Source organism: Paenibacillus sp. J22R232, from assembly GCF_056269165.1.
Map to the genome: position 1 here is coordinate 115,343 of NZ_JBWDNK010000001.1, position 57,671 is coordinate 173,013.

The following is a 57,671-nucleotide window of genomic DNA, read 5'->3' on the forward strand; positions in this document are numbered from 1 at the left end:
CATAGCTTAGGAGCTTTTGTCGAAGTAGTTGTAATACCATTATGAATATAATAAATATATATAAGTGAGGAAGTTAGACAACTTTGCGCGAGAAGGGGCGAGAGGTTAGGCGTATGTCGGAAAGCTATCCTCCCAAAAAACAACTAACCGAGGTGTAGAACATGTTGCGTAAGCTAACCGTAATAGGAGTCGCTATTGTCTGTACGCTTTCCATGTCTTTAGGGGCATTTGCCGCCGAATCCAAGCCGCAGCCGCAAGCAAGCACAATTGCTTGGCCGGAGAAGCAAGCATTGCCCCAATTCTCGAAAATTAAGCATCTGGATGTGGCGGATATTTATGATGCGCCCGGTGATATAAAGATTATGATGGCGACCTTGCAGGGGCTTGTAAACCGAGCGGAGCCGCGCATATATTTGTTGGAAAACAAAGAAGAAGGGAAATTCACCTGGCTGAATGACCTGGATGTCACTTACAAGGTTAGGGACGATTATTGGCAAATTGTCCGTACGTATAAAAAGGAAATCAACGGAATGGTCATCTATGATCCCAAAGTTCCGGACTCCGTTAATGTTGCGACCACGCTCGCGGGGTTGAAGGATTCTGTAGTCGTAAGCCCTGAACTCGCGGAGAAGCTGAAGGCCGCGCCTTACGACTTGAAGGTTGTGGAGGATCTGCAAGGGAAATTCAAGAATAGGTTGGACGCCTATACGTGGCAATATGACAATCTATGGAGCCAAACGACGCATAAAATGCTTGTGGGGCTTAGTCCCGAAACTTCAATCAGGCTTCCTGAGAATCAAGGCGATTTGTTCACCGTCCTTGCAGAAGATAAGACGCAGGAGCGTGATGGTGCAAACAGACAGATATATGAACTTGATCTAAGCGCTAGCCTTGGCAAATCTGACGTCTATCTCCGCTTCGATGATGCGTATACGCAAGATGGTTGGGGGAGCGCGGTACATCAGGTAACGGTTAAAGCGGATGGGCAAACCATCGCGACATTCATACCGGGAACGCCGGAAGAAGAGGCATTCCTGTACGATCGTCAGAGCTCGCAGGTATCGGCTGGAGACGGCGGACATCGTTTCGCAGATAATGGCCGTTATTTTATTTACAAATTCACCCCGCCTGCAGGTACGAAACAATTGACGGCTTCCGTTGATATGTGGAACCAATATAAAGTGTCGGCCGGCAATGTGCAGCCTGTATCCTCCGAGCAGAAGGAACCGTATGGTTACCTGCGAGATTATGCGGTCGCGAACAAAGCGATGGTTTTCTGGCTGGATTCCAATATACCGGCAGAAAAGGAGCTGTTCCAAAAAATTCTCTCCGGCGTAAAGCCGGGAACGCCTTATCTGGGCTGGTTCAGCAATGATACGGACGGAGAGTTCAGTGGAGTTGAGATTACTTCGAATTACGGCGTTTATGTGCTTGCGGCCGATTGGTTCAGCAACCTTACCGTATTCTCGGGAACGAAAGCTCAAGCTTTTAAAGACAATTCGGTAAAGGCGCCAAAGCTCGAAAACAAGATATATGTGACGTACACGTTTAGCGAAGGTGACAACTTCCAGTATAATCAGCATAGAATGCGGATCCTTTGGGATGATCCGAGCCGGGGAGCCGTTCCGCTGAACTGGACTTCTAGCCCATTGCTTTATGATGGTGCGCCTGCGATGCTGAATTACTACAGGCAGACTGCTACGAAAAATGATCTGCTCATTGCCGGGCCTTCAGGAGCAGGATACTTTTATCCGAATGCATGGCCAGCGAAATCATTTGCCGATTTCTTAAAGCAATCTTATTCGTACATGGAGAAGACAGGCATGACGATTCCTTACGTGTTGAACCGCGTGAACAGCGAGAATGTACCGCTGAGCGAGGCTCATGCGGCAGCTTATATCAAGGAATACAAGCCCTCGGGGCTGTTCCTAAGCTGGGAGGACCGTCATGGCGTCGAAATTATAGGGGGCAAGCTTCCTGTTTCCACTATACAAGGCATCAGCACTGTGGAGGATGGCGAGCGGATTCTTGCGGAAGCGAAAGCGAAATGGGATGGAAAGTCCCCGATGTTCGTCTCCTTGGGATTGCTCGCTTGGAGCTTGACGCCATCGGACATCGCGGCGCTTCAAGCGAAGCTAGGGCCGGAGTATGAGGCTGTCCGAGCAGATCAATATTTCTCGTTGATCCGAAGCGCGAATGGCTTGCCTGCTAAACCGTAGTATAACGATAGAAGGGAAACGGAGAGGACACCGGACGTTGCGGTTGTCCTCTCTAATTAGATAAAGATGAGTATTTTCATATAGGAAAGCTGGAAACTATTGAAAAAATCGAGCAAAACATATATTATATATAACATAACAAATATACAGAATTTTTGGTGAAAACATGAAAAATGAGCGCATGCCATTGTATCAGCAAATTCAGGATTATATTAAAGAGCTTATACTATCCTCGGGCCTGAAGCAGGGTGACCGTATCCCTACAGAGAAGGAGCTCATGGAGCTCTTTAACGTGAGTAAAATTACAGTTGTGAATGCATTGGCGGGCTTGTCGAATGAAGGTGCCATTACGCGGGTGCCGGGAAGAGGAAGCTTCGTCAACAAAACAAAGCCAGAGCTGCCGGAAGCTAACCGTTCGGCGGTATCCGTTCAGGGCCAACAGGAAGAAGGGCTGAGAGATCGGTTAATCGGAATCATTATGCCTAGCATCGATGATTACTTCTCCATACGATTAATCGATGGGATGGAAAAAGGTTTGCAGGAAAAGGGATACCGTTCGGTCATTCAATTGACAGGCGGGATCTTGGAAAAAGAAAAGGAAGCCATAAAGCTGTTTATGGATTTCGGCGTTGAAGGGCTGCTGATTTTCCCGGTTGACGAAGGACAGTATAACGAAGAAATATTAAGCATGAAATTCAGCGGCTTCCCATTCGTTCTGATCGACCGTTTCCTGCCTGGCGTAGAGACTGATTACATTGCGTCAGACGGCAGAATCGGTACCCAGCTAGCCGTGGATCACCTTTGGGATTTAGGCCATCGCGAAATCGCCATTTGCTCAGATTCTCCCCTTCAAACCGTTACCGTTCAAGAGCGGATCGATGGTTATATGAACGCCCTTAAAAATAAAGGCGCGCTCATCAACCCTGCTCATATCATTACCGAATTCAGCATAAAGCAAGCCGGTGAGCCAGAAGCTCATCCGTTGTTCAGATATGTCAAAAACCGTATGGCTACGGCTTATATTACGCTTAATGGGAGACTCGGCGCTCATATTCTTCATATGGCAGAATTAGCAGGGCTGCATGTTCCTCAGGATCTGTCGATCATTACGTTTGACGATTCCACAGCGATTATAGAAGGAGTGACTGACTTCACTCACGTAAAGCAGTTCGAGCATGAAATCGGATATAAAGCGGCTGGTTTGCTGCTTGACCGCATTCATTCCGGAGAGGAACACAAGGGGAAATATACTAAAATCATTATAAAGCCGGAGTTGATTACTCGGCATACGACAAGCGCATGCAAATAAATATGCTGTGCTATGGAAAAGGCTGTTCAGTCTGTCATCCACGATGACGATTGGGCAGCCTTTTTGTTTTTGCGGGAGATAACATGCTGGTATTGATAAATGTCACAAGCGGCTGAATGAATCAAGTGTGATTTTATAAGATTATAAAAACATATTAAATATAACAAAATAAAATCAAAGGAATTATTCGACAAAATTCTTCTTGTCTGATTCGAAAAAGCGTTAAAAAATAGGCTGAAAGACAAGTGAAAACGATGTTATCGTGCTTTTTAGTGCTTATGAATCAGTAAAATGCCCATAAATCGTAAATAAAGACGATGATGGAGAAAGATTTTTCTTTGAAAAATGAGAAAACTTTATATTGAATATATACATATAAAAAGTTATACTGAGGAAGAAATAGCCAAACCAAATAAATGGAAATTCAGAACCTATACCATCCGCAAGGAGGTCTTGCATTTGGCCAGAGATCGACGCGAAGAAAAAACGGGTTTTCAAGAGTCAGCGCCGTATGGCGTTTCCTATGATTTACAGACCGACTTTGTTATGGTCTACGGAATCGATGAGACGATGCAGGAACGAATTAAGCAGTGGAGCGAAAAAGGCTACATTATTCATTTGATGACCGGGGTAGCTTGGGGGAATTATCAAGATTACTTGGATGGGCATGTGGATGGGCGAGACCACTGGGATGAGGCACAGACCGACAGGAATGGCGAACGCATCATACACGGCGTTACGCCGGATATCCCTTATATGGTCCCAACCCTGAGCTATACGAAATTTTTGGCGGATTCCATTCGTTTAGCGGTCGACGCCGGCGTAGAGGCCATTCATTTGGAGGAGCCGGAGTTTTGGGTGAATGGCGGTTATTCGGAAGCGTTCAAGCGGGAATGGCGATTGTATTACAGGGAGCCTTGGTTACCGCCTCATTCGTCCGCAGATGCACAGTTCAGAGCTTCGAAGCTAAAGGCGCACCTATACACTCGCAGCTTGGATCGTTTATGCACGGAATTAAAGGAATATGCCTTGACGCGATACGGTCGTGATTTGCGCTTTTATGTGCCGACCCATAGTTTGATCAACTACACGCAGTGGAGAATCGTAAGTCCGGAATCGCAATTAATCGATCTTCCCTCAGTCGATGGCTATATTGCCCAAATTTGGACAGGGACGTCGCGGACACCGAATGTTTATAAAGGGATAAGGAAAGAAAGAACCTTCGAAACCGCCTATCTCGAATATGGCATTATGCAGGAGCTGGTCAGGGAAACAGGGAAACGGATGTGGTTTCTTCACGATCCAATCGAAGATAACCCAACCTATACTTGGGCGGATTACAAGCAGAACTATTGCCGAATCGTAGTAGCTTCATTGCTTCACCCCGAAGTTTCCCGCTATGAGGTATCGCCATGGCCGAGACGGGTTTTTGAAGGACAATATCCATCGGAAGACGGCAGCGGGAAAGAAGGTATACCGCCAGGCTACGCTACCATGCTGCTGAATATCATGCATACGCTTGGGAATATGGAGCATGAATTGGAGCCATCCGAGGAAACAAGGTCGCGAATTGGCGTGTTAATCGCGGATTCGGCGATGTTCCAACGCTTGAAGTTCGATGAGAATAGCTCTGCTCCGTTAAACAAGTATGACGGGACGAGTACGGCTGCTCTGGAGCCGAATGGAGACACGGAACTGCTTGATTTCTCTTCTTTCTACGGACTGGCGCTGCCGCTGCTCAAACAAGGCATTCCCGTTCGCCCCGTGCAGTTGGATAACGTACGCAGATTCGCGGATTATCTGAGTGATTACCGGGTCCTATTGCTAAGCTACGAGTTCATGAAGCCGGAATATCCGGATCTGCATTTCGCGCGTTAGCCGGATGGGTCAGGAACGGAGGAGCGCTCATCTATGTCGGAGACGATTCTGATCCCTACCACGCGATTCGCGCTTGGTGGAATGAAGGAAGCTTAGGCTATGCCTCTCCAAGAGAGCATCTGTTCGCGCAATTGGATATAGACGGCGCACATAGCAGCGTAAGCTCAGCGGGTAAAGGAGCGGTTGGATATCTAGCCGTCAATCCCGCCTCATGCGCGAATTCCGCCGAAGGTGCCGATGAACTATTAAACATGGTAGCGAGTACGGTTAGCTCGGTTGCGAGGGCGCCAGTCGAGCTCCAGTCCAAGCACTACTTCTACCTGCGGAGAGGCCCGTATATCATTGCCGCTGTGCTTGAGGAATCCGTAGCAGAGACGCCGCTCACGATTGCGGGCCCCGTAGTTGATTTATTCGATCCGGAGCTCCCGATTCTGCGAGAGGTTAGCATGGCTCCAGATGAGCAAGCCTTTTTGTTTGATGTGGAAAAGGGAAGGCCCGCACATGGGGGAGTCGAATGTATCGCAGCATCCTCACGAATTGAAGCGCTTGCACAAAGCGAAGCAGGTTTCGAGTTTCGAGTAAAGGGTCCCGAACACATACGGGCGGTGGCAAGATTCTATTGCCCGAAGAAGCCGGTATCAGCCATGCTGGCATGCAGCGGCAAAAAGGAAATCATCCTGTTCGAGTGGGATGCGGGATCTGAGACGGTTTTGCTGAAATACGAGCATCGCAGCGATGCGGACGTGGTTGTGAAAGTGAGATGGGAAAGCTGATCATAATTGAAAAAGGAGACTGTATATGCCATATGAGACGATCAGGCCGGAACAGCTGAAATCGATGCTGGAGGGTTGGAAGCAACAAATCTATACGCCATTGTCGGAGCTGCGCGTTCAAGCGTGGGTAACGCCGGAGCCAGTTTCCTTTGCGGAGCGGAGGTCTGGACGAATGGTAGAGCTCGCTCCAGGTGACCGTTGGGGGAGCTTATGGGATTGCGCATGGTTTCATTTCACCGGCCAGGCAGATGAATCCGTCAAAGGGTCGAAGCTCGTACTGTTGATTGATATTAATGGTGAGCTTTGCCTCGTTGACGATGAAGGTTCTCCCGTACAGGGGTTAACGAATATCAATTCGGAATTCGATTATTCGCTCGGTTTGCCAGGCAAGAGGGTCGTACACGTGAACGAAAGCGCAACGGGTCAGGAAGCTATTGACCTATGGGGGGATGCGGGCTGCAATGATTTGTTCGGACGGTACCGCAGCGGCACGCTGAAGGAAGCGGTGATCGCCGTTTGCCGCGAGGACTTAAGACAGCTGTATTACGATGGAGAAGTGCTTCTCGAGACAGCAGAGCGGCTTCCTGAGGGGTCAGCGCGGAAAACGCAAATTTTCCAGGCATTATATGACGTGTCGCTGCTGCTGACTGAACTGACGGATGAGCGCGTTGCTCGCGCGCGGGATATCCTTGGCAAACAGCTTGCGAAGCGAGGCGGCGATCCGGTGCTGACGGTCAGCGCGATCGGCCATGCGCATATCGATCTCGCATGGCTGTGGCCGATCCGGGAAACCATTCGCAAGGGAGCAAGGACCTTCTCGACGGCGCTGCGCATGATGGAGCGCTATCCCGATTATGTCTTTGGGGCAAGCCAACCTCAGCTTTACGAATGGATGAAGCTTTATTACCCGAAGCTGTTCGAAGAGATCAAGCAGCGCGTGCGCGAGGGACGATGGGAGCTGCAGGGCGCAATGTGGGTGGAAGCCGATACGAATGTGCCGAGCGGCGAGTCGCTTGTCCGGCAAATTTTGTACGGGAAGCGATATTTCCAGAAGGAGTTCGGGCAGGAGATGAAATCGCTATGGATGCCGGATGTGTTCGGATATACGGCAAGCTTGCCGCAAATGCTGAAGAAATCCGGCGTTGACTACATGATGACGCAGAAGCTGTCTTGGAGCGTGTACAATAAGCACCCCCACCACACCTTTATGTGGGAGGGTATTGACGGCTCGCAGGTGCTGATGCATATGCCGCCGGAGGATACTTACAATAGTCCGGCTGCGCCGCGCTCGGTCATAAAGGCGGAAACGGAGTATTTGGACAAAAACGTGTCAGAGCAATGCCTCATGCTGTTTGGTATCGGCGATGGCGGAGGCGGTCCGGGTGAGGAGCATTTGGAGAGGCTCGCCCGCGAGAAGAACCTGCTTGGCCTCAGTCCGGTGGTGCAGCAGCATTCTTCCGAATTTTTCGAAAAACTGAATCAAGGATCGGAACGGTATTCCTCTTGGCGAGGAGAGCTGTACTTAGAGAAGCATCAAGGGACGCTGACGAGCCAAGCAAGAAACAAAAAGTATAACCGGAAGCTAGAGAAGGCGCTGCGAGAGCTGGAATTTGCTTCGGTGCTGGCTGGTTTGACAAACGGATACCGTTATCCAGCCGAAGAGCTGGAGGAGATTTGGAAGGAAGTGCTGCTGTACCAGTTCCATGATATTTTACCAGGCTCCTCCATTAAACGGGTGTATGATGAGTCGCTGGAGAGATACGCGATCTTACAAAGACGAGTTAATCAAATGGTATCAGATACCTATCGTTCCGTAGCTGGCCAATTGCAAGCAGAATCAGAAGGAGAACAGCTTGTCGTCTTTAATTCCTTGCCTTGGGAGCGGAACGAATGGCTGAAAATAGACGGGCAGTGGCAGCATGCCATCGTACCGCCAATGGGCTATGCGGTGGCAGGATCGCGCATGCCTGGAGCCGAAGCAGAGGTAGCAGTCGCGGCGGATTCGATGACGGCATCACCCGTTCGGGAAGCGCGGGCTTCAGAAGCCCTTATGCGCATAGAGAATGATTTGCTTGCGATTACTTTCGCGGAATGCGGTGCCATTGCCTCGATTTATGATAAGGAGCATCAGCGCGAGGTTGTAGCTTCGGATGAGAGGGCCAATGAGCTTCGCGTTTATTATGACTCAGGCGATGCGTGGGATTTCCGTCAGGATTATCGCTTAACAGAAAATCAGTTCATGCTTTTAAGCGATGCGGTTGAATTCTCGGATGGTCCCTCGGCAGGCGTTATCCAAAGGTATGCATTCGGGGCATCTACGCTAACGCAAAAGATCGTGTTGATGGAAGGAAGCAGAAGGATCGACTTCGTCACGGATGTCGATTGGCGGGAAACGGGCAAAATGCTGCGCACTTCGTTTCCGGTAAATGTCCGGTCTGACACTGTGAGCTGCGAGATTCAGTTCGGTTATTTGAAACGGCCAACTCATCGGAATACGATGTGGGATTATGCGAAAGACGAAATTTGCGCGCATCATTGGGTGGATTTGTCGGATCCGGGTTACGGTGTAGCGCTGCTTAATGATTGTAAGTACGGACACAGAGCGGAGGGCAGCGTGCTGGATCTGAACCTGCTGCGCAGCACCACGAGCCCAGATCCAGAAGCAGATCGCGCGGAGCACTCTTTCACTTATTCTCTTTACCCGCATAACGGAAATCATGTACAGGCGGAAGTTTATAAACGAGGCTATGAGCTCAATATCCCACTTCAGGCAGTGGCTGTTTCACGCACGGAGAGCCCGAGCAAGCTCGCACCTTTGCTGACCATTCTAAGCGCGGATCATCCGAACGTGATGGTGGAAACGGTGAAGAAGGCAGAGGACGGAAGCGATCTTATCGTACGTCTATACGAAGCGGCCGGTACGAGCGTTGAAGCTGCATTAAGTCTTGGCTTTCATACCGATGAGGCGTGGCTGGTCGATTTGATGGAAGAGAACATCCAAACGGTGCCGGTTGCAAACGGGAAAATAGCATTATCCTTCGCTCCGTTCGAGATTAAGACTTTGCGATTGACGAATCAAGCGATGACGCTATAGGGAAAGGAGAAAGGGCTTATGAGTTCATCTCTGCTTTGGAAGAAGATCTGGCAGCATAAAGTGTTTTATTTCTTTCTGCTGCCGGGTCTCGCCTGGTTTTTCATCTTTTCTTATGTCCCGTTATTCGGCATCCAGGTCGCATTCCGCGACTATACATTTTCGGGAGGCTTTACCGGTAGTCCATGGGCGGGGCTGAAATATTTCCAACAATTTTTCGATTACTACAAATTCGAGCAAATTCTCCGCAACACGATCATTATCAGCTTCTTGAAGCTGTTCATCGGATTCCCGATGCCGATCCTGCTCGCGATTTTACTGAATGAGATACGAAGCATTAAATTTCAGAAAACCGTGCAAACGCTTTCTTATTTACCGCATTTCGTGTCCTGGATCGTCGTAGTTACCCTCATGCAGCGGCTCCTTTCCCTACATGGGGGACCAGTCAACGAGCTGCTAATCGCTTTAGGGATGGAGCCTGTCCAATTCTTATACAATACCTCCTGGTTCTATCAGGTTATTGTGGGCTCGGACATTTGGAAGAGCATCGGGTGGAACTCGATTATCTATATGGCCGCTATTGCCGGCATCGATCAACAGCTGTATGAGGCTGCGAAGATCGACGGAGCAAATCGGTTTCGGCAAATTTGGCATGTGACTTTACCTGGCGTGCGCAATATCGCGATTATTCTATTCATTCTATCGATTGGCAGCTTGATGAGCGCAGGCTATGAGCAGCTGCTGCTCCTTAGCGGTCCGGCTACGGCGGGAATCGGCAGCGTGCTGGACGTACATGTAATTCAATCCGGCATTAGCGAGGGCAGGCTAAGCTATGCGGCAGCGGTCGGCTTGTTCCAAAGCATTATCGGCTTGGTTCTCATTTTGGCGGTCAACCGCATTGCCCGCAAGGTTAGCGACGTATCCCTCTTCTAAAGGAAGTGACGAGATGAAACGCCATTTGTCCATATTTACGATCCTTAACTATATCTTTCTGGCTTTGGTCGGATTTTCGATGATCTATCCATTCATTTATATTTTGGCGTACTCGCTTAACGACGGGAAGGACTCCATGCTTGGTGCTTTATACTTCCTGCCCCGCAAGCTTACGCTGGACAATTATGCGGAGGTATTCGAAAACGCGAGAATTTGGCAGGCTTACAAAATCACGTTGGCCCGAACGCTGCTTGGCACATTGCTGCATGTAGGGCTAAGCACGCTGATGGCTTATGCGCTGTCCAAAAAATCGCTGCCGGGAAGATCGTTTTTCGCTTTCTATATTTTCCTGCCGACCATATTCAGCGCGGGCTTCATTCCGTTTTTCATCACGCTTCAAAAGTTGCATCTCATCAATACCTTTTGGGTATATGTCATTCCGATGCTATTCAATTTCATGCATATTGTCATCATACGAACCTTTCTGCAAGGCATCCCGGAGGAGCTCGAGGAATCCGCGCGAATTGACGGATACGGAGATTTTCAGATTTTTATGCGCATCATTTTGCCTCTGTCAGGTCCCGTGCTTGCCACCATCTCCTTGTTTATCGGGGTTGCCCATTGGAATGATTGGTTTACGGGAGCCTATTACGTCTCGGATAAATCCTTGATTCCCGTACAAACCTTGCTTCAGGAAATGCTTACGCAAGCGGAAGCACTGTCTTCCTCGATGCAGCGCTCAGCGCAGCAGGGCGGCCAGACGATAAGCGCAAGCGCAGGCGGGTCAACGCCTGAATCGCTGCGGATGGCTCTGCTCGTTATTACCGTTTTCCCGATTCTGTGCATCTACCCGTTTTTGCAGCGGTATTTCGTAAAAGGTGTCATGATCGGGTCTGTCAAAGGATAACGGTCTTCTCGAAGGACTTTATCATATTTTTCTAATTTGAGATGGAGGGGTAATATGAGGAATTTGGGATTAAAAGGGGCAAAGCTGTTTCTTGCAGCCGTTCTATTTTCTGGGGTACTGGCTGGATGTGCGAACAAGGATGATGCTAATAACGAGGCAAGCGAAGGAGCTTCCAGCACGAAGGAAGTGACGCTGAAAGTGCTTCATAACTGGAATGGTTCAAGCGGCGCCGAAGTGGATATGACCCCGGTGGAGAAGGTGATAAAAGAGAAGACCGGCGTCACGGTAGAATGGGAATATACGACAGGCAGCGAAACGGAAAAGGTCAATGCGATCTTCGCAACGCAAGATTTGCCAGATATTTATACGGGACCTGCTTGGGGAGGCGAGCTTGACGGCATCATTAAAGCAGCCAAAGAAGATCAACTGGTCGACTTCTCGGATAAGCTGGACAAATACCCGAATTTAGCAAAATCGATTGCCAAAGAAAATGTGCCTCCTGCTTTGTACGAGAAAGGCATTGACGCCTATGACGGCAAGAAATACCTGCTGCTGCAAAACCAGCCTGCCACCGACAAGGACGGTACGGATTGGTTATACGGTTTTTATGTGCGCAAGGATATTGCGGAGGCCGTAGGCGTCGATCCGCAATCGGTTAAAACCAAAGAAGAGTTTTACCAATTCCTGAAGAAAATCAAGGACGCGAATCTCCAAGCCAACGGCCAGCCGGTCATTCCGCTCGGCGGGTTCAGCAATGGCTGGGCCGTCGGAATAGCCAATACGATGTTTTACGGCGGTGCCGGATATGTTGACAATGGAGACGGAACAATCGAGAACAGCTTCTTCTCGAAAGGTTATGACGATTACACCTTGTATTACCGCAAGCTGCTGTCAGAGGGTCTTCTTGACGCGGAAGCGTTCACCCAAACGGATCCAATCGCGAAGGAAAAAATCGTGCAAGGGCGCGTAGCCATCCTTGCCGCGCATTATCCTGCCATCCTCGACGCAACGAAGGAGTATGTGAAGGCGAATCCGGGCAGCGACTTTATACCGGTTGGACCTCTTGAACGCGCGGGAGCGGAGCCGGATCGCCCAGTCGATCTAGGGATTCAAGGCAATAACGTGACAGCGATTACAAAAGCCTGCAAAGATGTGGATGCCGCGCTGCGCCTGCTCGATTATCTCGCTTCCGATGAGGGCTTCATGCTCGTTCGCTATGGGGTGCAAGGCGTCCACTGGGATATGGAGAACGGTAAGCCGACAGCGAAGAAAGAATGGTTCGATAAATTTGCAGCTGATACGTCAGGCAAGCTGACTGCCCGCAAAAACGAAGGCCTCGAGATCGGCTTCTCCTCCATGTCGGGCATGGATCGCATCAACTCGGTTGCCGGCGGCGATATATGGCTCGATCAAGAGCGCATTGCCGCGATGGATCATGCGCGTGAAATTTTGCGACCGAATGGCATTAAGGTGATTACGGCTTACAATCCTGGCGACGTCATCATCAAATCCGACAAGTGGGAAATGTTGAAGCCTTCGATGGACAAAACAAATGACGCTTGGAAAGAAGCGGTTTATGCCAAGTCGGATGAAGCGGCGCTGAAGATCTTGAATGAGCTGCGCGAGCAATTGAGGAAAACAGGCTATGACGAAGCGATGAAATTCACTAACGAAAACCTAAAGGGCAAAGAAGTCGTTACGATGCAGTTGCCGAATTAATAAGACCGAGGGGGGAGCCTGACTGCTCCCCCTTAGCAACACCAGACGTTTATAAAAATGAAGAAAAAGGAGATGCATATGGTGTCGCACTCGTTTAGACCCCCTTCCGTCCCTCTGATTACGGTAGATCCTTATTTTAGCGTATGGTCGGCATCGGATCATTTGTACGATGATCATACGAGACATTGGACGAATAAACGCAACAGCATGACTGGCATCATTCGGATTGACGGCAATGCCCGCGTGTTCATGGGAAAATTAGAGTTGAATGAGCATGCGAGTGGCGGACAACCAAACGTAATGGTACAGAAGGACTTGAAGGTTGAGGCTGTGACTAGCACGTATACGTTTGAAGTCGAAGGCGTCGAGCTGGAAGTGTTATTCACTAGCCCGCTGCTGCTGGACGATCTGGATTTGTTGTCGAGGCCTGCTTCCTATATGACCTTCCGCGTTCGTTCAATAGATGGCAAGCCGCATGAAGTCAAAGTCTATATGGATATCTCCGCCGAATTATGCGTGAATACGACGGATCAAAGGGTAGGCTGGTCGCGTAAAACAATCGACGGCGGCATAGAGGCTATGCGAATAGGTACGGTAGAACAGCCCGTTTTGGCACGAACGGGCGATGATACGCGCATTGATTGGGGCTATGTGTATTTGGCCATTCCGCAGCCTGACAAGCAAGAAACAACGATACATTCCTATCAAGCCAGAGAAAAATTTATGCAAGACGGCCATCTGCCAAGAGGCGATGATGAAGCACAACCGCGGTCTGCGGAGGAGCAGACGCCGGTGATGGCTGCTGTATTGGATTTTGGCCTGGTACAAGATCGGCAAGTCTCGCAATATGTGGTTGCCGCATATGACGATATCCATTCCATCGAATATTTCGGAGAGAAGATGAATGCTTATTGGCGGAGAAATGGGATGAGCTTTGAGGAAATGCTCGTTTTGGCAGTTGCGCAATATGAAGAAATACAAGCCAAATGCGAAGCATTCAACAGAATGCTTACGGAGGAGAGCCGTACAGTAGGAGGGAGTCATTACAGTGACATATTATCGCTCTCCTACCGGCAGGCCATCGCGGCGCATAAGCTGGTCAACGATGAGAACGGCGAGATTTTATTTTTCTCCAAAGAAAATTTCAGCAATGGCTGCATCGCCACGGTAGATGTGAGCTATCCATCGATTCCGTTGTTTTTGCTTTATAATCCAGAGCTGGTTAAAGGGATGCTCAGGCCTATATTCAGATATGCGGGCAGCGCAGCTTGGCGATTTCAATTCGCACCGCATGATGTAGGCTGTTATCCGATTGCTAACGGTCAGGTCTATGGGGAGAATGAGCTGGAGAACCAAATGCCGATTGAGGAATGCGGCAATATGCTCATTATGGCGGCTGCCGTTTGCTCGTACGAGCAGAATGCTGACTTTGCGAGGGAGCGCTGGGCGCTTCTGACCGAATGGGCGGGTTACTTGAAAGAAAACGGCATGGACCCTGCCAATCAACTGTGTACGGATGATTTTGCCGGTCACTTGGCCCATAACACGAACCTCTCTATTAAAGCGATAAACGGTATCGGGGCATATGCGATTCTGTGCAGGATGTTGGGAAAACCGGAGGGAGCCGCCTACTACGATGCTGCAAAAGAAATGGCGGATAATTGGATGAGCATGGCAAGTGCAGGGGATCATTACAAGCTGACGTTTGACAGCGCCGAGGAGAGCTGGAGTCTTAAATACAATCTCGTGTGGGACCGGCTGCTTGGGCTTAACTTATTTCCTCAGCAGGTCATTGAACGAGAAAACCGGCATTACGCAGCTAAACAAAATAAATTCGGCACTCCGCTCGATAGCAGGAATACCTATACCAAGCTCGATTGGCTCGTATGGAGTGCTTCGACGTTAAGCTCCAAAGCGGAATTCGAGCAAGCGATAGCTCCGATCTGGCATTTTTTGAATGAATCGCCAAGCCGTGTTCCCGTAACCGATTGGTACGATACGAAAACCGGCGCGCAGCTCAATTTCCAGAACCGTTCCGTTGTCGGCGGCCTATTTGTCCGATTACTAAAACCGATTACGCAATCATAAAGCGAAGGGCTTCCAGTTCGTCATGCAACATGACGGCGGAAGCCCTTTTCTTTTATTCTTCCTTATGAACGGTATTCTGCTCGGGTGATGCATCAGCGGATATTTTATCCTTTACGTATTCGTCTTGGTCGCTGCCCCAGACAAAATCGTAATTTGTCATATCCGGTTTGTAGGCTTCTTCTTTCTGTTTTTCTTCCATAGGCTCAGCTCCTTTCATGCTAGTGTGTGCTATGAAATGGGAAATTAGTCAAATGGCGAATAAGCGATTCTCTCATGCTTGAAAAATACATTGACACCGCTCGTAGAGGAATGATAACATTTTTCTTCCAAATCATGTACGGAGGTACAAAAGGTGATTATCGTAAAGGGCTTATCCAAAGCCTATCAGGTGGCAAAGCGTTCATCAGGCGTCAAAGAGGCGATGAAGGCATTATTCAAAAGGGAATACAAGGTTGTGGAAGCGCTTAACGACATTTCCTTCACGATTGAGCCAGGTGAGATTGTCGGCTATATCGGACCGAATGGAGCGGGGAAATCAACAACGATTAAAGTCATGAGCGGCATTCTAGTTCCGGACGGCGGTACGTGTACGGTCATGGGCTATACGCCATGGAAGGACCGCGTGCAATATGTGAAGCATATCGGAGTTGTATTCGGACAGCGTTCGCAGCTGTGGTGGGATGTGCCGGTTATCGATTCGTTCGATTTGCTGCGAGATATTTATAAGGTGCCTGAAGAAGAGTATCAGAGTACGCTGGCGCTGCTAACCGAGACGCTTGAGCTGCAAGAAATTATTCACATGCCGGTGAGGCAGCTTAGCCTAGGCCAGCGAATGCGCTGCGAAATCGCCGCTTCGCTGCTGCATAGCCCAAGCGTCCTGTTTTTGGATGAGCCAACGATCGGCCTGGATGCAGTGTCCAAAATTGCGGTGCGGCGTTTTATCCGTACGATTAATGAAGAGAAGGGCGTTACCGTCATTCTAACCACGCATGATATGAATGACATTGAAGCCCTTGCCAATCGGATTATCCTTATCGGCAAAGGCAAGCTGCTTTATGACGGCAGCTTAAGCGCCATTCGCGATCAGTTCGGAACGTTAAAAACGATGACGGTCGTATACAGCCATCATGCCGAGCTGCTCAAGGTAGAAGGCGCGGTTTTAGAAGCCTGGTCGCCGGAGCGCGCCGTGCTAAGCGTAGACACTTCGCGGACTGTCATCAGCGACGTGCTGATCAGCTTGTCCAAGCAGGTGGAGATTCTTGATGTTGCGATTGACACGCTGCCAATCGAAGATATGATCATTCAGCTCTATAAGGAGCATCAGCTATAATGAGAGCTTACTTATCGGTGTTTAAGCTGCGACTGACGAATGGATTGCAGTACCGCACGGCAGCGCTTGCCGGCGTTGCCACGCAATTTTTCTGGGGCTTTATTATTATTATGGTATTTGAAGCGTTCTATAGCGGTACGGTAACAGAGCCGCCAATTACGCTGAAACAGCTCATCACCTATGTATGGCTGCAGCAGGCATTCCTTGCTTTTATTATGCTGTGGTTTCGCGACAATGAGCTCTTCCAGCTCATTACATCGGGCAACATCGCGTATGAGCTATGCAGACCAAGCGGCATATACGGTTTATGGTACGCGAAGCTGCTGGCGCAGCGACTATCGAGTGCGCTGTTGAGAAGTATGCCTATCCTGGCCGTTGCGCTTCTGCTGCCTGAACCGTACCGGCTGCCGCTGCCGGCTGATCCGGCTGCTTTCATATTATTTGTGTTTGCATTGTTGCTGGGCCTATGCTTGATTGTTTCGCTTTCCATGCTCATGTATATATCCGTATTTATAACCTTATCGCCAGCAGGCTCGCTGCTTATGTTCGGCGTCATTGGCGAGTTTCTCTCCGGTATGGTGATTCCCGTGCCGCTTATGCCGGATTGGCTGCAAAGCATCGTGTACGTGCTGCCGTTCCGCTGGACTGCCGATTTTCCGTTCCGTGTCTATTCCGGTCATATCGAAACTAGCGAAGCGTTAATCGGGATCGCGATCCAGTTGGTTTGGCTTGTCCTACTGATCACAATCGGGAAACTCGCAATGGCCAAAGTATTGCGCAACGTAGTCGTAAATGGAGGGTAAGCAGATGAAGCTGTACGGGAAATATATCGAGGTTTTGTTTAAATCACAAATGCAGTACCGAACATCGTTTTGGCTGCTTGCTTTCGGCCAATTTCTCATTCCGTTCTCGGTACTCGCCGGGCTTTACTTCATGTTTGAACGCTTCGGCCAAATTAGGGGGTGGGAATTCTCTGAGGTCGCGCTGTGCTTCTCCATTATTCATATGTCATATGCGATAAGCGAATGTTTCGCAAGAGGGTTCGATTCTTTCTCGGCTCTCGTTGGCAATGGTGACTTCGATCGCTTCCTTGTCCGTCCCCGCAGCACCGTATTGCAAGTTCTCGGCTCCAAATTCGAATTTTCTCGAGTAGGCAAGCTCGCTCAAAGCATAATTGTACTGGGATGGGCGGTAGGCCAGCAATTAGCGGACTGGACGATGCTGAAGGGACTTGTGCTGCTTTTTATGATTGTGAGCGGAGTGTTCGTTTTTACGGGGATCTTCATACTTGCGGCAACCATGTGTTTTTGGACGGTGCAGGGACTGGAGATCGCTAATATCTTCACCGACGGCGGACGGGAAATGGCACAGTATCCGCTAAATATTTACCAGAAATGGGTAACGCGGTTTTTCACGTTCATTATTCCGTTTGGCTGCGTGAATTATTTGCCTTTGCTTTATTTGCTGGACAAAACGACGGGCAATCCGCTGCCCTATATGCTGGCTCCGCTCGCTGGCATCCTTTTTATCGTTCCGTGCTTGTTGGTGTGGCATGTGGGAGTCCGCCATTACCGTTCAACCGGTTCATAGAAGATGACGATTTGGTTACAGCGGCAGGGAAATGCAAAGTCGTGTGGAATCCTTACCCTTAACAAAAAACGGAGCAGAGAAGGGGGATCAGCAGGATGAAAGCAATAGAGGTTAGCGAGCTTGCGGCGCAATTTTCGCTGGAGGTGCTCGCAGGCGTCAACCAGCTTGACCGAAAGATCATGAAGGCAAGGGCCTATCGTCCGGGGCTTGAATTCGTCGGTTATTTCGAATTTTTCCCGCAAGAGCATATACAGATACTAGGCAAGAAGGAAATTACCTACTTGCACAGCTTAAGCGAGAACGAACGCAATCACCATATCGGAAATATCGTCAAATACCATCCGCCTTGCTTTGTCGTCACCGCAGGACAAGAAGGGCTGAAATATTTGACCAAATATTGCGACCAGGAGGGAATACCTTTGCTGCGCACGAATGTGGCTACGGCACAGTTCCTCGGCATGCTGGACGCTTACCTACTCAAAACGCTCGCGCCTGAGATCTCCATACACGGCATATGTTTAAACGTGTCCGGTATTGGCATATTGCTGCGCGGGAAGTCCGGCATAGGGAAAAGCGAAACCGCGCATACGCTCATAAGACGCGGGTCCAGACTCGTCGCGGACGACATTGTCGTGCTCAAGAAGCTGAGCTCGCGCACGCTGCTTGGAACGCATAACGAGAAAACCAAGGAATTTCTTGCGCTGCGCAGCATTGGGCTCATCAATGTTGTGAGATTATATGGAAGACAGGCCTTCCAGGATGAAACGAGGATCGTCCTCGACATTGAGCTTACCAAATGGCGAGACAACGAGCTCAACAATGATTTGGAGCTTGAGCCGAAATTTACGGAATATATGGGTGTCCAAATCCCGCATATCGAAATCCAGCTGCAGCCGGGACGGGACGTCGCAGGTTTAATTGAAGCAGCTGCGAACAATTGGTATTTGAAGCAGCAGGGATACAGCGCACTGGAAGAATTCATGAAAAGGCTGGAAGTCGAGTAAGCTAATAAAGTCAAGGCAGCTTTGTCCCTTTACGCATGATGATCATGTAAACAACTACCCATTGAGAGTCAAAACATGATACACTATGAGCAGAGAAAGCTCATCCTAGCGCACAAGTCCTGACAGATTCGAAGGAGGAAATCGCGTGGAAAACTGCTCAATCGTATCAAAGCCAGCCCTTCATTTGGCAGGCATTAGCTATTGCGGACCTTATTCATCCTTTCCGGATGAGGCAATTAGGCTGCAAACCGAGTTTTTGACGCGCAAGCATGAGCTGAACGACGCTGTCAAATCAACGGTGCTGTACAGCCCGTATTTCGGCAATGAGGCATTCGCTACCTACTGGGCTTGTTATGAGGTTCAACATCTGGAGGAAGTTCCCCCAGGCATGGTGCAGTTCACGATCCCCGAGCATCGATACGCGATGGTCGCCTGTTCCAACAAAAGAATCGGCGAAGGATACGAGCAGCTTAATGCGTGGATAAGCGAGATGCGGTTAGAGAAACAGGATAACGCGGTTTCGCTGGAATTGTTTTATATTGACGAGCATCATTTGGAGGAAGAGCCGGTCGAGCTGCTCATTCCCCTCAAAGGATAACCCATATAGAGTGCTTGCGCGCAAGTGGAACGGAGAACGGCATACCTGCCGCTTGCTTCGGATCCAATTGCGAAGGCAGGCACTTTTTATTTGCAAGCCGACAGGGAGGGGAGAGGATCGTGCATTCGGTTAAAGACAATGGCGCTGTACGACATAGCAGTCTGGTCGTGCTGCTCCTATTCGGCCTATTGACTGGGGCGCTGAGCGGAGTCATTCTCGGCTTGGTGATGAAGCTGCTTGGGCAATTAACCGGAACAGGCGTTTATGTTCTTCTCCTTAACGTTGATTTTATTGGCTGGCTTCCGGGCATTCGTTCAGAGCTGTTCGAGTTTTTGCTTCATTTGTCGGCAGCGCTGCCTTTGGGCATTCTTTTTTTGGCCATGCTTAGAATTTGGAGCTCGCCGCTAAAACTGGGACTCGGGATGGGCACGGCCATCGCCTGTTGTACGTGGATACCGTTGACACAGCTTTCAGAGAGAACGCCTTCGACGCTGGACGGGGCTGCTTTAATGATGTGGATTTCGGGCCATCTTATATATGGTTCTGTTCTAGCTGCGTTAGGATACATATGGATGAAGAGAGGTTGGGAAAAAGCATGAGCTTTGATCTATACATCGTAGACGCATTTACGAAAGAACGCTTTAAGGGAAATCCGGCTGCTGTATGCTTCGTGAACGAGCCGCAGCCTGAAAGCTGGATGCAGCAGGTTGCGATGGAAATGAATTTATCGGAAACGGCATTCGTGAGTCCGTCAGAGGATGGCTGGGGATTGCGCTGGTTTACGCCGCAGGCGGAGGTTGATCTATGCGGCCATGCCACGCTGGCGACTGCGCATGCGATGTGGCAATCCGGGAGATTGCAACCGGATGAAAAGGCGCGCTTCCATTCAAAAAGCGGCATTCTGACCGCTGCGCGAAACGGGGAATGGATACATATGGATTTCCCTTCAGAGCCGCCGCTTGCAACGGTTGCCCCAGAGGAGCTTATGCAGGGGCTTGGACTTATACCAAGGTTTGTCGGGCGAAATCGAATGGATTATTTCGTTGAGGTGGACAGCGAGGAGACGGTGCGAACGCTGCGGCCGGATTTCGCCTTGCTTGCCAGGCTTGACGCACGGGGCGTTATCGTAACGAGCAAGAGCGAAGACGCGCGTTATGACTTCATATCGAGAGCTTTCTATCCGGGAACCGGAGTTGACGAGGATCCTGTTACGGGTTCGGCCCACTGCGCTCTGGCACCTTATTGGGCCAAACGGCTGCGCAAGCATGAACTGACGGGATATCAAGCATCCGCGCGCGGCGGGGTCGTCAAGGTTAAGCCGGATGGAGACCGCGTCTTTATGTCGGGACAAGCTATAACCGTCTTAAAAGGTCAATTGGAGGGATGAGCATATGTTCATGATGAAGCTCCCCAAGGAGCAGAAAGAACAGTTAACCGGAAAGATACAGCAATACTTCGAGCTGGAGCGTTCAGAAACGATTGGCTCGATCGCAGCGGAACAGCTGCTCGAGTTCGTAATTCAAGAGATTGGCCCCCATCTATATAACCATGCCATTAGCGATGCTCGGAAAGCTGTCCTAGAACGCATGCAAACGCTTGAGGACGAGCTTTATGCCCTTGAGAAGCCGATTGTGACTAAACGATAGAAGTAAAAACCCAACAGCCAATTCACGTTAAAGCTGCACACCGATTTGTATGTAAGTTGAACGTAAAAAATGAAGGTTAAGCGAAGCGAGAAGATCGTTCTGGAGAAACGAAGTGTTCGCCTTTGCAGCCCCCATATTCTTACCTTTACATGTCTAATGAGATCAAAGAATCTGGCTGCAACAGCGATCGTAAGTACGATCTACTCGCGCAGCGCCCAAAACGCAAATTTTCAGTTCAACTTATATGGCAAATTTGCTTTTTCCTTCCCTTATGCGTTATGCTATTATAGATACGAACATAAGTTCTTATTTGTGGTGGGGTAGAAGCATAACGGGAGGAAGATGCAGCCATGGTTACGGATCGGTATGCAGAAATAGACGGAGTGATCGCTTATATTCACGATAATATTTATGAGCCGCTCCCGCTTTCGAAGTTAGCCGGTTATGCCGGATACAGCAATTTTCATTTCACGCGCATCTTCAAAGAGAGGACAGGCCTCTCTCCCTTATATTATGCATCCTCGCTTCGTTTGCAGAAGGCAAAGGATTTGTTGCTGCAAACCCATTTAAGCATTCGCGATGTCGGTTTGGAAATCGGCCAGCAAAGCCTCGGCACATTTACATCCAGATTTACGGAGAGGGTCGGCGTAGCGCCGTCAGAATTCCGCAATTCAAAGCTGCAAGCCAGCCAACAGCTGGATGCGCTGCAGCAGTTGAATAGCTGGCAGTCACTGTATGTGCCTTCGAAGCATATGGACCGAGTCGAGGGGAGCGTACAAGCCGTAGTGCCGTTCGAGGGAATCGTACTTATTGGGTTATTCGCGAGACCGATACCGGAAGGGCTGCCCCTGTACGGTACGCTGCTCTCTTCACTCGGCCATTTCTGTCTGACCGATGTTAAGCCAGGCATTTATTATTTGATGGCAACGTCCATTTCGTGGGGCACGCAGGCCAAAGATATGCTGCTCCCGCATGCGACACTTCGGACAAGATCGAAGGATCCCATTATCGTGACTGCGTACGATAACGTTCCATTTCAACAGGTTATGCTGCATGAACCGCGTGCGGATGACCCTCCGATCCTGATTTCCCTACCCTTGCTGATGAATAACTTTCTCAAGCGGATTATGCCTGCTGCCAGCTGTTAATACCGCAGTCAGGCAAGTGTTTTTTTAGAAGCCGACGTTGCTTTGAATTGCGTAACTTTGTTTTTGCCCGTTGTTTTCGAGAGGTACATAGCTTCGTCCGCCTGCTTGATCATCTCCTGTACGGCCTTGCTCTCCTTGGAGGTGCTGAAGCCGACGCTTATCGTAACCATCGTTTCCTGCTCCACTCTTCGACGGATTGATTCGGCCACGATCTCAGGCTTCACGCGCTCAGAGCTGACGCAACTGAGCAGCTCTTCCCCGCCATAACGCCCGGCAGCCCCAATCCCGCTTGATTCCTCTTTGATGATCTCGGCAACCTGCTTAAGCACGCCGTCAGCCTTGTGATGACCGTGCGTATCGTTTAATTTTTTGAAATTATCAATGTCACAAAAAATAATCGCCATCGATTTGCTGCCCTGGAGCAGCTGCTCTGCCTTGGAATAGAAATGCCGGCGATTATAGAGCCCCGTCAAGCCGTCCATAATGGAGGATTGATAGGTAAACATAAGCCGTTCGATCACCCATTCAAAGAGCAAGAGAAAGAGCAGGGTATAATAAACGATGGGAAGAAGCTGGCTAAGCGAGATTAACCAGAGCAGCGATTCGTGAAATACGTAGACATTAGCCAGTCGTGCCAGCTCGCTCGCGAAAAAGACGATCAAGCTTGCGTAATATTTAGAGCTAAGGTCAGCGCCTCTTGTGTCCAGCATGACCATAAGGATCACGATTAGCCCGTAAAAGTCGAGAGCAGGGAAGGTGACGGTCCCAGAGTGAACGGCCGACTCAGCCGTAATAGGCGAAAGAGCAATTTGTATGCCTGCAACGACCAGTGTCATCATACTCATAATGATAAAAGGGATCACTTTCAGCTCGGCTGAGCGATGAGTATATAATTTCATGAAAACAAAGTTTATAATAATAAATGAAATGATCTGCATGATCGTGAAGCTCAAATACAGATAAGGCGACAATGACCAGCCTGGGTAGGCGAGCGCGACCAGCAGGCATTGCTTGGCAATGATTAAGGGAATGGCCGTAATGAGCAAGCGATAGATCCGTTTGTTGCGGTAGCTTACATAAAGCCTGACCGACATGAAGAGCATTAGGATAAGGATGACGATAACAGCTGACGACGAGAGCAGCTGTCCGTTCGGGCCTGAGAGCCATTGTGTAATTGTCATGAGTTAACCACCGTTATCTAGTATTGGATGCCATAGCTTTACAGAAACATATGTTCTAATATATCATGTTTTACGGTAATCGAATAGCTGAGATATTTGTATGATGTTTGACCTCGAAAGGATGGGACGCATGAATATTTTACAAGCATTGTTTTTTCCACCGGAGCAGCCGGGCGGAGTATCTTCCATGATCCCGTACATTCAAGACCGTTTTATCAAGCTTGGCTGGCAAATGGAGTTGTTCTCATTGCCGAAGCGCGTACGCAGCAAAGGGCAAGAGGAGGTTCTATTCGAAACCTTCGACCACACGGTCTACAGCGGGAATATAATGGTAGACAAATATATACAAACCTACAAAGATTACGTATGGTGGACCAAAATGAGAATTAAAAAGCCATACGATATTATACATGCGCATCACCCGATTGCCGCGCTAGTTATGAAGCAGCTGTTCCCGGAAACACCGCTCGTCGTGACCATCCACTCCAGCTATGAGCGAGAGCTTATCTTGAACGGAAAAATCAAAGAGGGCGGTCCAGAGCATCTTTTTCTTATGAGCCTTTACGGAGAGCTGGAAGCGAAAGCGGATCATTTGCTTACGGTATCTGAATCTTTCCGATCCTATATTGCGCCTCATATCAACCATCCGGAGAAAATCAAGGTCATTCCGAATGGGTTTGATGAAAAAAGGTTTAAGCCGATTTCCCATGAAAATGCCGTCACGCAGCTCATTACCGTCTGCAGGCTCGTCCCAGCAAAGGGGCTCGACGTGCTCCTCCATGCCTGCGCAGAGTTGAAGCGGAGAGGGCATCCGTTCGTACTCCATATTATCGGAGACGGGCCGATTCGCGAAGAGCTTGAAGCATTGGCGGTCGAGCTGGACTTGTACGATGATATTATTTTTTATGGCTACATGCTGCATCCAGAGGAATTCATGCCGTTTTTTGACGTATTCGTGCTGCCGTCGCGAGCTGAAGCATTCGGTTCCGTATTCGCCGAAGCGGCTCTTTGCTGGCTTGCCCTTGTCGGAACCAATGTTGGGGGCATAGCGGAGCAAATCGAAGACGGCATCAACGGATTGCTTGTACCGCCTGAGAATCCGGAAGCACTTGCCGAAGCGCTCGAGAAGGTCGTTACCGACCCAGCTTATCGCTACCATCTGGCAAGAGCCGGCTCGGAGAAAGCCAAAAAGGTATATTCGTTGTCGAGGGTAATCTCGCAGCTGAAGAAGGTCTACGTTCATATGAAGCCGGAATAACGGTTTAATCTATGGGAATAGGTGGTGTCGCCGATGTCGGTACCGTTTCGTTTCATTCATGCGGCAGATTTGCATCTGGATAGCCCCTTTCGCGGGCTTGCCAGCGCACCTGCCCCAGTTAGGGAAGCTTTAATGGAATCAACCTTTGCAGCGCTTCGGGAGTTGACGCATGCTGCCATTCAGTACCAAGTGGATTTCATTGTATTAGCCGGGGATTTGTTCGATGAGGCGGACCGCTCTTTGCGGGCACAGCTTGCGCTTGTGAAGGAATGGTCGAAGCTTGAGGAGCATGGCATTGCCGTATATGTCATTCATGGGAACCATGATCCGCTGAGCGGGGCGCGCGCGGAGCTTAAGCTTCCGCCCAATGTTGTTGTTTTTGGATCGGATCAGATGGAATATCGGCCGGCCTACCGCAGAAGCGGTGAGCTGGCTGCCTTTATTTACGGCAGATCTTATGGCAGCCGGATCGTGACCGAGAATATGGCTGCCTCCTATCAGACTCAGCCAGAGGCACCCTTTCATATTGCGATGCTGCATGGCAACGTCGATGGCGACGGTACTCATGACCCCTATGCTCCGTGCGAGCTGCAGGAGCTAATCGGCAGCAAAGGCTTTGATTATTGGGCGTTAGGCCATATTCATCATCGCCGCGTCTTGCACGAGTATCCCCATGTCGTATATGCGGGAAACGTGCAGGGGAGAAACCCGCGTGAAACGGGTGCCAAAGGCTGCATGATGATCGATGTGACGGCTGCCAAAGCGTTGGAGCTTTCATTTGTCCCGCTTGACAGCGTGCGCTGGCTGGAGCGGAGCATCTCAATAACTGGCATTGGCAGCGAGCAGGAGCTGCTGCAGCTGCTTGAAGAGGCGATGGACCTCGCGCTGGCGGATTCGGATGGCCGGATGGTCATGCTGCGTTTGGTCTTGAATGGCCGAGGAGCGCTCCATCATAAGCTTACGGAGCCGGTCACTCGTGTGCTGCTTGAGCAGCTGCAAGAAGGAAAAGCCTTAGCCGCAGGTGAAGGGTGGATCCATGTCTATGCGCTCGAAGCGAATACGGGAGCCGAGATTCGTGCAGAGGAGCTTGAGGCTGAAGACAGCTTTGCCGGCGAGCTCTACCGGATGAGCACGGAGCTTTCGAAAGATAAGCTGAAATGGCGCGCATTCGCACAGGATGCGATAAAAGGCGCGGCCAATCATGCCAAGCTTGGAAGGCTGCTGCGCAGCGAATGGGAGGAGCTTCCGGAACAGTGGCTGGAGCAGGGCCGTGAGCTGGCTCTTGGCCTGCTGCTCGGCAATGAACGAGAAAGCTAAGAGGCTCTGTATCGTTTTACGTTAATCTACTTGGAGGAGACAATCGCATGAAGCTCTTGAAGGCTGAAATTGACGGATTCGGGCAGCTTTACGGCAAACAAATATCGCTTGATGCGCCTGTTATTGTTGTTTATGGACCGAATGAAGCAGGTAAAAGCACAATGTTTGGTTTTATTCGATCCATATTGTTCGGATTTGCGAAACGAACGCTGCCCAATGAGCGCCAGGAACCGATAAACGGCGGAAAACATGGCGGAAGGCTGATCGTTAGCGGTGCTGGCGAGGAGACTTTTTTCGTTGAACGTTATGCTGCGGATGCCTCTGGCAAGCTGATGCTGAGAAAGATTGCAGGCATGCCGGGTGAGACGCAGCCTGAAGCTGGTGCGCTAACGCAAGCGGAATGGGAGCGCGATTATTTGGGAGGTGTCAGCGAGAAGCTGTACCGTCAGCTTTTTGCGATTACGCTTACGGAGCTGCAGGAGGTAGGTGCACTGTCCGGTGATGAGCTTGGCCGTTATTTGCATCAAGCAGGCTGGGACAACGGCAAGGCGATCGCGGCGGCGGAGAGGCGCATTGCCCAGGAGATGGAGCAGCTGTTCAAGCCGCGCGGTACGAATCAGCAGATGAATCAGCAGTTGAAATCGCTTGACCAGCTCGATGGAGAGCTGCGCAAGCGCGAGGACGCGATCCTTGCCTTCAATACGCTAAACATGCAGACGGCAAGCGTGGATGAGTCACTGAGCCTGCTTGAGCAGGAGAAGCCTGAGAAGGAAGCCAGGCAAGCACTGCTAGGCAGGGCTGTATCTTCAAGGCGGATATGGCTGCGCAAGCAGCAGCTGCAGATCGAGAGGGAAACAATCGCATATGCAAGCGCGTTTGATGCCCTGGACGAAAAGAGCTGGGCGGAGCTGATTAGGCGAAGAATGGAGCTGGAGAGCGAAAGTGAGCAGCTTCGGCAGAAATCGCTGCTTCTCGAGCTTCAGCTTGAGTCAACCGTCTATGATGAGCGAATCATCAGGCTTACGGAAGAGACGGAGGTTTTGCTGCAAGCGTCGGAGCATATGCGACAGCTGAAGGATGATGCGCAGCTGATTGCGTCCGAGCTTAGCGAGCATGATGAAATGATTGCAAGATTGGTTAGCAGCATTGCGCCGGAATGGACGGAGCGACAGCTTCGCGAGCTGCATGTCACCGTTGCCGATCGTGATTACGCGAGGACTGCGAGGCAGGAGGAGCTTGACTACGCGCGAGCGGCGGAGCGGTTCGCGGCGGAGCTTGAGACGCTTAAGCAGCAGGAACGGGAAGCGTCGGCAGCTTTCGAGGAGGCGAGCTCAGCCGCCACGCGGGAGGCACAGCGGCGAGAGCAGCTTGGGGGCAGCACCGGGTTCGAGGTGCTGCCGCTTGCGCGAGATGCGCTGAAGGGGGCGTGGAACGCCCTGGACAGCGCGCTTCGCGAGTGGGAGCTCGAGCGGGTGCGCTCTGCCGGAGCGGGCTCCGCGAGCGATAGCGCTGCGGGCGTCGGGACGGCGGCAGCGGGGCGGGGCGGAGCCGGCCTGCTGTGGGCCGCGGCGGCGGGAGCGGGCGGAGCCGCGCTGGCGCTTGGGGCTGCGGCGCTTGCCGGGGCAGGCGGCGGAGCGGGGATTGCCGCGCTCGCGCTTGCCGGGGCGGCGCTTGTGCTTGCCGCTGCAGCTATGCTGGGGAAGCGGAACGGCAGAAGCAGAAGCTACCGCGGCAAGGGAAGCAGCCAGCAGGCATTAAGCCAGATGGAGCAGCGAGTGCATCATCGGTTGGAAGCGCTCCTGAAGCAGCCAGAGGCAGCGGCAGCTGCTTTGCTCGCTGCCAAGCATGACAGCTCGCCAGAGCAGGTGCTCGCAGCTGAGCAGGCACGGACGCAGCTTCGCGCTGCCGTGGATCAATGCCTCGAGGCGCTGCAGAACAGCGAGCGCCTCGACAATAGCCGCAGCGAGCTCGCCCGCCGCCTGGACCGGCTGCGCGCGCACGCTGCAAGCCGCAGCGAGGCAGCCGCCACCGCCGCGCATAGCCGCCAAGCCGCCGCCGGGCAATGGGCCGGCTGGCTTGCAGCTCGCTCGCTGCCGGCGGGCATGTCACCGGCAGCTGCGCTGGAAGCCTTCGAGCTCGCCGAGCAAGCTTTGCAGCGGCTCCAGCAATATGACCGCTTGGCGGCAAAACAAGCCGCCGCTGCCAAGCAGCTGGCAGCATATGCCGAGCATGCCGCCAAGCTTTGCGGGCATCTCGAGGAAGCGAAGGCGCAGCTTGCGGCTGACCCCACGCTCGCGCTGCGGCTGCTGCATGCGGATATTCGCCGGCATGCAGCAGCCATGCAGGAATCGCGCGGCATACAGTCGCGCCAGAATGAGCTGGCAATCGCGCTGCGGGCAGCAGATCAGCAGCTGCAAGAAATCGCCAACCAGATGGAATTGCGATTAACGGAAGCCGGGCTTGCAAGCCAAGCCGAATACGAGCTGGCGATCGAGCACCGCCAAGCGTTACGGGACCTTGAGCTTGAATTGTCCAAGCTTGCGCTTGAGCTTACCGCGGGGATGTCCAGTGAAAGGGCGCTGGCGCTGGAGGAATTGTATGGCTCTTACGATGAAGACGAGCTGCAAGCCATGCAAACGGAGTCGCAAGCAGAGATTCAGGCGTTGGAGAATGTGAAACGGGAGCTTTTGGAGCAAAGGGGCAGGCTCAGGCAATCGCTTGATCTGCTCCTGCGGGAAGAGGAGCATCAGAAGCTGCTCTCCGACAGGGAAATGACAATTGCGAGCTTGGCGAAGGATGCGGAGCGTTATGCGGTGCTAGCGGTTAGTTCTGCTTTGATAAGCAAAACCAAACGTATTTTTGAAGAGGAACGGCAGCCTGTCGTGCTAAGGAAAGCATCTGAACTTATCGCAAAATTGACGGATGGCAAGTATATTCGGGTGTTATCGGCACCAGGCGAGCCTGGCATCAGGCTGGAATCGTCCGAAAGGCGAATCATTGACAGCGGAATGCTCAGCAGAGGTACGGCGGAGCAGGTATATCTAGCCATGCGGCTGGCTTTGGCTGAGGAAGCCTCGCGTGGCGCCAAGCTTCCTCTTATGTTGGATGATGTATTCGTTAACTTCGATCGGAGCCGGCTGCAAGCCGTTACCGGATTGTTGTCGGAGCTGTCCCGTGAACGGCAAGTGATCATCATGACCTGCCACGAGCATGTCCGCGACGCGATTCTATCAAACGTAGAGGATGCTTTGTTGGTGCAGCTATAACATTACCGGTAAAAGCGTTTGGATAGACTCAGTTTGCCGATACTCGTTTGCGAATGATGAGTATGAGCCAGCCGAAGCTGATCAGCCCAAATAGTGGATACAGCGTGGACAGCAGCATGCCGAAGCCGATTTGACTGGCTACATAACAGATGGCAAGGATAAGCAGAACGATTAAGCTGCGGGCCCATTTGAGTCGCTCATGGAGCTGAAGGGTCAAGCCGTAAATGTCGGCAATCAGCGTAGTGAAGATCTCTGCGAAAATAATAAAAATATAAATGAACTGCACGCTAGGACCGAGCTGGCGCGCGATTCCGCCCATCGGAATGGCGAATTGCTGGATGCCCGGCATATGAACCGATAAGGCAATGTGACCAGCTAGCAGCATAAATCCGATGCCAATGCCGCCGACCCATGATCCGGCAATGATGACTTTTCTGTCATTGATTTCTGCGCCTAGCGGGACGAGCACGGCCTGAGACATGGACAGATTAAATGCCGTGTACAGAAAAGGCGAAGCCCATGCGGCCCATATGGAATGGTCGCTAGCGAGCGTAAGGAATTTGTCTGCTCCAGGAGTGTGGAACGTGTCGATCATAATGAGCACCGTAAAAAGAAGCATGACCGGCACGACGATGGCGTTAACCGTCAGAATAGCGTTCATGCCCTTTCGCAGCAGGAAGTAGCAGGCTGCAATCGTAATGAGCAAACCGGATTGATACGAAATATTCCAATGCTCGTAGAAGATGGTGCCAGCACCGGCGAGCATGACGGCCGTTACGCCAAGCAGCACAACCAGCATGAAATGGCTAATCAGCCTGCCGTACTTATCGCCGAATAAAGCTTTGTTCAAGTCCTCGTATGATTTTGCCTTGATCTGACTGGCGATCAGCATCATTTTGGTGCCAAGCCAAATGAATAACACCGTTGACAATGCAATGGTGATCGAACCCCAATACCCGAATCGGGTGAAAAACTGCAAGATCTCTTGACCTGTGGCAAAACCTGCGCCTACAATCGTTCCCATGTAGGTGGAGGCGATTTGCAGCACCTTACCAGTTCGTTTCCACATCGTCTACCGTCCTCCGTTCAATGGCCTCTTCTATATAGAAGGTATGTCCAAACGGGGACAGGCATGACTTTTTTTCGAATTTTACGTAGCCGAAATATGCAGCCGGGAGCACAATCATGTCCTTATTTATTACGTTGACCGTATTTATTGCGGCCTTAACCTTCATATTAATTAAACCTAAAGGGATTAACGAAGCCTTTATCGCCCTGGCGGGTGCCGCTTTATTGTTTGCGGCGCAGCTATTGAAGCCGGAGGATGCGGCTTACATCTGGGGTTTCGTCTGGAATGCTACCTTCTCGCTTATTGGCATTATGCTTTTTACGTCGCTGCTCGATTATAACGGCTTCTTTCGATGGGCAGCCCTACATATCGTTCATCGTTTTCATCATAGGCGGCTGGCTTTATTTATAGGCTTGTCCATTATGGCCGCAATGATTACGGTGTTTTTCAACAATGACGGTACCATACTTATAATGGTTCCCATTGTGCTGGAAGTAACGGCATTGCTGAAGCTGTCGCGAAGCGAAAGATTAACGTTTTTAGTCGGAGTCGGGTTTATGGCCGATACCGCAAGCGCTCCGCTCATGATGAGTAACCTGACGAATATATTGACGGCAGATTTCTTCGATATTTCCTTTGGCGAGTATGCTTCGCGGATGCTTCTTCCTGGTATGATCGCGATCGTGGCTACGATTGTCGTATCGGTCGTTTATTTCTGGGAGCCGATAGGAAAGGCGTCAACAACAAAAACGGCTCTGAGCCTATTCCCTGAACCTGCTTCGGCAATCGCACATAAGCCTCTGTTTTATTTGTCTTGGGTCAATATCGTGTTAATGATGATTGGCTATTTAGGCTCAGAGAGGATTGGCATTCCGGTTGCGGCAGTCGCGCTCGGCTGTGCGGCTTTTCAGTGGATAGCTTCGGCTTCAGCGAGGCGCGCGCCATTCAAGGATACGATTCTGCGGGCGCCATGGCTTATTATTTTGTTTGCCTTGTCAATGAATTTAATCGTGTATAGCCTTCACGTACATGGAGCTACAGCGTGGTTTCCAGAGGTTATCGAGCGTGCTGCGGAAAAAAACGAGCTGGTTGGCATTTTTGGATCGGGCTTGCTGTTTGCGATGCTTGCAGCGGCGATTAATAATTTACCTGCCGTATTGATCTCGTCGCTAGCCATTGAACAAGTTGGCGGTCCGGTGTATTTGCCTTTTGCGAGCCTGCTCGGCACTTCAATCGGTGCAAAGCTAACCCCAATCGGATCGCTTGCCACCTTGTTGTGGATCCAGCTGGTAGGGCAAGGCGGCATAAAAATAAGCTGGCGCGAGTATATGAAGTACGGGCTTGTGTTAACCTTACCTATACTGCTGCTTGCATTACTAGGTTTATGGCTGCTGGATTGGTCATAGAGGGAATCAGCTAAGAGCCAGCAGCTTAATTGAAACGATCTCATTATGGACAGGGTCAAGATCAAGTTTGAGGAGAGCATTCTTCGTTTCGTAAGTAAGCAAATACGCGGTTTGCTTCTCTGGTTTTCCAAGTGTACGCAGTGCCAGCTCAGGGTTGTCTCCAACTTGAAGGCCGCTTAGACCCGCAGAGATGCTTTTGCCGAACACTTCGACATATTGCACGGACTGGTAAGGATTAATGCCGATTGCGAAGCCGTCATATTCTAGCACGGTTATGGGTTCGCTTTCTTCGTCCAGCTTGTAGCTGTCCAGGGGGGCGCCGAAACGTTTTGTAATCGCAGAATGATCATTCCCAATGGAAACGCCTTTAAGCATGGGCTGATCGGGATTCCATGCGGCATCTTCACTTTCTGTTTTCACGGAAGCCTTCGTATCTTTTTCCTTGCGAACCGTGGAGGTTTCTGCGCCTGTATCGCTGCTTGTATCTGCCGCGTTCCAGTAGGGCTCAACTGGGCTAAGTGCGTCGTCTTCCGTTTCAATATAATTCTTTTGGGGAGTGTCGGGTGAATCGTTTTGATCGCTCCTGGAAGAAACGATGTTGCCGGTTGTGCCAGCTGGTTCCTTCGGGACTGCGCTTTGGCAGCCGGCTAACAAAATGATAAGCGCGGAAGCAGCAGCAAGCATGGCCGTTTTTGTAGGTTCTTTCTGGTAAAGGTTCAAGGTGTACGCTCCTTTCTCGCCTAATTATATAATCGGTAGATAGGTTTAGAAGTATAAGGAAAAGTGGATTTTCGAGTATAAGTCTTGAAAAGTGTCTATTCTATTAGACGCTTTTTAAGTGGAAAAAGTTGCTCTTTTTTACCGGGGATTTGAAATTATTCCTAACAAATACTTTGAATTTATAAGCATTCCTATAGAAGCCTTCCATAGGGTTGCACTTTTTGCCTGACCTATGGTACGTTATCAAAAAGGATTTTGGTGGAGGTAATGAAAGATGGAGAGCTTAAAAAAACGCATTTTAGCAGAATCATCCGTATTGTCGAGCAATGTGCTGCGGATGGATGCTTTGATCAACCACCAGGTCGACCCGCAATTGACAATGGAAATGGGACAAGAGTTTGCTAGGCGCTTTGCGGAAGAGCATATTACGAAGGTCATAACGGTGGAATCCTCCGGCATTCCTGCAGCTTATGCGACTGCATTTACGCTTGGCGTGCCGCTTGTATTCGCACGTCGGAAGAAGACGCTGATTGCGGATCCGGATGCATACGTAGAGCGCGTGCCATCCTTTACAAAAGGTATGGTTACCGATATTATGGTATCCAAGCAGTTTCTAAAAGCTGAAGACCGGGTATTGTTCATTGATGACATTATCGCAAATGGCGATGCCGCACGCGGTTTAATCAAAATTATTCAGCGCTCAGGCGCGACACTGATCGGCCTTGGCGTCGTAGTCGAGAAGTCATTCCAAGCCGGAGGCAGAACGCTTCGGGAACAGGGAATTCGTGTAGAGCCGCTCGTGCGTATTTCATCGCTGGATAACGGTGAAATTCAGTTCGAGTAGAATGTTCCAGCACAAATGCTCTTTTCCCATCCGGCATTATCGCTTATAATGATACAGAAGTGATCGAGGGGAGGCACAAGTTATGGGGGAAATGTCTGCAGAGTTTATGTATACGAAGCTAAGCGGCGCGAAAGTCCACTTTGAGCGTGCACTGGATTGTAAACATACGGAATTTGATGATCTATATCCTTATATGATTGAGCATCCACAATTTTTCTGGTACAAACGCTATGTAGCATGGTCAGAGCTGTTGACGATCGTGAAGCTTTGCGATGAGTTGTCTATTGAATGGCGGGAACAGTTCACTGACCGTCAGAGCGAATATATTGGCAAACGCGTCATGTCATCGCGAGTGCTCGATGAGTGGTATGAAACCAATGATGCCAAAGAGCATGCTGGCTAACGGAACGGTATATCGGCAGTGAGCCGATGATTGCCTTATAGGTGAAAGAAGACCTCAATGCATGCGCGAGCATCCATTGGGGTTTTTCAATACCTCAATGAACGGATAGGCTTTAAAAGGAGGGAGGAACGCAAATGATAAGCGAAGAGCAGCTGGATGAATTTCGTGTCAGCGGAGCAACCATAAGGGTAGTCAGAGATGCGATGGAAGCGAACGACGTACATGGCATCGTCGTCGCTTGGGATGAGACTTCCGTCGTTATTCGGCGGCCGAGTCGACGTGTGGTGAAGCTCAGCCGTACATACAGCTTTGCGCCGGTGTCTGAGGAACGCGTGAATTTGTTTGAGGAAAAACCTTCTATCGGTGAGTAATCTGTAGCAAAGGAAGAGCCTCCGACTCCTTATGGCGGAGGCTCTTCCTTTGCCTTTTATGGGAAAGAATATGAAAGCCGAGCAATGGCATGTTGGAACTGCTGCTCATACTGTGCATCGGCATCCAAGTTTGCGAATGACCAGTAGAATATAAGGATATTATTTGCGGAATAAATTCGCGGAATCATCATGTCATAGGATTCTTTTTGTTTGTTGAAGTCTTGTATTCCTTCGTTTTTTGCTTTCACAGACTCGAACACGTAGACGGATACCTGCTCTAGCTTATTGGGATCAACGTTTTCTTTGGGAGACCCTACTTTAAATCGGCTTGGGGTCATTTGGTTCAATATCCAGTCGTTATTTTCGTTATAAGGTATTAACACAAGACCCTCCGCCTCAAGTGCTCGCTTGAAATCAGGCAACGTCAGCGCTACCCCATGGAGGAGCGCTTCATCTTCTGTTTCCTCATTGACTTGTAAACATCCCGTTAAAGTTAGCAGCATTAGAACTGAAATCATAATCAGCTTCATGAACTTCCCCCTGTCTTGCCTTTGTTACATAAAACGATGGCATTATTGTAAATGTTGCAATTTTTCCTATATGGAAATTCCAGCATATGGTATCATAATCGTGTTTAAGCGTGCTTTCAGTGTACAGAAGAAATTAACCAAGTCATAAAGGATGGTCCTTATTGAAATTTAAAAAAAGCAATGATATTCCCGTTCGTTTTTTTGTAAACGATCAAATTAAGCTTGAGAAAAATGCACTAGCAGAGCTTGACCAACTGCTTGCAGTAAATGAAGCGGTTGAGACATTGAAACGATATGACCCCGGTTACTTCGCGAACGAAGAGGCCAAAATCGAAGAAGTGGCGATTACGCCGGACTTCCATAAAGGAAGCGGGATCCCAATTGGGACCACAATATTGACAAAAGGTTTTGTCATACCGCAAGCGGTTGGCAACGATATTAATTGCGGGATGCGCTTGTACACGACATCCTTGAAGGAAGAGGACATCAGATCCAAGCTCAAACAAATCGAATCGGACATCCGCCATGTGTTTTTCGAAGGCGGGCGTCACATCCCGATGACCAGAATGCAGCGCGAAGCCATTCTCAAAGAGGGACTCATGGGCATACTCGATTCTCAAAAAGCAATGAATCGTGATGGTTTATGGGAATTTTACGATAGGCAGCAGCAAGAAAAAGATCTTTTGAAAGTTAATCGTCATGGCTCATTTTTTACGGATAAAGTAGACGGATTGGATAGCTATCTAGGCAGCGCAGCGGTATCTTATGACAGTCAGATCGGTTCAATCGGCGGCGGAAACCATTTTGTTGAAATTCAAAAGGTTGTGAATATCCGAAATCACGCGCTTGCTAGCGAATGGAATCTAAAGCAGAATCAAATTGTCGTGATGATCCATACCGGCTCCGTGTCTATTGGGCACCATGCTGGCCTAAACATCAAGGAAATGCTGAAGGGAATGTACCCGGCTTCCTTGAAGCATCCAGCCAATGGCATCTATGTACTGCCGCATGCTGAACAGTTTGCTTCGGAATGGGCACGATACTGGAACCTGCTGCATAACGCAGCTAACTTTGCATTTGCCAATCGACTATTTTTGGGACTTATGCTTCAGAAATCGTTGGCTAGAAGCCTAAAGGAATTTGAATATCAGCTGCTCTACGATGCGCCGCATAATTTTGTGTGGGAGGAAACTATAGATGGAGCTCCCGGATATATTCACCGTAAAGGCTCCTGCACAGCAAAATCAGCGGAACAAATGATGAATACGCCATTTCAGTACACGGGGGAACCCGTGTTCATTCCAGGCTCAATGGGTGCCAAAAGCTATATCCTTGCAGGGCTGGGCAACCGAGATAGCTTGTTCAGTGCGAGTCATGGCGCGGGCAGAAGCCTTTCAAGAGGCGATTCTGTAAAAGCGGATGACGCGTTGTTCCGGCAATTTATTGCGAAGTTCAATATTGTTACGCCGATTGATCCGAATCGGAATGATATCAAATCAAGGCAGGACATCCTGAAAAAGTGGGAAGAAGAATTAAAAAAGGAGGCTCCGTACGCATATAAGGATATCAATGCCATTATTGAATCGCATGAAGAACATGGCATGGCACAGGTCGTGGCGGAAGTAGAGCCAATTCTAACGATCAAGGGTTAATTCAGAGCAACGAAAGTTTTTTTAATCTCAAAATAAGAAGAGCCTTAATTAAAAGGTTCTTCTTATTTTGCGCATATTCGATTAAGGCATGATAACTTTTCAAGACTCCCTGTAATTAAACGAAGAAGGAATCCAATTGTTTCCGGACTTCTTCATTTCAACCTCAATTTTTCCCGTGGTTTATGCTTCATAAACATGCCATTCAACGGAATATACAACTTTGAATTTATCAATTCCATCCCAAGTCAAGCTCAAGAAAGTTCCTCTCTGTCCGTTTTTTCAAGAAGATTGATCCATTCTTTTTTCTTGGAAATCGCAATTGAAGTTATTTTTATCGCTTCCCTCCGCATAAATAAATCCAAGAAAAATGGTCGCCTTCAATGCGCCACACAGTCAAAAATGAAACTAAGGCTGCCATTAGCTGGCAGCCTTAGTTTCATTTAAATCGATGACTTCAGTTAGTTCGACTCAGACGGCGCACATCTTCCATTTACGTAGACTTTTGCGGTTTAGGACATCTTATTGAAGAATAAAATGCGCAAAACGCCGCCTATAGTAGGCTTTCCCAGGTAGCAGAGACGAACCATTCCTCTAAGAGGAAAGAATAATTCGGAGCAAGTCTTCAATCATTTGGCGAAGCTCCGACGAGTTTCGGGCGACAATTTTAAATCCGCGCAATGCGCTGGTCAAAAGATGCGCCAGTTTCTCTGGAGAAAGGCTATTTGGGCTGCCGGCGGAATTTGATCGCGATTCCAAAATTGAGATCAGAACGACTTCAAGCTTATTGTAGCTTGCGTCGAGTGCCTCCTGGGCGAATACGTAAGAGCTATCGGTCATTTCTTTTACTTCCGGAGAGTTCAAGGATTGATCGAAATTATTTATAGACCACACTTCGAACGCATATAAAATTTTTTCTTCAGGTGTTTTCTTGGAAGAAAGTCCTTCCACTATTTCTTCAATAAGAGTGTCGCCATAATGTAGAATCGTAGCGTTAAAAACTTCCTCCTTGTTCTTGAAGTACAAATAGAGACCAGCACGTGAAATACCGGCGGCCTGTGCTATTTCATTCATTGACACTCGCTTAAAGCCATACTTGAAATACACGTCCAATGCCACGGATAAAATATGCAGCTTTTTTTTGTCGTCCATGAATGTATTATTATACACTTTACAAACTTTGTCCAGTCGTATAATATAGTCACATAGACACTAAACGTTTTTTGTCTAAATAACTATAAAGGAGACCTGTCATGATGATCACGGCATAAATCGACACTGTCGAGAAGAGGCTGCCAAATTTATTTGGTGGACAACACGGCTTTTGTACCTGTGGATAACAAGCTAATGACTGGCGTACGTGAATTGGCGATCGAGTAAACTTGCCGAAACGCTTTGAACTATTAATAGGGATCTTTTGCTCATTGGATCAATTCCGGGACTATTTAAATAAAGATTTTTATTAGCTATATAAAAATTCAAATCATATTTTTCATAAAACAATTAAAGGAGTTTTATTATGACAACTAAACAAACACCTATCGGCTCAGGCTATGGAGCGTCTTCGACAGCCGAAGACGTTATCAGGGGTATTAACCTATCCGGAAAAATTGCTATCGTTACAGGCGGCTATTCCGGTCTCGGTCTTGAGACCGTCCGTGTGCTGCGTTCTGCTGGCGCCAAGGTCATCGTCCCGACACGTGATCGCAACAAAGCCGTATCCGCGCTTGCGGACATCGAAGGCATCGAAATTGAAGAGATGGACTTGCTGGATTCTGCTTCGATTGATGCCTTTGCTGAGAGGTTTCTTGCCTCCGGCCAGCCGCTGCACATACTGGTAAACAGCGCAGGCATCATGGCATCTCCTCTGACACGCGATTCGCGAGGTTATGAATCTCAATTCGCAACGAACCATTTGGGCCATTTCCAGCTTGTCGCGCGGCTTTGGCCTGCGCTGCGCAATTCGAACGGCGCGCGGGTGGTTTCAGTTTCTTCCTGGGGACATCACTTTTCCCCCGTCGTGTTCGATGATCCAAACTTCGAGAAACGTGACTATGACCGATGGGGGGCCTATGGCCAGACGAAGACGGCGAACATTCTCTTTGCGGTCGCGCTTGACAAGCGTGGCCATGCCGACGGTGTACGTGCCTTTTCCCTTCATCCGGGCAGCATCGTCGGCACCGGTCTCGAAAAACATCTTTCGTATGAGGAACTACGCGCGGCGGGCGTCATCGACGAAAACGGCCAGCCGGTTCTCGACCCAACGAAAAATCTCAAGACCGTAGGGCAAGGGGCTGCTACCAGCGTATGGTGTGCGACGAGCCTACAGCTTAACAATATGGGCGGCGTTTATTGCGAGAACTGCGATATCGCCCCTCTGGGACAGGACGCTGAGTCCGAATTTCATTTGGACAACAATTCGACGTTAACGGACTCCGGCGTGATGCCATATGCGGTCGATCCGGATGCGGCCGATCGACTCTGGAGCCTTAGTGAACAGCTGATAGGATTAACGTTTGCAATATAGAAGAAAAGTGGCAAGGCTGCAGAACGCCATTACTCGCTGAAGGCGTTCTGCCACCTTACATTCTTTGATTATTGGGCCACCATTGCTTCAGCAATCTCGTTAACAATTGGAACGAACCTGACTACTGGACTTCAAATCAATAACCAAAAAGAGAAACGGGACAGCCCAGGACTAAATCCGCGCTGTCCCGTTATTTGTTGTGAAGACTTCCGGTAATTGGCAGAGAAATAAAATCGTTTAAGATTCCAATGGGGAAATTGGGAAGTTTGGTTATGAAACGAATGAAGTGTATACATATCGCGAGTCTGGAGGCAATGAATTAACAATTGAACTGGAAAATGTTCAGGATTCGCAACTAAGCTAACATGTTATAATAAGATACTGATTGCTTTCATAGAAAATATAAACAACAAAGGAGCATACATCATGGATTCGATTTTATTTATTGCAGCATGGGCTATTATTGGCATTTTTATTGGTGGAGTGATTGTTTTGGTAAAGGCTAAATTCAAGAAATAATTAATTGTTTAATGATGTGTTTCCTTGAAATTTTGCCTATGCTTTTGACAGTTTAGTTAGCATTAAATGATTGAATCAATATAAGAGCCTATTTGATTAAGGGGAAATGTATGAGGAAATATCAGCTTCTCGAAGAACCAACTAACTCCATAAAAAAAGTAATGTTATATGAGACGCATGAAGGTGTGTACATTTTTTTATATGATACACATGAAGATAAGCCATGTTTTGCGGACTATTGGTTTGAGCTGGTAGAGGATGCCGATGATTACTGTAAAAAGAAAGTAAATATAGTAGAAAACAATTGGCGTATGCTTGATGACCCCAAAGTCGGATGCCAGCATGATTTAATTGAATGTACATAAAATTTGGATTTAATTAAAGTTGACTTGGCATTTCTTTATCGCGACTATTCGCTGATTACAACAATTTATGATGATAGTGTAACACTAGGGACTCATCTTCAGCCCAATTCGGTATTCGAGTTCACCATAAATTGGTTTTCAGATAAAGAGATTATACAAGTACCAATGAAACTTCGAAATCGTTACAAAAGGGATGGTAATTAATATGAAAAAAGATGATTTCGGTAATCGAATGAAGGAATACGAAAATGCCTTTCGACACGCATTGCCACGGAGGCTTCCAGTTTTATTAAGAATTGATGGCTGCCACTTTCACACGTTTACTCGTGGCTTGATTAAACCATTTGACGAGAATCTAACGAATGCTTTATGGGAAACGGCTAAGTACCTTGCCGAAAATGTTATGGGATGCAAACTGGTGTATCATCAGAGCGATGAAATTTCTTTGTTGTTAACTAATTATGATAAATTGACAACCGAATCATGGTTCCAAAACAACATACAAAAGATAGTATCCGTTTCTGCTTCTATGGCTACTGCAAAGTTTAACCAAGAGATCCAAAAGGTATATCCTGATAAACCTCTAGCCACTTTTGATAGTAGGGCATGGGTGTTGCCACATGACGAAGTAGCTAATTATTTCTTATGGAGGCAGCAAGATGCCTCTAAGAATAGCATTTCGATGGTTGCTCAGGCTAACTTTCCTCACATACAGTTACAAGGATTGAACGGAAAGCAGCTTCAGGATAAATTATTTTTAGAAAAAGGGGTTAACTGGAACGAACTTCCTACATGGCAAAAGCGTGGAGTTTGTGTTACAAAACAAGACTACTTTAAAGGTGATGCACAAAGAAGCAAATGGGATGTTGATTTAGATATTCCAATATTTTCTCAAGACAGAGATTATATAAACAAATACGCGAACTTGAGTAAGGATGATTGATTTGGAGTGCGTTATATTTGTTGGCATACAAGCTTCTGGAAAATCAACCTTTTATAAAGAAAAGTTTTTTAATACGCACATGAGAATCAATCTGGATATGCTTAAAACCAGATATAGAGAAAGAACGTATCTTGAAGCGTCAATTCACGCAAAACAATCATTTGTCGTTGATAATACGAATCCAACAAAATTGGATCGCCAGAAATATATTGATGCGGTCAGCGGTCATGGTTATAAAATAATCGGCTACTTTTTTGAACCCAACCTAGATGAATCGCTCATTCGAAATGAACATCGTAATGACAGAGAGATGGTTCCGATCGTTGGGATTAAAAGCACGCTTGGAAAATTGCAGAGGCCCGAATATAACGAAGGATTTCATGAAATTTATGTTGTGACAACGAATGATGGGATTTTTAACGACACGATGCAACAGTTGTAGAAATCATTCCGACGTAAACTGTCCTGCAGAATTCCAAATTATGATGACCATAACAAAAAAAGCACATTAGTAGCTGTTTATTAAAAACAGAAAGCCAATGTGCTATACTTATTTTATTTAGATCACTTAAATGCTATTTTTTCAAAAAGGATGCGGCCGAGAGGACTCGAACCTCCACGGCTGTTACACCACTAGAACCTGAATCTAGCGCGTCTGCCAATTCCGCCACGGCCGCATAACTTGTTTCAACAGAAGATATCATAGCATGAATATGGTGGAAATGTCAATATTATTTTTGATAAATGGAGGAACGGTTGTGAAGCAATTAGAACAAAAGATTATTGAAGAAGGTATCGTGTTAAATGAAAATGTGCTGAAGGTGGATTCATTCCTGAACCATCAAGTCGATCCGGAGCTTATGTATAGCATTGGCCAGTCATTCGCTGCACTCTTTGAAGCGCAAAAAGTTACAAAGGTGCTCACGCTCGAATCCTCAGGCATTGCGCCTGCAGTCATGGCTGCGCTGCAAATGAACGTCCCGCTCGTGTTTGCACGAAAACGCAAATCGCTTACGCTCAAGGATGACCTGTACACGGAGAAAATTTTCTCGTTCACGAAGCAAGAAGAGAGCGAGGTTACCGTTTCGCGCAAGTTCATAACAGCAGAGGATCGTGTGCTGATTATTGATGATTTTCTGGCGAACGGCGACGCAGCGCTTGGTTTAGCGAAAATCGTAGAGCAAGCACAAGCTTCGGTGGCAGGAATCGGAATTGTGATCGAGAAAGCATTTCAGCCAGGTCGAAACAAACTGGTTGAGCTAGGGTATCTCGTGCATTCATTAGCAAGGGTAGCCTCTTTGTCAGATGGCAAAGCAACGTTTGTCCCTGATCCGAATCGTACAGACAGCAGCGTTTAATTGACAATTCAATGATCATGTAACTATAATGCTTACATAAAGATGGTATCGGATTCTTTCCTTACAGGAGGTGATCACGTTGACTAGCAATAGGTTTGCCGTTGCCGTTCATATTATGACGTTGCTTGAGACGAGTAAGACATCACGTCTGACATCAGACATTATCGCTAGCAGCGTGAATACAAACCCTGTCGTCATTCGAAGAATTATGGGAATGTTGAACAAAGCGGGTCTTGTCATGACGAGCGCCGGCGTTGCAGGAGCCGTCATCACAAGGCCGGCAAACGAGATTACGTTGAATGATATATACAACGCGGTTCATAACAATGGACAGGATGAGCTGTTTGCTATCCATGAGCAGCCTAATCCTGCTTGTACGGTTGGCCGCCATATTCAGTCGTCGCTGGAAACCGCTTTTAACGAGGCCCAGAAGGCAATGGCGGATAAGTTGGCGGGCATTACGCTTGAACAGATTTCATTAGACGTTATGAGCAAGGCGGATTAATGGAGAGTGTTATAAGAAGAGGCCTTCATAGGGCCTCTTTTTTGCTGTTTTTTTGTTGCTGCGGCACGCCAGTTGATTTCGTCTGGGTGAAAATGGAAGTGGGTTCATGGTGACAGGATTAGCATATTTCCCAGCATTTTCACAAACAATGATAGTAAAAGGCGAGAGGTGCGTGCAGCAGTGGGCAGACAGCAAAAAGATAAGACATGGGCAGTTGAGGTTGGACATGCGGGAAACTGGGTGCGTATGAGCATTAAAATTGCTGCGGTAATGGCATTATGCGGATTATTTACGGCAGGAGCCGGCATGACCAGCTTTGCGCTCTCGGCGAATAGGACCGGTACTGCCTTACAAGAGACGTCGAATGTACAGGTGCAGCGTGCTGTCGCCGTTGTGATTGACGATTTTGGCAACGGAATGAATGGAACGGCGGAGATGATGAAGCTGCCCATCAAAATAACGGCAGCGATTATGCCATTTATGCCGACAACGAAACAGGATGCCGAGGAAGCGCATAGACTCGGCCACGATATCATCGTACATATGCCCATGGAGCCAAATAAAGGATTGAAGAAATGGCTGGGGCCAGGCGCATTGACGACGGATTTGAGTGACGAAGAGGTTAAGAAACGGGTAGAAGCTGCGATTGATGATGTGCCACACGCCATTGGAATGAATAATCATATGGGTTCCAAGGTGACGGCTGACGAGAGAATGATGCGGATCGTACTTGGCGTATGCAAGGATCGAGGGTTGTTCTTCCTGGACAGCCGAACGACCTATAAAACAGTCGTTCCCAAAATCGCAGAGGAGCTGGGAGTACCGATCGTTTCGAATGACGTGTTCCTTGATGACGTATACTCCTTACAGCATATCTCCAAGCAAATCGGTGTCTTGCGCAAGCATTTGGAATCGCACGCCAGCTGCATCACGATCGGACATGTAGGGCCTCCCGGGAAATTTACCGCATCGGTCCTTCAGCAATCGATTCCTGTTATGCAGCCAAACGTGCAATTCGTAAAATTGACGGCGCTTATAAGCGGCGGCTCAATGAACGATCCACTTGTATTGCCTAATTCCTGAAGCGATGGCTTCGGCCACCTCTTGCTGCCGAACGGGATCTGTCAGCATGGTACGGTCTGCCGCGCTGCTAATGAAGCCCATCTCGACGATGACCGAAGGATCCGAAACTCGCTTGAGCAAATAAAACGGCTTTCCTTCACGCGGGAGGAAGGCCGTATTTTGTTGGCGATTAAGCGCGTCTTGAATGCAGAAAGCCAGCAAGGAGCTTTCACCGCTGCTTTGGTGCAGGACCAGCGGCCCTCTCTCCGTTGGTTTTTTGGACCAATTCACATGCAGGCTGATGAGCAGCTCGCTATCGATTTCTTCCGTCAGCTGGCGTCGCTGGGACAAATCCTTGCGATGCCTCGAGCGGGTAAGATGCCAGCGGTTGTCATCGCTTAAGGCATAGTCGCCATTGCGGTTAAGCACCGCGGGAATATTCTGGTTGCGAAGAATCGTGTATAGCTTGCGCGCAACCGCGAGATTAATGTCTTTCTCCAATATATCGGCTGCAGATGCGCCGCCATCAATACCCCCGTGTCCCGCATCGATAATGACAACGGTAGTGGGCAGCGCCCAATCCGCTCTGGAGCCAACCGGAATCAACGGCCAAGCGCTCGCGTTTGTCAAACCGCTGCAAAATGCAAGCCATAGTGCGATAGAGCCAATTATTATTGTACGAAACATAATGGTTGTTCCTCCAGATCACTTAGACTTATGCTTAGCGTGTCTTTTTGGAGGTCAACTCATGCATGTTTACATTCGGCTGGTCCGGGGCAAACTTAATGTATCATCTTATTTAAGAGCTGGAGGCGGGACTTATGGCAAAAGGCGATGAGTACGTGAAATATATGGCAGAGCAATTCGTGGCTTATATCGAAACGCCGAGGGAAGAGCGGAAGCAGACGCGGACATCAGCCAAAGCACGCAGGGAGCCATGGCTGACGCGGTGGTTCGGATGGGGACCGATGAGCATTATTTTATGGTGGAGAGGGCTCGTTCAGCGTCAGCGGTAGAAGCTTCCGAGTTCGATTAACAAGGATACCGGGATATAGCGCCTGTCTGAACCGTCCTCGTTCGTTTCGAGGGCAAGGTATATCGGGCCGTTGTCCCATTTATGATAACCGACTACAGACCACACATATCTCATTTGATCCTGGAACAGCTCTGCGGTGTATCGGAGCTGTTCTTTGTTGTTTATTCGTGCGAATAACGGAGAATAGGCAAAAGCGTTAACCGCAAGCGGCTTGTCGGTAAGCCAAGGAAGCCGGTCGTACGCTTGGAATGAAGGCAGGCTTAGCTGCTTCATAATTTTTGCAGGCTTACGGATTTGCACCGGAAGGGGAGCAGCCGATTTTGCAGCGGCAGCCTCGAGCCAATCTTTATCTTGAATGGGAAGGCTTTCGCCGCTGGAGGAATCGGTGTAATAAGATTGATCGCCATCGGCTATTTTCCATACTGACAGCAAGGGATTAACGTAAAGGGCTTCGATTTGCGTCGCAGGCTGCAGCAATTCTAGCTGCTTGACCGATCGCGACAATGTTCCTTGATCGAAGGGTGGGCTGCTGCTTGTCCCATATTCACCAAGTTGATAGCCGCCTGATTCCACGGCATGCACGATTAGATAGCCAACGGTTTGTTTTTGCTGCTTCACGAGAACCAGCCAGCTATGCGTACCTGGGCCTATTGGCGATATAACCAAGTCAGCTTTCTTCCAAGCGGCAAATGAATGCTGGGACGAGAGCTCTTGCACCCATTGCTCGGCTTGCTGCTGGACGGGCTCGTAGGTTGCTGCGGGAGTGGAGAGCGCAGATGCAGGCTGCTGCTGCATCCCGCCGGCATATAGCACAATTGCGGTTAGGACGCATGCTGCTGTCAGCTTTATGAATTTTTTTCGCAATATGATCACCTCTTTGCTATTGTATCGGACATGCCTCAAGAAGGCTGTTGCAACCTGTCAGGAAAAGGCGGCCGCATGACCGCCTTTTTTTGGCGTATTGCTGCGGATATCGTCAAATCCATGTCAGTCGATGCCCTCTAGATGGAAGATCCCGCAGTTAATAGCGGATGCAGTCACACGCGGCTCATATTGCCACCTGATCTCAGATTGGCGCTGGGCGAATTGCTCTTCGATAGCTGACTTGTTTTCCTCTAAGGCATGCTCTACAAGCGGTTTATAGTACCCGCTAATTCGCTCAAGCTCCTCTTCCAGTCGTGCAGAAGCGCTTTCTGCCCAGCTATAGTCATATGCCCGCAGCTTGCGCTCTAGCGCTTGCTCCACGATGCCGAGCGCTTTATTGTAAGAAATCCCGTTTTTGGTAATGTGAATATTCGCGGGCAGCCGCGGTGTAAGCTTGTTGGTGAGCAAGCGATCATAAAACTGCTCCACGCATTGTCCGGTCGCTAATGAAACACCGAAGCAATGGATCTCCTCGCGTTTGCGGTCGCACGCAAATTCTACGCGCATATTAACGCCAAGCCAAGCCGTATATGGCGTCGATGAGAAAGGATTGGCGCTTCGTTTGTCAGGCTCTTGGAATAAATAAACGTAGCTTCCCTTTGCCTTGGCGGCATCGAACAGCATATCCAGCTTGCGTGCCCCAAAAAACAAGTCCTCGCGCGGGACGCGGGCAGGTGCGGCAAGATTGCCGTGAACAAAGCCGAGCGACCTGCCTAGCGCTGCATTGGCGGCTGCCTCCTGCGCATTCTCTGCGGGAGCTTGCGCGGATTTGACCGCAGCGTCGTTTATTTTGGCTTCTTCGGCAGCATCGTATTTGTTCTTGTCCGTAACGAATAGAAAGGTCATCGTCTCGGGCTCGGCATTTACGCGGTCTACAAAGCTCCAATAGTAGGGACGATTCGTAAGCTCACGGTCTGCATGCGGCGAGAGCTTAACGGTGAAATGGTTGGGCGATTTTTCCAAAATCGAACATTCTGTCGCATCTAGGTAGCGGTTTACGAACTTGTGCACCTGCTTCTCGTTCAAGGCTGCACCTCCACGGTTTGTCCAAGCGAATCCAAATTGACGATCAGGTCGGGACTGGCGGTCTCCGGCTGATCCCCCGTTAATACTTCTTCGCGGATCCGGCTAAGCGACGTGCCCAAATGATTTATTTTTTGCTTCAAATCAGTGTCATTGCCTGATTCTAGCAGCATTTTGGCAAGTCTCTGCTCCAAGGAGCCGTCGCCTTTTTCGAATCGTTCGAGAATATGGTCAAGCTCTCCGATGACGAGCTCGAACAGGTTGATTTTCTCATGCAGCAGGTTCACGATATGCTCCTCGATGGTGCCTACGGTACATAGATTGTAGATTTTTACGTCTTCCTTTTGGCCAAGCCGATGGACGCGTCCGATCCGTTGTTCTACCCTCATCGGATTCCAAGGCAAATCGAAGTTAATCATATGGTGGCAAAACTGCAGGTTGATTCCTTCGCCGCCGGCTTCCGTTGCAATGAGAATTTGGGCGCGTCCCCGGAACAAATCCATCATCCAGTCCTTTTTGCCTCGATTCATCCCGCCGCGGTAAGGCACGGCAATCATGTTCTGTGCCCGGAAGAACTGCAGCAGATACTCCTGCGTAGCCCGATACTCGGTGAAAATAATGACTTTATCATTCATTTCCTTGACGAGCTCCATCGCTTTCTCGGCTTTCGTATTCGCTTTAATATTTTTGATTTTCTCCACAAGCTCCCAAATTCGCGGACGCATCGGAGAATCCTCGGCTGTTTTTTTGAATAGATTGACCAGCGTTAAAAAGACAGCGTCGCGGCTGCTGCATACTTCGCGCTGCAGCGTGACCAAGGAAAGCATGCTGGTTAAGTCGCCGCCGCTCTCCTCGTAACGCTCCTTCACAAACCCGGTTACCGAGTCATAAAGCGCCTTTTCGTCCTCGGATAAGGTGAGCGGGATGTTTTTGACGAAACGTTTCGTAAAGTGAATGCCGCCGTCGCCGCGGCGGTTGCGGATCATGACGCCGGACAGCGCTTCTTGCAGCTGATCCTCGTTCTTGGGCACGCGTTTGTCTACGACAAAGTTGGCGGCAAAATCGCTCATTCCGCCCAGCTGTCCCGGCTTTAACAGCGTAATGAGATTAAACAATTCATCCATGTCATTCTGAATCGGCGTGGCCGTGAGCAGCAGGCAATATTTCTTGCGCAGAAGGTTGGCAAATTGATAGTTCGTCGTTTTTTTGTTTTTAAGCTTATGCGCCTCATCAATAATGATGAGATCATAATCGGTGCTAAGCACCAGCTCGCGGTGCGGCTCTCTTTTAGCCGTATCTATCGATGCTACAACTACGTCATAGCCCCAAGTATGCGCCTTTTTCTGGGCGACAGCCGAGATTCCGAATTTTTGGTTAAGCTCCCGAACCCACTGCAGCACTAAGGAAGCGGGAACGAGAATTAAGACGCGTCTGGCCAACCCTCGCACGATGTATTCTTTGAGCACGAGACCCGCTTCTATCGTTTTGCCGAGACCAACCTCGTCTGCAAGTATAGCCCGCCCGCCCATCTCGTGCACGACCTTGCGCGCCGTGCTGATTTGATGGGGCATCGGCTCGAAAGAAGGAAGCGAACGAAGGCAGAGCAGCTGCTCGAAGCTTTCTATCCGTTTTGCCTGCTCGGCTTCCATAGCAAGCTGGTACAGTGTCCAATCATCCCATGGTCCGCCACGCGTCTGACGGTTTTGCAGCTCCTCGAACCAGGTACGGTCGCACTGCAAGTCGACAAGCGGATGCAGCTTGCGCGTGCCGGCATCGGCTGAAGCAGCCTGCGGCGTTGTTTGAAATGTCATCAAGTGCAGCTCCTTCCGCGGTATAAGGGATAAGTTGTAATCAGTATTGCCTTTTCAATCAATAATAATAAGATGCCGCATAAAAAAGAGTATGGACAAGCAAATTGGCGAGAGCGTGCATGTAAGCGAAGGAGATTGAGGTTTCGCGCCATTCAGAAGCAAGAAAATCAATATCTAGTATAGTATAATGATTAAATGACACAATATATTGTGCTAAACGCATAGTATGGAGATACATATGGTTATAGCGCGATAACCTGAAGGAGGAATCGTTTAGATGGGGAAAGCAGAAGGAAGGCGCCTTGAGGGATTAAGCGAGAAAATATTTTTGGACCGGTATGCTTGGAAAAACGCGGATACTAGCCTGACGAAGATCGGTGATACCGTTCTCGTATTGACGCAGGATGATCCAAAGTTTCCTGTAAAAGAAGTGGGAGAAGTAGTCGCGCGCGTAGGCAATCACGTACAGGTGAAGCTCAGGAACGGCGAACAAACGGAGTCGAGCATCGAGAAGCTCACCTTGACGGTGGAGAAAACGCCAGAGGAGATGTGGGACCGTCTTGCGGGAGCTATGGCATCCGTTGAAGAGAGCCAAGAGAAACAGGATGAGTGGAGAGAGAAATTCAGATATATCCTACATGATTGGAAGTTGGTACCAGGCGGAAGAATCGCGGCAGGCGCCGGGGCAAGCGAAGAGCTGACTTTGTTTAATTGCTACGTCATTCCCTCGCCGAAAGACAGCCGTGGCGGCATTATGGGGAGTTTGTCCGACATGACTGAGATCATGGCACGAGGCGGAGGAGTAGGCATGAACCTTTCTTCGCTTCGTCCTCGCCGCGCAATCGTAGCCGGAGTCAACGGTTCTTCGAGCGGCGCCGTGTCTTGGGGGGGATTGTTCAGTTATACGACGGGATTAATCGAGCAGGGCGGAAGCAGGAGAGGCGCATTAATGCTTATGCTTAACGATTGGCATCCGGATGTGCTGGAATTCATTACGGTCAAGCAAACGATGGGCCAAGTTACAAACGCGAATCTATCAGTGTGCGTAAGCAATGCGTTCATGCAGGCAGTGAAAGAGGACGCGGATTGGGAGCTCGTATTCCCTGATACGAAGGAAAAGGATTACGACGAGCTCTGGTCTGGCGATCTGGAGGAATGGAAGAGGCTTGGGAAAAAAGTTATCCACTATCAAACCGTGCGTGCACGCGATATTTGGCAAACCATCATCGATGCGGCTTGGAAGTCCGCGGAGCCTGGCGTTGTTTTTATGGAATACTACAATCAAATGTCGAACAGCTGGTATTTCAACCCTATCGTCAGCACGAACCCCTGCGGAGAGCAAGGACTGCCGGGCTGGGGCGTATGCAACCTTTCGGCCGTGAATTTATCGCAATTCTATGACGAGAAGACGCATGATGTCGCGTGGGAGGAGCTTGCTCAGGTGACACGCTGGTCCGTGCGGTTTCTGGATAATGTCATTGACAAGACGCCTTACCATTTCGAAGAAAATGAGCGCAACCAGAAGCTTGAACGCCGCATTGGTCTCGGTACGATGGGGCTGGCCGAGCTGATGATCAAGCTGGGAATTCGTTACGGGAGCAAGGAGTCCTTGGCGTTTCTCGATAAGCTGTATGCGTTTATGGCCCGTGAATCTTATCTGGCGTCTACGGAAATTGCAGCGGAGAAGGGCTCGTTCCAAGCATTCGATGCGGAGAAGTACGTACAGAGCGGCTTTATGAAAAATTTGATTCACGCTTTCCCGGAAATTGGCGAAGCCGTTTCCGAGAATGGAATGCGGAATGTGACGGTCATTACGCAGGCTCCGACAGGAAGCACGGGGACAATGGTCGGAACCTCGACGGGGATCGAGCCTTATTTTGCATTCGAATATTACCGGCAGAGCCGATTAGGCTACGATAAGCAAGACGTGCCTATTGCGGCAGATTGGAAGGCAGCCAATCCTGGAAAGGAGCTCCCCGATTATTATGTCACGGCGATGAGCTTATCCGCGGAGGATCACATTCGCGTACAGGCGGCTATTCAGCGCTGGGTAGACAGCTCGATCTCGAAAACAGCGAATTGCCCGGCTGACTTTACGGTTGAAGAAACAGGGAAGCTGTATGAGCTTGCATTTGAGCTCGGCTGTAAAGGCGTGACGATCTATCGGGATGGAAGCCGCGATGTGCAGGTCTTATCTACGGAGAAGAGCGGAGCATTGCGTGAGGACGAACATGCGGCTGATGAGACGAAGTCGGCTGCTGATATGGCTTCTGAGGTCGACAAAGCCGAGCATTTCGATGCGTCTCTTGTAGAAGCGGTTGTTCCTGACTTAGCGGCTGAGCAAGTGCTCGATAAACAATACAAGCGGAGGCCGCAGGTGTTAAGAGGCGCTACCTATAAAGTGAACTCACCGTTCGGCATGGCTTATATTACGATTAATGACTTGAATGGCACGCCGGGCGAGATCTTTCTGAATGTGGGCAAAGCCGGCTCCGATGTATTCGCAATGGCTGAGGCGCTGGGGCGCGTTTGCTCATTATTCCTGCGTTACGGCGATCACGGGAACAAGGTGAAGCTGCTCATTAAGCATTTAAAGGGAATAGGAGGTTCGGGAGCAATCGGATTCGGCGCCAACAGGGTGGAATCCATTGCGGACGCCGTCGCCAAAGCGCTGGAGCTGCATGCGGAGAGCGGAGAAGAGACTGCGGCTGCCATGCATGTTCCAATAGAAAAAGCGGCAAACAAAGGTAATCATCCGGTAGCGGCGCCTTTAAGAGATTTATGCCCATCCTGCGGTTCGGCTGCCTTGATTAATATCGAAGGCTGCAAGCAGTGTACGAATTGCGGCTATAGCAGATGCTAGATGTGCAAATAGTCATGCGTTAAATCTATCATAACTATAGAAACGATAATATTGATCGATGATTCATCCTCCATTACAATCAACTTATGTTGAAAAATGATTGTAGGAGGCTGGTTGTAATGTCAAATTCGGTTGCGGATATCAAAATTCCAGATAGCAAGCTGGCGTTAGGGGCTGCAGAGCTTCTTCGCGAGCACGGCAATGATTTATTGTGGAACCATTCTCACCGGGTATTTGTGTTCGGAGCGCTGCAAGGCAGAAACGGCGGCATTTCATTCGATCCAGAGTTGCTTTACATCAGCGCATTGTTTCATGACCTCGGGCTGACGAAGCATTATAGCAGCCCGGACAAACGCTTTGAAGTAGACGGCGCCAACGCAGCAAGGAGCTATCTCCAGCAGCATGGCGTGCCTAACGATTCCATTCGCCTTGTCTGGGATGCGATTGCCTTGCATACGACGATCGGCATTGCCCAGTTCAAGGAGCCGGAGGTGGCACTTATCTATTCGGGAGTCGGCTATGACGTGATGGGAGAGAACTTTGAAAGCATAGCGGAGGAGATCCGCGAGAAAGTAGTAAAAGCGTATCCGCGCGATCAATTCAAAAGCAAAATTTTGCCTGCTTTCCTTGAGGGCTTCAAGCATAAGCCGGAGACGACTTTCGGCAATATTAAAGCTGACGTTTGTACGCTGCTGCTTCCGGGATTTAAGCCGGCTAACTTTTGTGATTGCGTTTTGCATTCGCCTTGGAATGAGTAATAATAAAAACAGGGAAGACATCGCTGCTCACGGGTGTTTTTTCTGTTTTTACAGTTTATAATGGGGGAATCAAAAGGGTAGGCGGAGGTACTATGGAAATTAGACAATTGGAGTATTTCAAGGCACTGTGCAAGGAGCTTCACTTCACTCGCGCATCTGAACGGCTTGGCGTTACCCAGCCAACCTTAAGTCATCAAATTAAGGCTTTGGAGGATGAGCTCGGCGTTCAGCTGTTTGACAGGATCGGCAAAAAAACGATGGTTACGGAAGCAGGAGCTATTCTATTGAAGCACTGCGACCATATCTTTCAAAGCATGGCAAGTGCAAAGGGGGAAATGGAAGAGCTGCAAACGCTCAAGCGTGGCAGCCTGTCAATCGGTGCGCTGCCTGGCGAATTAAATTCGCTTGTGTCGGCAGCCACGGTACATTTCCATGCGCAATTCCCTGAGATCCAGATGAAGGTATGGGGAGCGGATGATGTCATTGAGCGTGTCGTGCACAATGAGCTGGATGTGGCGCTCACTATTCTGCCTGTCATCGACGAGCGGATTGTTTCCGTTCCTTTATACGAGGAGGAGCTGTTTTTAACGCTTTCCCATGAGCATCCGCTCGCTGCGCTCGAATCCGTTCAATTGGAGGATATCTCGCAAGAGCCATTTATCCTGTTCCCCAAAACCTATAAATGCAGGGAGCAGACGGACACCGCTTACAAAGCTGTCGGCATAGTACTGAATCCAATCGTTGAAACGGATGCAATGGAGACCATTTTCAGCCTTATCCAGGCAAAAGCAGGCGTATCGATACTGTCGAGAACGTTAATATCGATTCATAAATCGGATGCCATTAAAACCGTTAAGATCATCAATCCGTCTATTAAACGAACGATTGGACTGATTTATCATAAGGAAAAATACATTGGTTTTGCGGCACGGAAGTTTATAGAACTAATAAGGAGCCGAGTTTCTTCTTTTTAGAATCCAGCAGCTCGCATTTGGCTAACAAAAGCCCTTCAAATCTATAACTCTATAAAACAATCATTTGCCTTGTTACAAAAGCTAGAGTTGCGTCATATGTTGTAAGTAGCTTCTATGAGGAGGTATTACGCATATGGCAAAAGACAAGAAAAAAGCAGCAAGCAGCTCAAATGGCAATCGTACAGGCGGCAATCGCACGGGAGGGGAACGTACAGGCGGAAACCGCACGGGTGGCAACCGCACGGGAGGCAACCGCACGGGTGGCAACCGCACGGGAGGCAACCGCACGGGAGGCAACCGCACGGGAGGCAACCGCACGGGAGGCAACCGTACTGGGGGCAACCGCACGGGAGGCAACCGTACGGGAGGCAACCGTACTGGGGGCAACCGCACGGGAGGCAACCGTACCGGAGGTAACCGCACCGGTGGTAACCGCTCTGGCGGCAGAGGTCCCGGCGCTCGTCCGATGGAGCAGACTGACGGAGAATAAGGAACAATAGTTAACATCCCCAAAACAGTCCATTTCTCAATGAGAAACGGACTGTTTTTTTTGCAACCCTACTTGCCTTTGCGTGTTAATGCAGCAAGCGAATCCCATTCCTCGTCCGTCACTGCCGAGAGCCCGTTAAACTGTCCTGCTCCTTGCAGCCATTCCCCGCCGTCAATCGTAACGACTTCGCCGTTCAGATAAGCCGCATAATCAGAAACGAGATAAGCGGCCAGGTATGCCAGCTCTTCTTTGTTTCCAACGCGACCGAGCGGAATTCGGGCTTGCATCTGCTCTTCCAGCGCAGCAGTGGGGGACAGGCGTGACCAAGCTCCTTCAGTCGGAAAGGGCCCAGGTGCTATTGCAACCTGCCGAATGCCGTATTTCGCCCATTCCACCGCTAGCGATCTTGTGAGAGCCAGAACGCCTGCTTTCGCGGCTGCGGAAGGGACGACATAGCCAGAGCCGGTAGAAGCATAAGTGGTTACGATGTTCAGCATGGTGCCGCTTCTCCCTTGTTCGATCCAACGCTTCCCGACCTCAAGTGTCGTATAGAAGGTTCCATGCAACACAATGTTCAGAACCGAATCCACCGCTTTCGGAGAGAGGCGTTCCGTTGGGCTGATGAAATTGCCGGCGGCATTGTTGACGAGCACATCGATTGGCCCGAGCTGCTCTTCGACGTCATCGATAAGTGCTTGAATTTGGAGGGGATCGCGTACATCGCAGCTTTTGTAGAAAACGGGACAAGCTTCTGATCCCATCGCATCGGCTGCTTGCCGGAGTACAGTCTCTTTTCGGCTGGCAATGGCAAGACGCGCGCCAAGAGCGATGAACGCCTCGCCCATTGCCCGCCCTAGGCCGGTCGCGCCGCCTGTAATTAAAATGACTTTTCCCTGTAACAGATTAGGGGAGAAAGGACCCATTCCTTCAGCCTCCTTAGCACTCGCATGCTTTTAATTAAGCATATCGAAACGGGCATCCGGTTATGTATGGGTAATCCGAGAATAAAAACCAGCTTCCCAGTGAACAGTACATTAGAAATGGAGGCGACAAGCATGGGAGCATCGGAGGAGAAGCTGTCCTGGCAGCAATTCATGCTATTCGGCATTGGGTGCACGATTGGGACAGGCTTCTTTCTAGGTTCAAGCATCGCGATTCAAAAAAGCGGTTATTTCGTGCTGTATATATTTCTGCTTGCGGCGATTGCTACGCTTTTTGTGTATGAGGCACTCGCTCAAATGACTGCGCAGCATCCGGAAAAGGGTTCTTTCCGTACGTATGCGAAACAGGCTTTCGGGCGTTGGGCCGGTTTCAGCATCGGCTGGGTCTATTGGTCCTCCGAGATGCTCATACTCGGCAGTTCATTAACGGCTATCGGCTTATTCTCGCAATACTGGCTGCCTGGCGTACCGCTCTGGGTTTTCGCAGCCGCATATTCGGCGCTTGCATTGCTCGTTGTCATTCTGGGTTCCAAAGGAATCAACAAGGCGGAGGATATGTTTGCGGTCGTGAAAATAGCTGCAATCGTCATGTTTATCGTCGTTGCGGGGTATGGCGCAATGAAAGGACTGGGCCATGTACATCCCGTTAAAGAAAGCATGTCCGAATGGGGCGATAAAGGCTGGCTCGGAGCTTGGAAAGGCTTATTGTACGCTTTCTATGCTTTTAGCGGCATTGAGGTTATGGGATTTATGGCTATGCATTTGCGGAACCCGAAGGAGGCTCTCAAAGCAGGCCGAATCATGCTCTTAATCGTGACGGTGCTGTATGTAAGCGCTATTGGAATAGCGCTTCTATTTATGACAAAGGAGCAATGGCTCCCGAATGAAAGCCCGCTCATCATTCCGCTCACGGCGATGAAGCTTCCTGTATTGGTGCATATCCTTAACGGGGTGTTGATCATAGCTGGCTTTTCTATACTCGTTGCTTCCTTGTATGGCGTTTCTTCGATGCTTATGACGCTCTCGGAGGATGGAGATGCACCGAAGTGGCTGGCGCAAAAAACGAAAAAACGCCAGCTCCCGCTTCATGCCCTATGCGTCAATACGGCGGGGCTTTGTATTTCGATTCTGCTTGCGTTATGGATGCCGAAGAAGATCTTCGAGCAAATCACGACGGCAGGCGGACTCGTGCTGCTGTATACGTGGATATTCGTGCTTATAACTTATCTGAAGCTCATGAAACCAAAGGTCAGCTCCAAGCTGAAAACATGGTCGGCTATCCTCGTACTCTTTGCAGCGGTATTCGGCGTACTGGCTGAAAAATCGGGAAGAGCCGGGTTTTGGGCAAGCTTGCTCATCGTCATCGTCGTTCTTATAGTCACATTAGCGATGCGGAGGGTTTGGACCAAGCAAGAGCAGGCATAATGCTTGCTTCTGCCCTTACCCTTATTTGTGAAAGAGCTGGCCTAGCCCTTTAACTTTGTTTTTCATATAAGTATAAGGGCATTTGGAAGGAGCGCTCTCGTCATCCCGCAAAAAATATTGCTTCCATTCGTGGTTATCCTCCTGCCCATACCATTTGAGCGAGGGATGTGCAGGTATGCCGTCATACTCTACCAGCTTCTTGCGGATTAGCTTCTTCATATTGCGCCCAAAGGACGTAGAGTCATTGATTTCCTCGAATACGAAGCGCGGCTGGAAGGCGATGGTGAAATAGGGGGATTGACGGCTTTTGCGAACGGTATGCGCCGGCGTGCTGCAGAATGCGAAATAAGGCTGGCCGTTATAGCAGAATTCCCAGGAATGATGGGCAGGATCGGTGGAGATAGCTTCCGGCCAAGGTTCTTCGTCTTTTGCGCTGACGCGGCTTAGAACGGACCAGAAGAGCTCTTCGTAACGGTCTACGGAATAGTGATCTAGGCATTCGGCTGGTGTCTCGAAAAAAATGACGAGAGAAGCATATTTCCCCGTATCACGCGAAATTTCGCCATATTGGTGAAGCAATTCCGACACCTCGGCAATGGCATGCTCATCCCTTGGATCAGATGCGAATCCGAATCGTAAATTGTTCGTGAGAAAACCGTGTCGTCCAGGAATGCAGGGATAGCTGCCAGCCGGATCGGCGATCATGTTGGCAAATTGGCGGAAAGCGTCCTGCTGCCATTCGGGCAGTTCGGCTAAGTGCTCATCAAGCCATGCTTTGCTTGTTAACTCGGGCATAAACGTAGAAAACCTCCTTCAGAAAGTACGACGAAGCATACTATGCGAAGAAGGTTTTATGGGTGAATGCCTGTGTCAGCGGATCAGCTGCAAGAAGGCCTGATAGCCGAAGTAGAGCCCGAATCCGATTAGCGAAAGTCCTGCAACCGCAGATATGATTTGCAGCGTCAGCCGATTCCCGAATTTGTGGAAGGAGCTGGCGAGAGCAGCCATGACGAAATCCCAAAGCAGAATACCGGCAAAGATCCCGAAGCTGTGCCAGAGTACCTGCGCCACACCGTGATTCTGGACGCTTTTTGCTAGAATGGAGCCGTAAATGCCAAGCCAGAACAAAATGTTGAGCGGGTTCGTGAGTGCCATCAGAAAGCCGGAACGAAAAGAGCTGAGCTTCGTGGCCGCTTCAGCCGAACGGGTCTCCGGCATTTTTTTAATGTTTTTCAACGTTTCAATACCGGTGTATAGAAGGACAAAGCAGCCAAAAAACCATAGAAAGGTTTTCATGAAAGGGGTAGAGAGGAAGTGGGCTAAGCCGAAATAGATCAACAGCATGTAAATCAAATCGGCACACATGGCTCCGAAGCCGATAAGCCAAGCGTGGGCAAAACCGAAACGGGCTCCTTTATCGAGCTGGGCTGCATTAATAGGGCCGATAGGGGCGGATAGAGATAAGCCGAGAAACAGATAAGTAACAAACGCGTTCATGGACATCGCTCCTTGAATAGAAATAGACAGGTACAAGTCATTCTATTCAAGGCTTGTTCGAGGTAGAAGAAACTAAACGATTTCTGCTTCGATAGGCGTGCATTTAAAGCCATTGCAGGCGCTTTCGGAGCAGGGGCAAGCAGATATGGCAATAATCAAGTCCATTTCCGCGCGCAGCTCGATATAGTCACCAGCTTTGGACAGCGGGCGTTCTATGCTGATTTGACCATAAGGGTCAATAACCGTATTCATAAAAAGGTTGAAAGGATAATGCTGGTCAGGAGCGGTAATGCCATGTGGAGCGAGTGCCTGATTCAAATTGTCGTAGCAGCTTGCATGATTTGGTTTGCCGTATAAAAGCCCGTACATTTCGGGACGGCAGGCGGGATTGATAAAGTCATGC

General features: G+C 49.4%; 53 protein-coding genes and 1 tRNA gene (1 of these 54 cut by a window edge). 39 read left to right on the forward strand and 15 right to left on the reverse strand.

Features of this window, described 5'->3' with window-relative positions; all coding sequences use genetic code 11:
- The first annotated feature begins 161 nt into the window (after window positions 1–161).
- The 9 genes from AC0YN3_RS00500 to AC0YN3_RS00540 all read left to right on the forward strand — a co-directional run bounded on the left by AC0YN3_RS00500 (window position 162) and on the right by AC0YN3_RS00540 (window position 14,917).
- Window positions 162–2,219, forward strand: coding sequence for a GxGYxYP domain-containing protein (locus AC0YN3_RS00500; RefSeq protein ID WP_475773220.1), 2,058 nt, complete (start codon window positions 162–164; stop codon window positions 2,217–2,219).
- A gap of 181 nt (window positions 2,220–2,400) precedes the next feature.
- Window positions 2,401–3,528 carry a GntR family transcriptional regulator gene (locus AC0YN3_RS00505; RefSeq protein WP_475774248.1) on the forward strand — a complete coding sequence of 376 codons (1,128 nt, stop codon included), beginning with the start codon at window positions 2,401–2,403 and terminating at the stop codon, window positions 3,526–3,528.
- 459 nt (window positions 3,529–3,987) lie between these two features.
- Window positions 3,988–5,406, forward strand: coding sequence for a hypothetical protein (locus tag AC0YN3_RS00510; protein ID WP_475773221.1), 1,419 nt, complete (start codon window positions 3,988–3,990; stop codon window positions 5,404–5,406).
- 131 nt (window positions 5,407–5,537) lie between these two features.
- Window positions 5,538–6,179, forward strand: coding sequence for a hypothetical protein (locus AC0YN3_RS00515; protein ID WP_475773222.1), 642 nt, complete (start codon window positions 5,538–5,540; stop codon window positions 6,177–6,179).
- 25 nt (window positions 6,180–6,204) lie between these two features.
- Complete coding sequence (locus tag AC0YN3_RS00520; protein WP_475773223.1) at window positions 6,205–9,273, forward strand: alpha-mannosidase; 3,069 nt, start codon at window positions 6,205–6,207, stop codon at window positions 9,271–9,273.
- A gap of 18 nt (window positions 9,274–9,291) precedes the next feature.
- Entirely contained in the window at window positions 9,292–10,203 is a 912-nt protein-coding gene (locus tag AC0YN3_RS00525) for an ABC transporter permease (protein ID WP_475773224.1), read from the forward strand.
- Window positions 10,204–10,216: 13 nt separating this feature from the next.
- Window positions 10,217–11,110: a carbohydrate ABC transporter permease gene (locus AC0YN3_RS00530; protein ID WP_183563925.1), complete on the forward strand. Its 894-nt coding sequence runs from the start codon at window positions 10,217–10,219 to the stop codon at window positions 11,108–11,110.
- Between the two features lie 54 nt (window positions 11,111–11,164).
- On the forward strand, window positions 11,165–12,829 hold the full coding sequence (locus AC0YN3_RS00535) for a type 2 periplasmic-binding domain-containing protein (RefSeq protein ID WP_475773225.1): 1,665 nt from the start codon (window positions 11,165–11,167) through the stop codon (window positions 12,827–12,829).
- A 78-nt stretch (window positions 12,830–12,907) separates the two neighbouring features.
- Window positions 12,908–14,917 (forward strand): glutaminase family protein, encoded by a 2,010-nt coding sequence (locus AC0YN3_RS00540; protein ID WP_475773226.1) that lies wholly within the window; start codon window positions 12,908–12,910, stop codon window positions 14,915–14,917.
- Between the two features lie 52 nt (window positions 14,918–14,969).
- Here AC0YN3_RS00540 and AC0YN3_RS00545 read toward each other — a convergent pair whose 3' ends face one another.
- A complete protein-coding gene (locus tag AC0YN3_RS00545; RefSeq protein ID WP_475773227.1) occupies window positions 14,970–15,116 on the reverse strand; it encodes a hypothetical protein in 147 nt (48 codons plus the stop codon).
- Window positions 15,117–15,269: 153 nt separating this feature from the next.
- On the opposite strand from AC0YN3_RS00545, the gene AC0YN3_RS00550 reads away from it, so the two are divergent.
- The 9 genes from AC0YN3_RS00550 to AC0YN3_RS00590 all read left to right on the forward strand — a co-directional run bounded on the left by AC0YN3_RS00550 (window position 15,270) and on the right by AC0YN3_RS00590 (window position 22,233).
- Window positions 15,270–16,247: an ABC transporter ATP-binding protein gene (locus AC0YN3_RS00550; protein WP_475773228.1), complete on the forward strand. Its 978-nt coding sequence runs from the start codon at window positions 15,270–15,272 to the stop codon at window positions 16,245–16,247.
- Window positions 16,247–17,050 carry an ABC transporter permease gene (locus tag AC0YN3_RS00555; protein WP_475773229.1) on the forward strand — a complete coding sequence of 268 codons (804 nt, stop codon included), beginning with the start codon at window positions 16,247–16,249 and terminating at the stop codon, window positions 17,048–17,050. Before AC0YN3_RS00550 ends, AC0YN3_RS00555 begins: the two co-directional genes overlap by 1 nt.
- A gap of 4 nt (window positions 17,051–17,054) precedes the next feature.
- Complete coding sequence (locus AC0YN3_RS00560; protein WP_475773230.1) at window positions 17,055–17,837, forward strand: ABC transporter permease; 783 nt, start codon at window positions 17,055–17,057, stop codon at window positions 17,835–17,837.
- Between the two features lie 95 nt (window positions 17,838–17,932).
- Window positions 17,933–18,841 carry an HPr(Ser) kinase/phosphatase gene (gene hprK / locus AC0YN3_RS00565; protein WP_475773231.1) on the forward strand — a complete coding sequence of 303 codons (909 nt, stop codon included), beginning with the start codon at window positions 17,933–17,935 and terminating at the stop codon, window positions 18,839–18,841.
- A gap of 145 nt (window positions 18,842–18,986) precedes the next feature.
- Entirely contained in the window at window positions 18,987–19,439 is a 453-nt protein-coding gene (locus AC0YN3_RS00570) for a GyrI-like domain-containing protein (protein WP_475773232.1), read from the forward strand.
- A gap of 119 nt (window positions 19,440–19,558) precedes the next feature.
- Window positions 19,559–20,038 carry a hypothetical protein gene (locus AC0YN3_RS00575; RefSeq protein WP_475773233.1) on the forward strand — a complete coding sequence of 160 codons (480 nt, stop codon included), beginning with the start codon at window positions 19,559–19,561 and terminating at the stop codon, window positions 20,036–20,038.
- A complete protein-coding gene (locus AC0YN3_RS00580; RefSeq protein ID WP_475774249.1) occupies window positions 20,035–20,826 on the forward strand; it encodes a PhzF family phenazine biosynthesis protein in 792 nt (263 codons plus the stop codon). The genes AC0YN3_RS00575 and AC0YN3_RS00580 overlap by 4 nt, the downstream gene beginning before the upstream one ends.
- 4 nt (window positions 20,827–20,830) lie before the next feature.
- Window positions 20,831–21,085 (forward strand): DUF2164 domain-containing protein, encoded by a 255-nt coding sequence (locus AC0YN3_RS00585; RefSeq protein WP_475773234.1) that lies wholly within the window; start codon window positions 20,831–20,833, stop codon window positions 21,083–21,085.
- Between the two features lie 350 nt (window positions 21,086–21,435).
- Entirely contained in the window at window positions 21,436–22,233 is a 798-nt protein-coding gene (locus AC0YN3_RS00590) for a helix-turn-helix transcriptional regulator (protein WP_475773235.1), read from the forward strand.
- A gap of 8 nt (window positions 22,234–22,241) precedes the next feature.
- On the opposite strand, the gene AC0YN3_RS00595 is transcribed toward AC0YN3_RS00590, so the two are convergent.
- Window positions 22,242–23,414: a GGDEF domain-containing protein gene (locus AC0YN3_RS00595; protein ID WP_475773236.1), complete on the reverse strand. Its 1,173-nt coding sequence runs from the start codon at window positions 23,412–23,414 to the stop codon at window positions 22,242–22,244.
- 130 nt (window positions 23,415–23,544) lie between these two features.
- On the opposite strand from AC0YN3_RS00595, the gene AC0YN3_RS00600 reads away from it, so the two are divergent.
- Genes AC0YN3_RS00600 through AC0YN3_RS00610 form a run of 3 tightly spaced genes read left to right on the forward strand, consistent with a single transcriptional unit; the run spans window position 23,545 to window position 29,255 of the window.
- Window positions 23,545–24,672: a glycosyltransferase family 4 protein gene (locus AC0YN3_RS00600; RefSeq protein ID WP_475773237.1), complete on the forward strand. Its 1,128-nt coding sequence runs from the start codon at window positions 23,545–23,547 to the stop codon at window positions 24,670–24,672.
- Window positions 24,673–24,705: 33 nt separating this feature from the next.
- Complete coding sequence (locus tag AC0YN3_RS00605; RefSeq protein ID WP_475773238.1) at window positions 24,706–25,989, forward strand: metallophosphoesterase family protein; 1,284 nt, start codon at window positions 24,706–24,708, stop codon at window positions 25,987–25,989.
- A gap of 47 nt (window positions 25,990–26,036) precedes the next feature.
- Window positions 26,037–29,255 carry an AAA family ATPase gene (locus tag AC0YN3_RS00610; protein WP_475773239.1) on the forward strand — a complete coding sequence of 1,073 codons (3,219 nt, stop codon included), beginning with the start codon at window positions 26,037–26,039 and terminating at the stop codon, window positions 29,253–29,255.
- Window positions 29,256–29,283: 28 nt separating this feature from the next.
- Here the strand turns inward: AC0YN3_RS00610 and AC0YN3_RS00615 are convergent, their stop codons facing one another.
- Entirely contained in the window at window positions 29,284–30,324 is a 1,041-nt protein-coding gene (locus AC0YN3_RS00615) for a YkvI family membrane protein (RefSeq protein WP_475773240.1), read from the reverse strand.
- A 116-nt stretch (window positions 30,325–30,440) separates the two neighbouring features.
- Here AC0YN3_RS00615 and AC0YN3_RS00620 point away from each other — a divergent pair, with 116 nt between their 5' ends.
- On the forward strand, window positions 30,441–31,730 hold the full coding sequence (locus tag AC0YN3_RS00620; protein ID WP_475773241.1) for an ArsB/NhaD family transporter: 1,290 nt from the start codon (window positions 30,441–30,443) through the stop codon (window positions 31,728–31,730).
- A 6-nt stretch (window positions 31,731–31,736) separates the two neighbouring features.
- Here the strand turns inward: AC0YN3_RS00620 and AC0YN3_RS00625 are convergent, their stop codons facing one another.
- The gene (locus AC0YN3_RS00625; protein ID WP_475773242.1) at window positions 31,737–32,450 is read right to left on the reverse strand and encodes a hypothetical protein; all 714 of its coding nucleotides are present in this window, start codon (window positions 32,448–32,450) and stop codon (window positions 31,737–31,739) included.
- Between the two features lie 274 nt (window positions 32,451–32,724).
- Between AC0YN3_RS00625 and AC0YN3_RS00630 the strand changes: the two genes are divergently transcribed.
- From AC0YN3_RS00630 to AC0YN3_RS00640, 3 genes are all read left to right on the forward strand, one after another.
- Window positions 32,725–33,294, forward strand: coding sequence for a xanthine phosphoribosyltransferase (locus AC0YN3_RS00630; protein WP_475773243.1), 570 nt, complete (start codon window positions 32,725–32,727; stop codon window positions 33,292–33,294).
- Window positions 33,295–33,376: 82 nt separating this feature from the next.
- Window positions 33,377–33,697 carry a hypothetical protein gene (locus AC0YN3_RS00635; protein WP_138752003.1) on the forward strand — a complete coding sequence of 107 codons (321 nt, stop codon included), beginning with the start codon at window positions 33,377–33,379 and terminating at the stop codon, window positions 33,695–33,697.
- Between the two features lie 134 nt (window positions 33,698–33,831).
- The gene (locus AC0YN3_RS00640; protein WP_475773244.1) at window positions 33,832–34,068 is read left to right on the forward strand and encodes a hypothetical protein; all 237 of its coding nucleotides are present in this window, start codon (window positions 33,832–33,834) and stop codon (window positions 34,066–34,068) included.
- 56 nt (window positions 34,069–34,124) lie between these two features.
- Here AC0YN3_RS00640 and AC0YN3_RS00645 read toward each other — a convergent pair whose 3' ends face one another.
- Window positions 34,125–34,598 (reverse strand): hypothetical protein, encoded by a 474-nt coding sequence (locus AC0YN3_RS00645; RefSeq protein ID WP_475773245.1) that lies wholly within the window; start codon window positions 34,596–34,598, stop codon window positions 34,125–34,127.
- Between the two features lie 161 nt (window positions 34,599–34,759).
- Between AC0YN3_RS00645 and AC0YN3_RS00650 the strand changes: the two genes are divergently transcribed.
- The gene (locus AC0YN3_RS00650; RefSeq protein ID WP_475773246.1) at window positions 34,760–36,250 is read left to right on the forward strand and encodes an RtcB family protein; all 1,491 of its coding nucleotides are present in this window, start codon (window positions 34,760–34,762) and stop codon (window positions 36,248–36,250) included.
- A 591-nt stretch (window positions 36,251–36,841) separates the two neighbouring features.
- Here AC0YN3_RS00650 and AC0YN3_RS00655 read toward each other — a convergent pair.
- Entirely contained in the window at window positions 36,842–37,399 is a 558-nt protein-coding gene (locus AC0YN3_RS00655) for a TetR/AcrR family transcriptional regulator (protein WP_475773247.1), read from the reverse strand.
- Between the two features lie 367 nt (window positions 37,400–37,766).
- On the opposite strand from AC0YN3_RS00655, the gene AC0YN3_RS00660 reads away from it, so the two are divergent.
- From AC0YN3_RS00660 to AC0YN3_RS00675, 4 genes are all read left to right on the forward strand, one after another.
- Window positions 37,767–38,774, forward strand: coding sequence for an oxidoreductase (locus AC0YN3_RS00660; protein WP_475773248.1), 1,008 nt, complete (start codon window positions 37,767–37,769; stop codon window positions 38,772–38,774).
- Window positions 38,775–39,403: 629 nt separating this feature from the next.
- On the forward strand, window positions 39,404–39,658 hold the full coding sequence (locus tag AC0YN3_RS00665; RefSeq protein ID WP_475773249.1) for a hypothetical protein: 255 nt from the start codon (window positions 39,404–39,406) through the stop codon (window positions 39,656–39,658).
- A 205-nt stretch (window positions 39,659–39,863) separates the two neighbouring features.
- Window positions 39,864–40,601 carry a tRNA(His) guanylyltransferase Thg1 family protein gene (locus tag AC0YN3_RS00670; RefSeq protein ID WP_475773250.1) on the forward strand — a complete coding sequence of 246 codons (738 nt, stop codon included), beginning with the start codon at window positions 39,864–39,866 and terminating at the stop codon, window positions 40,599–40,601.
- 1 nt (window position 40,602) lies between these two features.
- Window positions 40,603–41,043 (forward strand): AAA family ATPase, encoded by a 441-nt coding sequence (locus AC0YN3_RS00675; protein ID WP_475774250.1) that lies wholly within the window; start codon window positions 40,603–40,605, stop codon window positions 41,041–41,043.
- A 151-nt stretch (window positions 41,044–41,194) separates the two neighbouring features.
- Here AC0YN3_RS00675 and AC0YN3_RS00680 read toward each other — a convergent pair.
- Window positions 41,195–41,278, reverse strand: a tRNA-Leu gene (locus AC0YN3_RS00680).
- 81 nt (window positions 41,279–41,359) lie between these two features.
- Here AC0YN3_RS00680 and AC0YN3_RS00685 point away from each other — a divergent pair.
- The 3 genes from AC0YN3_RS00685 (at window position 41,360) to AC0YN3_RS00695 (ending at window position 43,547) form a co-directional block, all read left to right on the forward strand.
- Window positions 41,360–41,959, forward strand: a complete 600-nt coding sequence (locus tag AC0YN3_RS00685; protein ID WP_475773251.1) for a xanthine phosphoribosyltransferase — start codon at window positions 41,360–41,362, stop codon at window positions 41,957–41,959.
- Between the two features lie 79 nt (window positions 41,960–42,038).
- Window positions 42,039–42,464, forward strand: a complete 426-nt coding sequence (locus AC0YN3_RS00690; RefSeq protein ID WP_475773252.1) for an Rrf2 family transcriptional regulator — start codon at window positions 42,039–42,041, stop codon at window positions 42,462–42,464.
- A 180-nt stretch (window positions 42,465–42,644) separates the two neighbouring features.
- Window positions 42,645–43,547, forward strand: coding sequence for a divergent polysaccharide deacetylase family protein (locus AC0YN3_RS00695; protein WP_475773253.1), 903 nt, complete (start codon window positions 42,645–42,647; stop codon window positions 43,545–43,547).
- Here AC0YN3_RS00695 and AC0YN3_RS00700 read toward each other — a convergent pair.
- On the reverse strand, window positions 43,512–44,213 hold the full coding sequence (locus AC0YN3_RS00700; RefSeq protein WP_475773254.1) for an N-acetylmuramoyl-L-alanine amidase family protein: 702 nt from the start codon (window positions 44,211–44,213) through the stop codon (window positions 43,512–43,514). The genes AC0YN3_RS00695 and AC0YN3_RS00700 overlap by 36 nt on opposite strands.
- A 134-nt stretch (window positions 44,214–44,347) precedes the next feature.
- Between AC0YN3_RS00700 and AC0YN3_RS00705 the strand changes: the two genes are divergently transcribed.
- Window positions 44,348–44,542 (forward strand): YqzE family protein, encoded by a 195-nt coding sequence (locus tag AC0YN3_RS00705; protein ID WP_475773255.1) that lies wholly within the window; start codon window positions 44,348–44,350, stop codon window positions 44,540–44,542.
- On the opposite strand, the gene AC0YN3_RS00710 is transcribed toward AC0YN3_RS00705, so the two are convergent.
- From AC0YN3_RS00710 to AC0YN3_RS00720, 3 genes are all read right to left on the reverse strand, one after another.
- Window positions 44,533–45,426, reverse strand: coding sequence for a hypothetical protein (locus AC0YN3_RS00710; RefSeq protein WP_475773256.1), 894 nt, complete (start codon window positions 45,424–45,426; stop codon window positions 44,533–44,535). The genes AC0YN3_RS00705 and AC0YN3_RS00710 overlap by 10 nt on opposite strands.
- A gap of 123 nt (window positions 45,427–45,549) precedes the next feature.
- Entirely contained in the window at window positions 45,550–46,512 is a 963-nt protein-coding gene (locus tag AC0YN3_RS00715; protein WP_475773257.1) for a YqhG family protein, read from the reverse strand.
- Window positions 46,509–48,320: a DEAD/DEAH box helicase gene (locus AC0YN3_RS00720; RefSeq protein WP_475773258.1), complete on the reverse strand. Its 1,812-nt coding sequence runs from the start codon at window positions 48,318–48,320 to the stop codon at window positions 46,509–46,511. The genes AC0YN3_RS00715 and AC0YN3_RS00720 overlap by 4 nt, the downstream gene beginning before the upstream one ends.
- A gap of 277 nt (window positions 48,321–48,597) precedes the next feature.
- Between AC0YN3_RS00720 and AC0YN3_RS00725 the strand changes: the two genes are divergently transcribed.
- The 4 genes from AC0YN3_RS00725 (at window position 48,598) to AC0YN3_RS00740 (ending at window position 53,405) form a co-directional block, all read left to right on the forward strand.
- Complete coding sequence (locus AC0YN3_RS00725; protein ID WP_475773259.1) at window positions 48,598–51,183, forward strand: adenosylcobalamin-dependent ribonucleoside-diphosphate reductase; 2,586 nt, start codon at window positions 48,598–48,600, stop codon at window positions 51,181–51,183.
- Window positions 51,184–51,302: 119 nt separating this feature from the next.
- Window positions 51,303–51,941: an HD domain-containing protein gene (locus AC0YN3_RS00730; protein ID WP_475773260.1), complete on the forward strand. Its 639-nt coding sequence runs from the start codon at window positions 51,303–51,305 to the stop codon at window positions 51,939–51,941.
- Window positions 51,942–52,033: 92 nt separating this feature from the next.
- Window positions 52,034–52,915 carry a LysR family transcriptional regulator gene (locus AC0YN3_RS00735; RefSeq protein ID WP_475773261.1) on the forward strand — a complete coding sequence of 294 codons (882 nt, stop codon included), beginning with the start codon at window positions 52,034–52,036 and terminating at the stop codon, window positions 52,913–52,915.
- Window positions 52,916–53,048: 133 nt separating this feature from the next.
- A complete protein-coding gene (locus AC0YN3_RS00740; protein ID WP_475773262.1) occupies window positions 53,049–53,405 on the forward strand; it encodes a hypothetical protein in 357 nt (118 codons plus the stop codon).
- A gap of 68 nt (window positions 53,406–53,473) precedes the next feature.
- On the opposite strand, the gene AC0YN3_RS00745 is transcribed toward AC0YN3_RS00740, so the two are convergent.
- Window positions 53,474–54,328: an SDR family oxidoreductase gene (locus AC0YN3_RS00745; RefSeq protein ID WP_475773263.1), complete on the reverse strand. Its 855-nt coding sequence runs from the start codon at window positions 54,326–54,328 to the stop codon at window positions 53,474–53,476.
- A gap of 132 nt (window positions 54,329–54,460) precedes the next feature.
- On the opposite strand from AC0YN3_RS00745, the gene AC0YN3_RS00750 reads away from it, so the two are divergent.
- Window positions 54,461–55,771: an amino acid permease gene (locus AC0YN3_RS00750; protein ID WP_475773264.1), complete on the forward strand. Its 1,311-nt coding sequence runs from the start codon at window positions 54,461–54,463 to the stop codon at window positions 55,769–55,771.
- A gap of 21 nt (window positions 55,772–55,792) precedes the next feature.
- On the opposite strand, the gene AC0YN3_RS00755 is transcribed toward AC0YN3_RS00750, so the two are convergent.
- The 3 genes from AC0YN3_RS00755 to AC0YN3_RS00765 form a co-directional block, all read right to left on the reverse strand.
- Window positions 55,793–56,566 (reverse strand): YqcI/YcgG family protein, encoded by a 774-nt coding sequence (locus tag AC0YN3_RS00755; protein ID WP_475773265.1) that lies wholly within the window; start codon window positions 56,564–56,566, stop codon window positions 55,793–55,795.
- Window positions 56,567–56,641: 75 nt separating this feature from the next.
- Window positions 56,642–57,268: a LysE family translocator gene (locus AC0YN3_RS00760; RefSeq protein WP_475773266.1), complete on the reverse strand. Its 627-nt coding sequence runs from the start codon at window positions 57,266–57,268 to the stop codon at window positions 56,642–56,644.
- A gap of 72 nt (window positions 57,269–57,340) precedes the next feature.
- A protein-coding gene (locus AC0YN3_RS00765; RefSeq protein WP_475773267.1) for a DUF1989 domain-containing protein crosses the window boundary here: on the reverse strand, window positions 57,341–57,671 show its 3' portion. Its footprint extends 260 nt past the window's final position; the window shows 331 of its 591 coding nt (coding positions 261–591); the start codon falls outside the window, past its right edge — the gene reads right to left on this strand; it ends in the stop codon at window positions 57,341–57,343.

Coding starts and splice junctions, on each gene's coding strand:
- AC0YN3_RS00500 (WP_475773220.1), top strand. CDS start 162: ATGTTGCGTAAGCTAACCGTAATAGGAGTCGCTATTGTCTGTACGCTT.
- AC0YN3_RS00505 (WP_475774248.1), top strand. CDS start 2,401: ATGCCATTGTATCAGCAAATTCAGGATTATATTAAAGAGCTTATACTA.
- AC0YN3_RS00520 (WP_475773223.1), top strand. CDS start 6,205: ATGCCATATGAGACGATCAGGCCGGAACAGCTGAAATCGATGCTGGAG.
- AC0YN3_RS00525 (WP_475773224.1), top strand. CDS start 9,292: ATGAGTTCATCTCTGCTTTGGAAGAAGATCTGGCAGCATAAAGTGTTT.
- AC0YN3_RS00530 (WP_183563925.1), top strand. CDS start 10,217: ATGAAACGCCATTTGTCCATATTTACGATCCTTAACTATATCTTTCTG.
- AC0YN3_RS00535 (WP_475773225.1), top strand. CDS start 11,165: ATGAGGAATTTGGGATTAAAAGGGGCAAAGCTGTTTCTTGCAGCCGTT.
- AC0YN3_RS00540 (WP_475773226.1), top strand. CDS start 12,908: ATGGTGTCGCACTCGTTTAGACCCCCTTCCGTCCCTCTGATTACGGTA.
- AC0YN3_RS00545 (WP_475773227.1), bottom strand. CDS start 15,116: ATGGAAGAAAAACAGAAAGAAGAAGCCTACAAACCGGATATGACAAAT.
- AC0YN3_RS00555 (WP_475773229.1), top strand. CDS start 16,247: ATGAGAGCTTACTTATCGGTGTTTAAGCTGCGACTGACGAATGGATTG.
- AC0YN3_RS00560 (WP_475773230.1), top strand. CDS start 17,055: ATGAAGCTGTACGGGAAATATATCGAGGTTTTGTTTAAATCACAAATG.
- hprK (WP_475773231.1), top strand. CDS start 17,933: ATGAAAGCAATAGAGGTTAGCGAGCTTGCGGCGCAATTTTCGCTGGAG.
- AC0YN3_RS00580 (WP_475774249.1), top strand. CDS start 20,035: ATGAGCTTTGATCTATACATCGTAGACGCATTTACGAAAGAACGCTTT.
- AC0YN3_RS00585 (WP_475773234.1), top strand. CDS start 20,831: ATGTTCATGATGAAGCTCCCCAAGGAGCAGAAAGAACAGTTAACCGGA.
- AC0YN3_RS00590 (WP_475773235.1), top strand. CDS start 21,436: ATGGTTACGGATCGGTATGCAGAAATAGACGGAGTGATCGCTTATATT.
- AC0YN3_RS00595 (WP_475773236.1), bottom strand. CDS start 23,414: ATGACAATTACACAATGGCTCTCAGGCCCGAACGGACAGCTGCTCTCG.
- AC0YN3_RS00600 (WP_475773237.1), top strand. CDS start 23,545: ATGAATATTTTACAAGCATTGTTTTTTCCACCGGAGCAGCCGGGCGGA.
- AC0YN3_RS00605 (WP_475773238.1), top strand. CDS start 24,706: ATGTCGGTACCGTTTCGTTTCATTCATGCGGCAGATTTGCATCTGGAT.
- AC0YN3_RS00610 (WP_475773239.1), top strand. CDS start 26,037: ATGAAGCTCTTGAAGGCTGAAATTGACGGATTCGGGCAGCTTTACGGC.
- AC0YN3_RS00615 (WP_475773240.1), bottom strand. CDS start 30,324: ATGTGGAAACGAACTGGTAAGGTGCTGCAAATCGCCTCCACCTACATG.
- AC0YN3_RS00620 (WP_475773241.1), top strand. CDS start 30,441: ATGTCCTTATTTATTACGTTGACCGTATTTATTGCGGCCTTAACCTTC.
- AC0YN3_RS00630 (WP_475773243.1), top strand. CDS start 32,725: ATGGAGAGCTTAAAAAAACGCATTTTAGCAGAATCATCCGTATTGTCG.
- AC0YN3_RS00635 (WP_138752003.1), top strand. CDS start 33,377: ATGGGGGAAATGTCTGCAGAGTTTATGTATACGAAGCTAAGCGGCGCG.
- AC0YN3_RS00640 (WP_475773244.1), top strand. CDS start 33,832: ATGATAAGCGAAGAGCAGCTGGATGAATTTCGTGTCAGCGGAGCAACC.
- AC0YN3_RS00645 (WP_475773245.1), bottom strand. CDS start 34,598: ATGAAGCTGATTATGATTTCAGTTCTAATGCTGCTAACTTTAACGGGA.
- AC0YN3_RS00655 (WP_475773247.1), bottom strand. CDS start 37,399: ATGGACGACAAAAAAAAGCTGCATATTTTATCCGTGGCATTGGACGTG.
- AC0YN3_RS00660 (WP_475773248.1), top strand. CDS start 37,767: ATGACAACTAAACAAACACCTATCGGCTCAGGCTATGGAGCGTCTTCG.
- AC0YN3_RS00665 (WP_475773249.1), top strand. CDS start 39,404: ATGAGGAAATATCAGCTTCTCGAAGAACCAACTAACTCCATAAAAAAA.
- AC0YN3_RS00670 (WP_475773250.1), top strand. CDS start 39,864: ATGAAAAAAGATGATTTCGGTAATCGAATGAAGGAATACGAAAATGCC.
- AC0YN3_RS00700 (WP_475773254.1), bottom strand. CDS start 44,213: ATGTTTCGTACAATAATAATTGGCTCTATCGCACTATGGCTTGCATTT.
- AC0YN3_RS00705 (WP_475773255.1), top strand. CDS start 44,348: ATGGCAAAAGGCGATGAGTACGTGAAATATATGGCAGAGCAATTCGTG.
- AC0YN3_RS00720 (WP_475773258.1), bottom strand. CDS start 48,320: ATGACATTTCAAACAACGCCGCAGGCTGCTTCAGCCGATGCCGGCACG.
- AC0YN3_RS00725 (WP_475773259.1), top strand. CDS start 48,598: ATGGGGAAAGCAGAAGGAAGGCGCCTTGAGGGATTAAGCGAGAAAATA.
- AC0YN3_RS00730 (WP_475773260.1), top strand. CDS start 51,303: ATGTCAAATTCGGTTGCGGATATCAAAATTCCAGATAGCAAGCTGGCG.
- AC0YN3_RS00735 (WP_475773261.1), top strand. CDS start 52,034: ATGGAAATTAGACAATTGGAGTATTTCAAGGCACTGTGCAAGGAGCTT.
- AC0YN3_RS00740 (WP_475773262.1), top strand. CDS start 53,049: ATGGCAAAAGACAAGAAAAAAGCAGCAAGCAGCTCAAATGGCAATCGT.
- AC0YN3_RS00745 (WP_475773263.1), bottom strand. CDS start 54,328: ATGGGTCCTTTCTCCCCTAATCTGTTACAGGGAAAAGTCATTTTAATT.
- AC0YN3_RS00750 (WP_475773264.1), top strand. CDS start 54,461: ATGGGAGCATCGGAGGAGAAGCTGTCCTGGCAGCAATTCATGCTATTC.
- AC0YN3_RS00755 (WP_475773265.1), bottom strand. CDS start 56,566: ATGCCCGAGTTAACAAGCAAAGCATGGCTTGATGAGCACTTAGCCGAA.
- AC0YN3_RS00760 (WP_475773266.1), bottom strand. CDS start 57,268: ATGAACGCGTTTGTTACTTATCTGTTTCTCGGCTTATCTCTATCCGCC.